This is a genomic window from Bergeyella zoohelcum ATCC 43767 (assembly GCF_000301075.1).
Lineage (GTDB): Bacteria > Bacteroidota > Bacteroidia > Flavobacteriales > Weeksellaceae > Bergeyella > Bergeyella zoohelcum.
This window is the reverse complement of record NZ_JH932293.1, coordinates 1,088,769-1,146,439: the sequence shown is the minus strand read 5'-3', so window position 1 is coordinate 1,146,439 and position 57,671 is coordinate 1,088,769. Positions and strand designations below refer to the sequence as shown.

The 57,671-nt window shown below is 35.2% G+C and carries 51 protein-coding genes and 2 pseudogenes (2 of these 53 cut by a window edge); 18 read left to right on the top strand and 35 right to left on the bottom strand.

The window, feature by feature from the left end:
* Nucleotides 1-516: the beginning of a 3,4-dihydroxy-2-butanone-4-phosphate synthase gene (gene ribB / locus HMPREF9699_RS05245; RefSeq protein ID WP_002663006.1), read on the bottom strand. The gene continues 609 nt to the left of window position 1, outside the view; the window shows 516 of its 1,125 coding nt (coding positions 1-516); the start codon lies at nt 514-516; the stop codon falls past the left edge of the window.
* A 57-nt stretch (nt 517-573) separates the two neighbouring features.
* Between ribB and HMPREF9699_RS05240 the strand changes: the two genes are divergently transcribed.
* Nucleotides 574-1,434 (top strand): glycoside hydrolase family 25 protein, encoded by an 861-nt coding sequence (locus HMPREF9699_RS05240; protein WP_034985653.1) that lies wholly within the window; start codon nt 574-576, stop codon nt 1,432-1,434.
* Nucleotides 1,435-1,448: 14 nt separating this feature from the next.
* Here HMPREF9699_RS05240 and HMPREF9699_RS05235 read toward each other — a convergent pair whose 3' ends face one another.
* Together HMPREF9699_RS05235 and gldJ are read right to left on the bottom strand one after the other, a co-directional pair.
* The gene (locus HMPREF9699_RS05235; RefSeq protein ID WP_002663004.1) at nt 1,449-2,738 is read right to left on the bottom strand and encodes a UDP-N-acetylmuramoyl-tripeptide--D-alanyl-D-alanine ligase; all 1,290 of its coding nucleotides are present in this window, start codon (nt 2,736-2,738) and stop codon (nt 1,449-1,451) included.
* Between the two features lie 59 nt (nt 2,739-2,797).
* Complete coding sequence (gene gldJ, locus HMPREF9699_RS05230) at nt 2,798-4,393, bottom strand: gliding motility lipoprotein GldJ (protein ID WP_002663003.1); 1,596 nt, start codon at nt 4,391-4,393, stop codon at nt 2,798-2,800.
* Nucleotides 4,394-4,554: 161 nt separating this feature from the next.
* Here gldJ and porU point away from each other — a divergent pair, with 161 nt between their 5' ends.
* The 5 genes and pseudogenes from porU (at nt 4,555) to HMPREF9699_RS05205 (ending at nt 14,319) form a co-directional block, all read left to right on the top strand.
* Nucleotides 4,555-8,436: a type IX secretion system sortase PorU gene (gene porU, locus HMPREF9699_RS05225; protein ID WP_002663002.1), complete on the top strand. Its 3,882-nt coding sequence runs from the start codon at nt 4,555-4,557 to the stop codon at nt 8,434-8,436.
* A 214-nt stretch (nt 8,437-8,650) separates the two neighbouring features.
* Complete coding sequence (porV, locus tag HMPREF9699_RS05220; RefSeq protein ID WP_002663001.1) at nt 8,651-9,820, top strand: type IX secretion system outer membrane channel protein PorV; 1,170 nt, start codon at nt 8,651-8,653, stop codon at nt 9,818-9,820.
* Between the two features lie 167 nt (nt 9,821-9,987).
* Nucleotides 9,988-10,860, top strand: coding sequence for a 4-hydroxy-tetrahydrodipicolinate synthase (dapA, locus tag HMPREF9699_RS05215; protein WP_002663000.1), 873 nt, complete (start codon nt 9,988-9,990; stop codon nt 10,858-10,860).
* 292 nt (nt 10,861-11,152) lie between these two features.
* A pseudogene (locus tag HMPREF9699_RS05210) lies at nt 11,153-11,872 on the top strand (ISAs1 family transposase).
* A gap of 335 nt (nt 11,873-12,207) precedes the next feature.
* Nucleotides 12,208-14,319, top strand: coding sequence for a type IA DNA topoisomerase (locus HMPREF9699_RS05205; RefSeq protein WP_002662996.1), 2,112 nt, complete (start codon nt 12,208-12,210; stop codon nt 14,317-14,319).
* Between the two features lie 75 nt (nt 14,320-14,394).
* Here the strand turns inward: HMPREF9699_RS05205 and HMPREF9699_RS05200 are convergent, their stop codons facing one another.
* Nucleotides 14,395-14,997, bottom strand: coding sequence for a DUF417 family protein (locus HMPREF9699_RS05200; protein WP_002662995.1), 603 nt, complete (start codon nt 14,995-14,997; stop codon nt 14,395-14,397).
* Between the two features lie 213 nt (nt 14,998-15,210).
* Entirely contained in the window at nt 15,211-16,032 is an 822-nt protein-coding gene (locus tag HMPREF9699_RS05195; protein ID WP_002662993.1) for a helix-turn-helix domain-containing protein, read from the bottom strand.
* Between the two features lie 210 nt (nt 16,033-16,242).
* Between HMPREF9699_RS05195 and HMPREF9699_RS05190 the strand changes: the two genes are divergently transcribed.
* Both HMPREF9699_RS05190 and HMPREF9699_RS05185 read left to right on the top strand, forming a co-directional pair.
* Nucleotides 16,243-16,845, top strand: coding sequence for a porin family protein (locus tag HMPREF9699_RS05190; protein WP_002662992.1), 603 nt, complete (start codon nt 16,243-16,245; stop codon nt 16,843-16,845).
* Between the two features lie 185 nt (nt 16,846-17,030).
* Nucleotides 17,031-17,684, top strand: coding sequence for a porin family protein (locus tag HMPREF9699_RS05185; protein ID WP_002662991.1), 654 nt, complete (start codon nt 17,031-17,033; stop codon nt 17,682-17,684).
* 61 nt (nt 17,685-17,745) lie between these two features.
* Here the strand turns inward: HMPREF9699_RS05185 and HMPREF9699_RS05180 are convergent, their stop codons facing one another.
* The 3 genes from HMPREF9699_RS05180 to HMPREF9699_RS05170 are packed head-to-tail and all read right to left on the bottom strand — an operon-like array spanning nt 17,746 to nt 19,933.
* The gene (locus HMPREF9699_RS05180; RefSeq protein ID WP_002662989.1) at nt 17,746-18,183 is read right to left on the bottom strand and encodes a DUF4268 domain-containing protein; all 438 of its coding nucleotides are present in this window, start codon (nt 18,181-18,183) and stop codon (nt 17,746-17,748) included.
* A 4-nt stretch (nt 18,184-18,187) separates the two neighbouring features.
* The gene (gene rpe, locus HMPREF9699_RS05175) at nt 18,188-18,841 is read right to left on the bottom strand and encodes a ribulose-phosphate 3-epimerase (protein WP_002662987.1); all 654 of its coding nucleotides are present in this window, start codon (nt 18,839-18,841) and stop codon (nt 18,188-18,190) included.
* Between the two features lie 12 nt (nt 18,842-18,853).
* Nucleotides 18,854-19,933 carry a M42 family metallopeptidase gene (locus HMPREF9699_RS05170; RefSeq protein ID WP_002662985.1) on the bottom strand — a complete coding sequence of 360 codons (1,080 nt, stop codon included), beginning with the start codon at nt 19,931-19,933 and terminating at the stop codon, nt 18,854-18,856.
* Between the two features lie 56 nt (nt 19,934-19,989).
* Between HMPREF9699_RS05170 and HMPREF9699_RS05165 the strand changes: the two genes are divergently transcribed.
* Nucleotides 19,990-20,691, top strand: a complete 702-nt coding sequence (locus tag HMPREF9699_RS05165; protein ID WP_002662983.1) for a DUF4294 domain-containing protein — start codon at nt 19,990-19,992, stop codon at nt 20,689-20,691.
* Here the strand turns inward: HMPREF9699_RS05165 and HMPREF9699_RS05160 are convergent.
* The 8 genes from HMPREF9699_RS05160 to HMPREF9699_RS05125 all read right to left on the bottom strand — a co-directional run bounded on the left by HMPREF9699_RS05160 (nt 20,675) and on the right by HMPREF9699_RS05125 (nt 28,895).
* A complete protein-coding gene (locus HMPREF9699_RS05160) occupies nt 20,675-21,100 on the bottom strand; it encodes an NUDIX domain-containing protein (RefSeq protein WP_002662982.1) in 426 nt (141 codons plus the stop codon). The genes HMPREF9699_RS05165 and HMPREF9699_RS05160 overlap by 17 nt on opposite strands.
* 448 nt (nt 21,101-21,548) lie before the next feature.
* Entirely contained in the window at nt 21,549-21,752 is a 204-nt protein-coding gene (locus tag HMPREF9699_RS05155) for a hypothetical protein (RefSeq protein ID WP_002662980.1), read from the bottom strand.
* 3 nt (nt 21,753-21,755) lie between these two features.
* The gene (locus HMPREF9699_RS05150; protein ID WP_034985649.1) at nt 21,756-22,937 is read right to left on the bottom strand and encodes a thioredoxin family protein; all 1,182 of its coding nucleotides are present in this window, start codon (nt 22,935-22,937) and stop codon (nt 21,756-21,758) included.
* A gap of 331 nt (nt 22,938-23,268) precedes the next feature.
* Nucleotides 23,269-23,817 (bottom strand): TlpA family protein disulfide reductase, encoded by a 549-nt coding sequence (locus HMPREF9699_RS05145; RefSeq protein WP_002662978.1) that lies wholly within the window; start codon nt 23,815-23,817, stop codon nt 23,269-23,271.
* 9 nt (nt 23,818-23,826) lie between these two features.
* The gene (locus HMPREF9699_RS05140) at nt 23,827-24,390 is read right to left on the bottom strand and encodes a thioredoxin family protein (RefSeq protein WP_002662977.1); all 564 of its coding nucleotides are present in this window, start codon (nt 24,388-24,390) and stop codon (nt 23,827-23,829) included.
* 7 nt (nt 24,391-24,397) lie between these two features.
* Nucleotides 24,398-25,459, bottom strand: coding sequence for a chorismate synthase (gene aroC, locus HMPREF9699_RS05135; RefSeq protein ID WP_002662976.1), 1,062 nt, complete (start codon nt 25,457-25,459; stop codon nt 24,398-24,400).
* A 333-nt stretch (nt 25,460-25,792) separates the two neighbouring features.
* Nucleotides 25,793-27,628 (bottom strand): lysophospholipid acyltransferase family protein, encoded by a 1,836-nt coding sequence (locus tag HMPREF9699_RS05130; protein ID WP_002662975.1) that lies wholly within the window; start codon nt 27,626-27,628, stop codon nt 25,793-25,795.
* A 13-nt stretch (nt 27,629-27,641) separates the two neighbouring features.
* Nucleotides 27,642-28,895 (bottom strand): aspartate kinase, encoded by a 1,254-nt coding sequence (locus tag HMPREF9699_RS05125; protein WP_002662973.1) that lies wholly within the window; start codon nt 28,893-28,895, stop codon nt 27,642-27,644.
* A gap of 247 nt (nt 28,896-29,142) precedes the next feature.
* Here HMPREF9699_RS05125 and HMPREF9699_RS05120 point away from each other — a divergent pair, with 247 nt between their 5' ends.
* Nucleotides 29,143-30,246 (top strand): Mrp/NBP35 family ATP-binding protein, encoded by a 1,104-nt coding sequence (locus HMPREF9699_RS05120; protein WP_002662971.1) that lies wholly within the window; start codon nt 29,143-29,145, stop codon nt 30,244-30,246.
* Between the two features lie 4 nt (nt 30,247-30,250).
* On the top strand, nt 30,251-30,496 hold the full coding sequence (locus HMPREF9699_RS05115; RefSeq protein ID WP_002662969.1) for a NifU family protein: 246 nt from the start codon (nt 30,251-30,253) through the stop codon (nt 30,494-30,496).
* Nucleotides 30,497-30,544: 48 nt separating this feature from the next.
* On the opposite strand, the gene HMPREF9699_RS05110 is transcribed toward HMPREF9699_RS05115, so the two are convergent.
* The 16 genes from HMPREF9699_RS05110 to HMPREF9699_RS05035 all read right to left on the bottom strand — a co-directional run bounded on the left by HMPREF9699_RS05110 (nt 30,545) and on the right by HMPREF9699_RS05035 (nt 46,473).
* Nucleotides 30,545-31,522 (bottom strand): polyprenyl synthetase family protein, encoded by a 978-nt coding sequence (locus HMPREF9699_RS05110; protein ID WP_002662967.1) that lies wholly within the window; start codon nt 31,520-31,522, stop codon nt 30,545-30,547.
* A 299-nt stretch (nt 31,523-31,821) separates the two neighbouring features.
* On the bottom strand, nt 31,822-34,446 hold the full coding sequence (locus HMPREF9699_RS05105) for a polynucleotide kinase-phosphatase (RefSeq protein WP_002662965.1): 2,625 nt from the start codon (nt 34,444-34,446) through the stop codon (nt 31,822-31,824).
* Entirely contained in the window at nt 34,388-35,791 is a 1,404-nt protein-coding gene (locus tag HMPREF9699_RS05100) for a 3' terminal RNA ribose 2'-O-methyltransferase Hen1 (RefSeq protein ID WP_002662963.1), read from the bottom strand. The genes HMPREF9699_RS05105 and HMPREF9699_RS05100 overlap by 59 nt, the downstream gene beginning before the upstream one ends.
* Nucleotides 35,792-35,997: 206 nt before the next feature.
* Nucleotides 35,998-36,846: a GLPGLI family protein gene (locus tag HMPREF9699_RS05095; protein ID WP_260182257.1), complete on the bottom strand. Its 849-nt coding sequence runs from the start codon at nt 36,844-36,846 to the stop codon at nt 35,998-36,000.
* A gap of 345 nt (nt 36,847-37,191) precedes the next feature.
* Nucleotides 37,192-37,455, bottom strand: coding sequence for a hypothetical protein (locus HMPREF9699_RS05090; protein ID WP_002662958.1), 264 nt, complete (start codon nt 37,453-37,455; stop codon nt 37,192-37,194).
* Between the two features lie 25 nt (nt 37,456-37,480).
* A complete protein-coding gene (locus tag HMPREF9699_RS05085; RefSeq protein ID WP_002662956.1) occupies nt 37,481-37,735 on the bottom strand; it encodes a hypothetical protein in 255 nt (84 codons plus the stop codon).
* Between the two features lie 180 nt (nt 37,736-37,915).
* Entirely contained in the window at nt 37,916-38,149 is a 234-nt protein-coding gene (locus HMPREF9699_RS05080) for a hypothetical protein (protein WP_002662955.1), read from the bottom strand.
* Entirely contained in the window at nt 38,149-38,745 is a 597-nt protein-coding gene (locus HMPREF9699_RS05075; protein ID WP_002662953.1) for a hypothetical protein, read from the bottom strand. The genes HMPREF9699_RS05080 and HMPREF9699_RS05075 overlap by 1 nt, the downstream gene beginning before the upstream one ends.
* Nucleotides 38,746-38,760: 15 nt before the next feature.
* The gene (locus HMPREF9699_RS05070) at nt 38,761-39,117 is read right to left on the bottom strand and encodes a hypothetical protein (protein WP_147292187.1); all 357 of its coding nucleotides are present in this window, start codon (nt 39,115-39,117) and stop codon (nt 38,761-38,763) included.
* 299 nt (nt 39,118-39,416) lie between these two features.
* Nucleotides 39,417-40,274, bottom strand: a complete 858-nt coding sequence (locus tag HMPREF9699_RS05065; RefSeq protein WP_002662949.1) for a BT4734/BF3469 family protein — start codon at nt 40,272-40,274, stop codon at nt 39,417-39,419.
* Nucleotides 40,271-40,504, bottom strand: coding sequence for a helix-turn-helix domain-containing protein (locus HMPREF9699_RS05060; RefSeq protein ID WP_002662947.1), 234 nt, complete (start codon nt 40,502-40,504; stop codon nt 40,271-40,273). The genes HMPREF9699_RS05065 and HMPREF9699_RS05060 overlap by 4 nt, the downstream gene beginning before the upstream one ends.
* Nucleotides 40,505-40,593: 89 nt before the next feature.
* Nucleotides 40,594-41,877, bottom strand: a complete 1,284-nt coding sequence (locus HMPREF9699_RS05055; RefSeq protein ID WP_034985638.1) for a hypothetical protein — start codon at nt 41,875-41,877, stop codon at nt 40,594-40,596.
* A gap of 13 nt (nt 41,878-41,890) precedes the next feature.
* Nucleotides 41,891-43,030 carry a tyrosine-type recombinase/integrase gene (locus HMPREF9699_RS05050; RefSeq protein WP_002662944.1) on the bottom strand — a complete coding sequence of 380 codons (1,140 nt, stop codon included), beginning with the start codon at nt 43,028-43,030 and terminating at the stop codon, nt 41,891-41,893.
* A 694-nt stretch (nt 43,031-43,724) separates the two neighbouring features.
* Nucleotides 43,725-44,105 (bottom strand): helix-turn-helix domain-containing protein, encoded by a 381-nt coding sequence (locus tag HMPREF9699_RS05045; RefSeq protein ID WP_002662943.1) that lies wholly within the window; start codon nt 44,103-44,105, stop codon nt 43,725-43,727.
* Nucleotides 44,106-44,387: 282 nt separating this feature from the next.
* The gene (gene mnmE / locus HMPREF9699_RS05040) at nt 44,388-45,854 is read right to left on the bottom strand and encodes a tRNA uridine-5-carboxymethylaminomethyl(34) synthesis GTPase MnmE (RefSeq protein ID WP_002662942.1); all 1,467 of its coding nucleotides are present in this window, start codon (nt 45,852-45,854) and stop codon (nt 44,388-44,390) included.
* A gap of 154 nt (nt 45,855-46,008) precedes the next feature.
* Nucleotides 46,009-46,473: a hypothetical protein gene (locus HMPREF9699_RS05035; protein WP_002662941.1), complete on the bottom strand. Its 465-nt coding sequence runs from the start codon at nt 46,471-46,473 to the stop codon at nt 46,009-46,011.
* Nucleotides 46,474-46,666: 193 nt separating this feature from the next.
* Between HMPREF9699_RS05035 and HMPREF9699_RS05030 the strand changes: the two genes are divergently transcribed.
* On the top strand, nt 46,667-47,569 hold the full coding sequence (locus HMPREF9699_RS05030; RefSeq protein ID WP_002662940.1) for an ABC transporter ATP-binding protein: 903 nt from the start codon (nt 46,667-46,669) through the stop codon (nt 47,567-47,569).
* Between the two features lie 21 nt (nt 47,570-47,590).
* Complete coding sequence (locus tag HMPREF9699_RS05025; protein ID WP_002662939.1) at nt 47,591-48,901, top strand: ABC transporter permease; 1,311 nt, start codon at nt 47,591-47,593, stop codon at nt 48,899-48,901.
* Nucleotides 48,902-48,986: 85 nt separating this feature from the next.
* Here the strand turns inward: HMPREF9699_RS05025 and HMPREF9699_RS05020 are convergent.
* The 3 genes and pseudogenes from HMPREF9699_RS05020 to HMPREF9699_RS05010 form a co-directional block, all read right to left on the bottom strand.
* Nucleotides 48,987-49,331, bottom strand: a pseudogene (locus HMPREF9699_RS05020) (hypothetical protein); the annotation flags it as partial.
* Nucleotides 49,332-49,752: 421 nt separating this feature from the next.
* Nucleotides 49,753-50,775: a 3-oxoacyl-ACP synthase III family protein gene (locus HMPREF9699_RS05015; protein ID WP_002662935.1), complete on the bottom strand. Its 1,023-nt coding sequence runs from the start codon at nt 50,773-50,775 to the stop codon at nt 49,753-49,755.
* Between the two features lie 30 nt (nt 50,776-50,805).
* Nucleotides 50,806-52,821, bottom strand: coding sequence for a M3 family metallopeptidase (locus HMPREF9699_RS05010; protein WP_002662934.1), 2,016 nt, complete (start codon nt 52,819-52,821; stop codon nt 50,806-50,808).
* Nucleotides 52,822-53,182: 361 nt separating this feature from the next.
* Here HMPREF9699_RS05010 and HMPREF9699_RS05005 point away from each other — a divergent pair, with 361 nt between their 5' ends.
* The 5 genes from HMPREF9699_RS05005 to HMPREF9699_RS04985 form a co-directional block, all read left to right on the top strand.
* Entirely contained in the window at nt 53,183-54,037 is an 855-nt protein-coding gene (locus HMPREF9699_RS05005; protein WP_002662933.1) for an energy transducer TonB, read from the top strand.
* 303 nt (nt 54,038-54,340) lie between these two features.
* On the top strand, nt 54,341-55,111 hold the full coding sequence (locus HMPREF9699_RS05000) for a ParA family protein (protein WP_002662932.1): 771 nt from the start codon (nt 54,341-54,343) through the stop codon (nt 55,109-55,111).
* An 18-nt stretch (nt 55,112-55,129) separates the two neighbouring features.
* On the top strand, nt 55,130-56,023 hold the full coding sequence (locus tag HMPREF9699_RS04995; RefSeq protein WP_034985628.1) for a ParB/RepB/Spo0J family partition protein: 894 nt from the start codon (nt 55,130-55,132) through the stop codon (nt 56,021-56,023).
* Nucleotides 56,016-56,642: a DUF5683 domain-containing protein gene (locus HMPREF9699_RS04990; protein ID WP_002662930.1), complete on the top strand. Its 627-nt coding sequence runs from the start codon at nt 56,016-56,018 to the stop codon at nt 56,640-56,642. The genes HMPREF9699_RS04995 and HMPREF9699_RS04990 overlap by 8 nt, the downstream gene beginning before the upstream one ends.
* A 254-nt stretch (nt 56,643-56,896) precedes the next feature.
* A protein-coding gene (locus HMPREF9699_RS04985) for a glycogen/starch synthase (RefSeq protein ID WP_002662929.1) crosses the window boundary here: on the top strand, nt 56,897-57,671 show its 5' portion. The gene runs 11 nt beyond the window's last position; only the first 775 of its 786 coding nucleotides appear in the window; its start codon is at nt 56,897-56,899; its stop codon lies off the right edge, out of view.

Genomic DNA, 57,671 nt, shown 5'->3' with positions numbered 1-57,671 from the left:
ATCATTCATAATCTCACAAATTACGCCTCCTTCTTTAAGCCCTGCTAAACGAGTAAGGTCTATGGCAGCTTCAGTATGTCCTGCTCTTTTCAGTACACCTCCTTTCTTGGCTCTGAGCGGGAAGATATGACCAGGACGCATAAAATCTGTAGGTTTGGTATTTTCATCCATCAGTGCAAGGATAGTTTTGGCTCTATCACTTGCAGAGATTCCTGTAGATACTCCATCTCCTAAAAGGTCAATAGACACGGTAAATGCGGTCTCTTTGGGGTCACTACTCCGAGTCACCATAGCGTCTAGCCCTAGTTCATCACATCTTTTTTCTGGAAGTGGTGTACATATCAGTCCTCTTCCGTGGATGGTCATAAAATTAATAATTTCAGGAGTGGTAAGTTCAGCAGCAGAAAGGAAATCTCCTTCATTTTCTCTATTTTCATCATCTACTACGATGATGATTTTTCCATTTTTTAAATCCTCAATGGCTTCAGGAATTGTATTGAGTTTTATTTCAGACATGATTTAATTTAGATATTGGACAAAGGTACGGATATTTTATCTTATTTTTGCTTTTGTATGAAGGCAAAAAAGAACAGCAGCACCCGAAAAAAAAGGCAAAAGGTAAGAAAGAAAAATTTCCTGCTAAAGCGTTATGTATTACTTTTAGTTTTCGGACTTGCTCTCTTGGTAACAGGGCTGTATATGAAGCAGAAAATCAGCTATTTTTACGCTTTATATTTCAATAAATTTCAGCATAAAGTACTCAAAAACTCCCCTGCCGAAGAAAAAAGAATAGAAAAAATAGTAACCCAATACGCAGATAACGCCTTTGGAATAGACATTTCTCATTATCAAGAAATCAAAGACATTCAATGGGATTCTCTATCCATCGGTCACCGAACCATACCACTTTCATTTGTAGTGATGAGGGCATCTATGGGGAATAAAAGTAAGGATAAAAATTTTAAGCATTTTTGGAAACAGGCGAGGAAACATCAGCTCATCCGTGGTGCCTATCATTTTTACAGACCCGACCAAGATCCTGTACTTCAGGCAAATAATTTCTTAGAAAGCGTACAACTAGAGAAAGGTGATTTGGTACCAGTATTAGACATAGAGAAAAGCCCAATAAAGATAACGCAGGAAAAACTCATAGAAAACCTCAAAATTTGGCTGAAAATAGTAGAAGAAAAATACGATAAAAAAACCATTATCTACACCTATTACCATTACCATAAAGATTATCTAGAAGGAAACTTTGATGAATATCCACTATGGCTGGCAAATTACAACGATGTCCCTGAACCCTCTCCCAATTCTGACTGGAAAATATGGCAATTTACAGAAAAAGGCATTGTCTATGGTATCAATACCAAAGTAGATTTGAATGTAGTAAATGGAGGAAAAAGCGTTCTAAAAAAACTAATGGTGGAATAATTTCCACCATTTTTTTACACTTTTCTCACTTCGTCTAATAACTGTTCTAGCTTCATGCCTCGGGAACCTTTCAGTAACACATGTCCTTGTAATAATGGATTCGTAGCCAGATATTGTGCTAATTCTTGTGTTTTTTCAAAGGATTTTTCATGATTAATTTCCATAAAAAACTTTCCAACGGTATAAATTTCATCAATACCTAAACCTTTTGCGAATTGATAAATTTTCTTATGCTCCTCATGACTTACCTCTCCCAGTTCTAGCATATCTCCGAGAATGGCAATTTTATACCCTTCAAAATCTTTAAAATTTTTCAGTGATAATTCCATAGAACTCGGATTGGCATTATAAGTATCTACTACGATATTATACGCTCCTCTTTTCTCTATCTGAGAACGCATATTACTAGGAAAATAATTGGTAATTCCTTGTTGGATTTTTTCTAATTCTACCTCAAAATGGAGCCCTAGAGCAACAGCGGCACAAAGGTTAGTATAATTATACACCCCTGTAAGCTGAGACCATATATCCCTATTTTTGTAACGAACACCTACTCTATGTGCCTGAACAATTTCCTCAAAGCCATAATTTACCGTATGTAGCCACTCATTACCAAAAGAAATTTTTGGGGAATATCCTTTTGCTTTTTCCACCTGAATTTCATCCTCAGCATTTACCAAAATGGTCTTCTGATGGGCCATGAGATACGAATACATTTCTGATTTGCCTTTAATTACTCCTTCAAAGCCACCAAACCCCTCCAAATGGGCTTTCCCGAAATTAGTAATATATCCATAATCAGGCTGAGCGATTTCACATAGTAATGCTATTTCTTGCTGATGATTGGCTCCCATTTCCACGATGGCCATTTCATGTTTCTCATTGATACTAAGAAGAGTAAGTGGCACCCCAATATGGTTATTGAGATTCCCTAGTGTATATTGAACATTAAATTTCTGAGATAACACCGCATGAATGAGTTCTTTGGTAGTCGTTTTTCCATTGCTCCCTGTAAGTGCTATGATGGGAATACTGAGCTGCTGACGGTGGTATTTCGCCAAGTTTTGTAAAGTCTGAAGTGTAGAGGGAACATAGTAAATATTCTGCTGTACATCGGCAAAATTTTCATCTTCTACAATAACTGCTAAGGCACCATTTTGCACGGCTTCATGTGCTAATGTTGCTGCATTAAAATTTTCTCCCGAAAAGGCAAAAAACAGCTCACCTCCCTGAATTTTTCTACTGTCAATAGTTACAGCAGAAGACTTTTTATAAAGTGCGTAAAGTTCATCCAAAGTTATCATTTTTCAAAAATAAAAAATCCTTCCCGAATAGGGAAGGATAAAAGCTATTTTTATCAAAATTATCTTCTCGTACGCTTACCAGTATCTCTTGCATCCTGAGCCACACGGAAACCAATCCATCTGTACCCATTATTTTGACCTTTATAGCGTCTTTGTCCTGGGTCTAGCCAATATGCGGTATCTTGCCAAGAGCCACCTTTCACCACTCGGATTTCGTTAGATATAGCAGAAGACCTCTTCGTTTCGTCTTTTTGCATCACCACTCTACCTCTTGCATCTACAAAGAATTCTTTTCTTGGACTATTATACATACTATATCCTTTATCTTCTGCTTCCTCTCCTCCTGATCTATAGTTCAGTGAAGAGCGTCTATCTCCATCTCTAAAGTTACTATAATTGGCTACCGTTTCTCTATCAAACTGACCTGGTAAATTTCTATAAAGAAGTCTTCCGTCTGCTAGAGTATCATATTTAATATCACCAGCTTCTACCTTTTTCATGGTACCATCTCCATTTCTCAAGATACGCTGAGGAGCATTTCCACGGAAATAGTTAAAGTCTGAGTAATCTGTATCAATGATAGGTCTGTAAACATCTGCCGTCCATTCAGATACATTTCCATACATTCCATAAATTCCAAGGTCATTGGCAGGGTATTTTTTCACATCAGAAGTGTATGCAGAACCGTCATTTTTCCATCCTGCTGTACCTGAATAGTCTCCAGCTCCTTGCTTAAAGTTTTGCAAGTACATTCCTTGGTTTCCACCTCTCTTCGCTCTTAGCTTGTTAGTGTATGGGTTTTTTCCTTTATAGTTATTATAATTTCTATCTTTAGACATTCCGAGAGCTGCAAATTCCCATTCTGCTTCTGTAGGAAGTCTGAATTTTTGTACCATTGGTGCACCTGGAGATTTATTTGCAGCGATGAGTCTTTGGTTTGCATTTCTCATTCCCATTTGCTGCTGCTCTCTTCTTTCATTAATATAAGCACGAATCTCTGGGTCATTCGCACGGAATTTATCCAAATTAAAAGATGCACCACCAAGATTTAATGATTCATCTTTATACAAATCTTTAGTAAGAACCCCTGCATCCATTAATGCTTTTTCATTTGCTCTATCCGTAAGCCATTCACAGTATTTATTGGCTTGGCTCCAGCTTACCCCTACTACTGGGTAATAGTCAAACTCTGGAGAGCGGAAATAAGTTTCAGAAAAATCATTTCTAGACAGTTTATTATCCCATAATAGAGTATCTGGCAATGCTCCGTTATATATTTCACGGAAATTAGGGTCAGAAGGTGGGAATACATACTTTAACCAAGTAAGATACTCTCTATACTCATAGTTGGTAATTTCAGTTTCTCCTATGAAGAAAGAACTTACCGTCATACGCCTTGGTGTATTATTCCAGTCTTTCATGACATCATCTTTCACTTGTCCCATTGTAAAGGTACCTCCCTCTACATAGACCATCCCTGGCCACCCTTTCATTTTTTGAGACTTCCCTGTAAAGAACCAACCTCTAGAGTCATTTGGTTTCCAACCAGTTTTACTCACAAAACTTTTGGTACCGCCACCATTATTTCCTCCACAGCTAGTAAGTGCCAAAGTAGAACCGAGGGCTAGTAATGAAAACAACTTGAGTTTTTTCATAGTGCTTATAATTGTTTCTTAGCTACAAAGAAATAATTTTTTATTCAAATAATCAAATAATGTGAACATTTTTTTTTACAAATTTCATTTTTTTTCATTAAGCACTCTATTTTTGAGATATTTTTGCCGTAATTTGTATTCGGAAAAGTAATGATTTTTTTATGAAAAAAACAATTGGCATCCTATCCGTTATAGCGGGTTCGCTATTCGTATCCGCTCAGGAAATTACTTTAAATTGGAATAATTTTACCACTATAGACTATGGTATAGAGAAAGTTACCGTTCCTTCTTTTGATAACAAAGGACTAGAACTAGCAGACCATGTGGTTTTCTATAACCATACCCTTCCTGCCAATGGACATGACATAAGAATAGAGCAACCAAAATGGGAAAAAATTTCATCTAAAGAACTTTTTCATCTTACCGAAACGCTACTCCCGAAGCATGAGATTTTTGATATTCATTACAGTATCAATAAAGAGGGACAAAGAATGGCCCAAATTAAAATTGCTACGCTCAAATACGATGGCAAACAAGCCTATCGGCTTCGTTCTTTTACTATAAGAAATACAGATATAGCAAATAAAAACTTCCAAAGAACAGGTACTACAGAAAACCCTTTGGCTTCTGGAAACTTCTACAAGATAAAGGTAGATAAATCAGGAATTTTTAAAATCACCAAAGATTTCCTGCAAGCCAATGGCATCTCCCCTTCCTCTATTAACCCACGAAATTTCCGAATCTATGGAAACGGAGGTATCATGCTTCCAGAATATAATTTAGACACCCGATATTCGGCACTCCAAGAAAATGCCATCCAAGTCATCGGTGAAGAAGATGGAGTATGGAATGATGGAGACTACGCACTCTTCTATGCTCAAGGTCCTGATGGCTATAATTTATACAACAATACCAACGGAAATGGCTACAAAAGAGTAGAAACCCGAACGGATAGAAGTAACCATCTGAAAAACATCTACGAAGATGCGGCTTACTACTTCATTAATTTTGATATAGGCCCTGGTAAAAGAGTAACCGATGAAGATGCCCAACTCCCCAACGAACTGATTACCCGATACGATGCTTACCAATTCATCAATAACGACGAGAAAAACCTCGTAGGATTAGGACGAATATGGGTAGAAAATCAATCTTTCTACAACGAAAAAAATATTACTCTCCATACTCATTCTGCCATTCAGCCTACAGATGTCATTCGGTACAAAGCTAAAGTCATCGGTTATGGCTCTAATGGTAACCAACTCAATATGAGTATCAACGCCCAAAATAACTCTACCTTTAATATCCCTTCTAACGCCACCGGTTTTTTCCCCATGGAATACGCAGGTACAGTGGTAAACCAACAAGGCAATCAAATTTCTTTCCAACTGACCCCCAATATCAGTGCCAATCCTAATGGTGTTTTCTATCTAGATTATGTAGAGGCCCAATACAAAGAAAACTTGTCTTTCAATGGCAGCCAAATGAATTTCAGAGATTTTAATATCGATAGCGGCACGGGGACGCTCTATGGTTTTTCGGTAGCCAATGCCTCTGGTTTAGAGCAAATATGGGATGTTACCGATATTACCAATGCGACAAGAAAGGTAAATAAGGCATCAGGAAATACTTTTAATTTCGGGTATATAGCCAATAATCAAAATTTTAATAATGAATTTGTAGCCTTTAGAAATGATGCCGCCTACACCCCTTCCTTTGTAGGAAAAATTGATAATCAAAACCTTTCTGCACTCTCCGGAGTAGAATACCTCATCATCACTCCTACTCAGTTTCTTGCCGAAGCCCAAAGATTAGCGGATTATCATAGAACGAAAAATAATTATCAGGTAGAAATAGTAGAGCTTCATAAAATCTATAATGAATTTAGCAGTGGAAGCCAAGACCTTACCGCACTCAGAGACTTCATTACTAAACTTAATACCCCCGCAGGTACTCTAAAAAATGTATTACTACTAGGGGATACTTCCTATGATTTTAAAAACAGAATCCCCAATAATACCAATCTCGTTCTCAGCTATCAAAGTGAGCAAAGTGCCAATGTATCCTCTTCTTTCGTTAGTGATGATTATATCGTAATGACAAAACCCCAAAACTCTTCCCTCATCGGAAATATGCTTCCTGACATCCCCATTGGGAGACTTCCCGCCGCTAATATATCTGAGGCTAAATTATTAGTAGATAAAACCTTAGCATATTATAATGCACTTCCTAATCAGTCTACTCCTTTCGGAATTTGGAGAACCCGAATGGATTTTACCGTAGATGATGATTGTGATTTAGGAAACGCCTTCCATAATTATGTAGAAAATACCCTCACGGGCGTATTTGAAGCTCCTAATACTGACAAACCTGAATACAATATCCGTAAATTGTATATGGATGCTTATCCGCAAATTAATACCGCAGGAGGACAGCGTTATCCCGAAATTACCCAAACGCTCAATACAGGATTTAATAATAGCTTGTACCAGTTTTATTTCGGTCATGGAGGAATCAATGGATGGGCACAAGAACGAATTTTTACCTCTAACGAAATTCAAAATATCAACAACTATAACAGCCTCTTTTCTAGATTTCCACTGGTTTCTACCATCACTTGCGAATTTTCCCTTTGGGATGAACCTAATACCAACTCTGCGGGTGAGCAGCTCATTAAACTCAAGTCAGGAGGAGCAGCCAGCATGATTACTTCTAGTAGAGCCATTGATGTCATCTATGGAATTAATTTCACCAGACCTTTCACCGAAGAAATCACCCGAATAGAAAATGATGATTTCAGAGAATTAGGTTTTGCTCACCTAGAAGCCAAAAAAAGACAAGGCCCTAATTACAATCACCTCAAAGTAAACTTCCTGGGAGACCCTGCCATGAAGCTGAATCGCCCTAAAAAACTTTTAGAAATAGACAATATAGAATCTCCTGTAGCGGGACAGCTAAGAGCATTAGATTTTGTCAAAATTACTGGAAGAGTAATGAATGCCAATGGCACTGTAAATCCCAATTTCAATGGTAAAGCACAAGTCTATATTTACGATAAAAAAATTACAAAATCTACCCGCAATAATGATAATAGCGGCTGTATGAACCCCACTATTCGTTATGAAGAAGAAGGTACCCCTATAGTAAAAGCTGTAGGAAAGGTAGTGAATGGCGTTTTTACAGCCGAATTTTATATGCCCAATGACATCAATTACACCTTAGGAATGGGGAGAATCCTTGCCTATGCAGACAATGGAGAATACGATGTAATGAAAAATATGCCATACATCATCGGTGGTATTAACCCTGACGGACTCAATGATAACGAACCTCCAAAAGTAAAACTCTATATGAACAATATTCATTTTGCCAATGGAGGAATTACCAATACCGACCCTACACTCATCGCTTGTGTTACAGATGATACAGGGATTAACTCCACAGGAGCAGGAGTAGGCCATGACATCGTTACCTATCTGGATGGAAAGATTATCAATACCACTGTGCTGAATGACTTCTACACCTCGGGAGACGGTGCAGGCTGTACCTTTCTGGACCTCAAAGATTACCAAAAGGGAACCGTAGTGTATCCTTTCAAAAATCTAAGCACTGGTGAGCATACACTTACCTTTAAAATTTGGGATATTAATAACAACTCAACCACCGAAACGCTTACTTTTACCGTAAGAGATGAAAAACAAGAAAACTTAGTCATCAACCGACTGCTGAATTGGCCTAATCCTTTTACTGATAAAACCTATATCCATTTTGAGCACAATTGTGACGATATCCTAGATGTAAATGCACAAATCTATACCATCACCGGAAAACTGGTAAAAACCATCTCTCAAACTGTAGTTTCAGAACCTTTCTTACAAGGATACAGAACGCCTAAACAAGCCATAGCATGGGATGGCAGAGATGACTATGGACAGCTGGTAGGTAAAGGGACTTATGTGTACAAGGTATTTGTTCGTAGCCAAAACCAAGAAAAATGCAAAGGCAGTGCTACCGCTGTAGAAAAAATGGTAATACTAAAATAGAATTTGTACAATGATTTTAGACATTAGAGGTTAGAGATTGGAAGTTAGAGATTAGATATTAGTTAGTCGAGAGAAGCCACTCGTTATACGCCACACCGTCAGCCACTTTTTAAAACATTGCAAGGTAAGCATCGGGCGTCGGGTTAAAATATTTTTGGAAAACACGAACAGTTTATAAGTTTTTTTATATATTTGAGACTTCAAATAATAATCTATGGCATTATTAAAAAAATCACTTATTGCATTAAGCATTGGCACTAGTTTTTATGCCACTGCTCAGGACCTTAGCAAAATAAGACCTGTGCTTACGGGTGCTCCTTTCCTAAGAATAGCACCAGATGCTCGTGCAGCAGGTATGGGAGACCAAGGGGTAGCTACTTCTGCTGATGTATATTCACAGTTTTGGAATGCTGCAAAATATCCTTTCGCTAGAAATACATCTGGACTAGGGGTAAACTATACTCCATACATGGGAAAACTTACTAATAATACTTTCTTACTCTACGCTTCCTATTATAAATTTCTAGGACAAGATGAGCGTTCTACTATTTCTGCTTCCTTATATTACTTTAATTTAGGTTCTGTAGAGCTTACGCGTTTAGTAGACAATAATGTAATTGCTAAAGAAGGAACTGCCAAACCTAATGAATTAGCAATAGATGTGGCCTACGCACTTCGTCTAGCAGATGCCTTTTCCATGGCAGTAACAGGTAGGTTTATCCGCTCTGACCTCGCTGGAGGATTTAATACAGACACCACACTGAAAGCCGCCAATTCATTCTCCGTAGATATTTCTTCGTACTACTCTTCTCCTAGATTTTCAGGAGTAGGAGGTATGGACAATAGAGTGAACGCTGGTTTGGCCATCCAAAATCTAGGTCCTAAATTAGACTACACTGGTGATGATGCCTCTAGAAGCTATCTTCCTACCATGGCAAGATTAGGAGCTAGCTATGATATGTTCTTAGATAATGACAGCCGACTCAGCATCTCTGGTGAGGCTTCTAAAATCCTCGTTCCAGGTTCCGAATTTGTAAAAATAGACCCACTTACCCAAAGACCTGTCTATGAAGTACCCAATGTAGGAGTAATGGAAGGAGTTACCAAATCATTTAAAAATCCTAAAAGTATCATGTTCTCTGGTGCAGTGGAATATGCTTATGATAACTCTTTCTTCGTGCGTGGCGGTTATTTCCACGAAAGCGAAATACAAGGAGCAAGACAGTTTGCTACTGCAGGGGTAGGTTTTAAATACAACGCCTTTAGTTTAGATGTCTCTTATTTGATCAATACTTCTAAACTGAATTCTGCACTAGACAATACACTTCGTTTTGGGCTTACTTGGAATATCGGTGAAGAATCTATTAATGCAAATGATTACTAGATTTTCCTCGTTCATCTTAAAAATAAAAGAAAACTACTTTCATATTTTGGAAGTAGTTTTTTTTGAAAAATAAATATGGTACATATCCTTTCATACACATAAAAAATTGAGGTTTATTTTAGATTTTTTCCAAAAACATTCTTTATCTTTGGGTAAATTTTTTCGTTATGCAACAGCTCAAAGGCGTAGGTGTAGCCCTCATCACACCATTTAAAGAAGATTTTTCTGTAGATTACGATGCTCTTACTGCTCTTATAGAGCACAATATTTCAGGTGGTACACAATTTTTCATCGTAATGGGGACTACCGCAGAGGCTGCTACCCTTACCACCGAGGAAAGAAATAAAGTGATACAACATATTCTCCAAGTAAATAACGGCAGACTGCCATTGGTACTAGGAATAGGAGGAAATGATACTCTGGCTGTGAAAAATCAAATAGAAAATACTGACCTTAGCCACTTTGAAGCGATACTTTCAGTTTCTCCTTACTACAATAAGCCTAACCAAGAAGGCATATATCAGCACTATAAAATGCTCGCCCAAACTGGAAAAAACATCATCCTCTACAATGTACCATCTAGAACAGGACAAAATGTATCGGCAGAAACTACGCTCAGAATTGCCAATGATTTCCCAAATATCTTCGCCATTAAGGAAGCATCACCTAATATCACGCAATATTTTGACATTCTAAGAAAGAAAAAAGATGGTTTCCAGCTTTTCTCTGGTGATGATGAGTACACACTTCCTGTAACCCTTGCGGGAGGAGATGGTGTAATCTCAGTAATTGCACAGGCTTATCCTAAAGCATTTTCTACCATGGTAAACCTTGCTTTTGAAGGGAAAGTAAAAGAGGCATACCAAATACATAATCAATTGGTAGAAATCACTCGACTTATCTTTGCGGAAGGAAATCCATGCGGCATCAAACAAGTACTCGCGGAAATGGGAATTACCAAAAACATCGTTCGTCTTCCATTAGTAAGTGCCAGTGAGGGGCTCAAAGAGAAAATCAAAGAAGAAATGAAAAAGATTTAGAATAATCATTTTACATTATCTGACAGTCAGATGTGGTTGAAAGTTCAATATCGATAAGCCAATAATAGAAACCCTTTCAGCAGCACTGAAAGGGTTTTTAATGCGTGATTAAATAGCCCCAATTCGGTTTAAGAACATTCAAAAAATAATTGACCGTCATTGACTTTATGAATATTAAGAGACAGTTTTCTGGAAAAAGCAATACACAGTCAATGCTCCCAATGGGAATAAAGTCAAAGATGCAAATCACATAAAAACCTAAAATACAATTCTTTACATTATAAATACTTAGGTGAGCAAAAACGAACTTTGCATCGGACAGAAAAAAGTAGCAGATAAATCCAATGAAATAACGGCTATTCCTGAAATCATTAATAGTTTAGATATTGAAAATTCGGTAGTTAGCATTGATGCGATGGGCTGTCAGAAAGAAATAGCATCTTTAATTATGGCGAAAAAAGGGCATTATCTACTGTCCTTAAAATCGAATCAATCAGAATTATTTGAGGATGTAGTCTGCGGATTTAAAGCTAGGTCAAGTAATTGTTTTTCAGAAGAATAGGAATATTCTTCGTCTCGATTTGAAACTCGTAAATGCCGTATTTTACAGGCGAAAGATGTGTTGCTTGACGAAAATTTATCGGTTTGGGCGGGGTTGAAAACCTTGATTCAAATTGAGTCTGAAAGGCATTTAGGTACTGATATTCAGAAAGAAACGAGATATTATATCAGCAGTGAAGAGAGCTTATCTGCGGATTATTTCAATGAATTAGTTCGTGAGCATTGGGGGATTGAGAATAAACTGCATTGGCATTTGGATGTAACATTTCGGGAGGATTCGTGCCGAGCCAGAGCGGGATTTTCGGCTGAAAACCTATCTGCTCTGCGGAAATCATCCTTACAAATGATTAAAAATCAAAAAGATACATTAAACTTAAAGAAACGAAGACTCAAAGCCGCCTACAATACAGATTACTTAAAAGATATTATCCAAAATTTTTCATGCGTTTAGCCTAGAAATTTTTTCATATTTATTCATAATAATTACATCACCTAATTAATGTATTCAATAGCACTTTTAAATATACCTAAATCAGCTTTTTCAAATTGCATTACAATTGTTGGAGTATTGCCATAAGTTCTGATGCTATGGTATTCGCTTTTGTTGTAGTGAAGTAATTGAAATCCGCAAAAGTTACCTTCGTAGGTTGAATATATCCCTTTATAAATTCGTGGCATAAAAAATTGCACTTAGGGAGTAAATATATGTTTAATATAAACAATTAATACTATCTCCATTTTCCTCTACTTTTTTGTACTTTTGCGTTTCTACTATTATGTCCGAATATGAAATTATGCATTGCCGAAAAACCCAGTGTTGCCAGAGATATTGCCAAAGTTTTAGGAGCTACTACTGCTAAACAAGGCTATATGGAAGGCAATGGGTACTGCGTAACATGGACTTTCGGGCATCTATGCACACTAAAAGAACCGCAAGACTATGAACCTTCTCTAAAACAATGGAACCTTTTCAGCCTTCCCATCATTCCCAATGCTTTTGGTATTAAACTTATCGAAAATCAAGGTGTTAAAAATCAGTTCGAAACCATCCGAAAATTAGTAGAAGAATGTGAAGAAATCATTAACTGTGGGGATGCTGGACAAGAAGGAGAACTTATCCAAAGGTGGGTACTCCAAAAAGCAAAAAATACAAAACCCGTAAAAAGACTTTGGATTTCTTCCCTTACTGAAGATGCCATATTGGAAGGATTTGAGCAACTAAAACCTCAAGAAAACTACCATAATCTCTACTTGGCAGGTAATGCAAGAGCCGTGGGCGACTGGCTTTTGGGCATTAATGCTACCCGACTTTTCACTAAAAAATACGGGGCTAATAAAGCCGTACTCTCTATAGGAAGAGTACAAACCCCTACACTGGCAATGCTGGTGAAAAGATGGAAGGAAATAGATAGTTTCGTAGTAGAAGCTTACTGGGAACTCAAAACCACTTATAGAGATACCGTCTTCACCGCAGATATTGATAGAATAAAAACGGAAGAAAGGGCACATAGTGGCTTGGAATATCTGAAAAAACATCCGTTAGAAATCACTTCTTTTGAAATTAAAGAAGGAAAAGAGAAAAACCCTAGACTTTTTGACCTTACGGCTCTTCAAGTAGAAGCCAATAAAAAATACGGCTACTCGGCAGAACAAACGCTGAATTTGGTCCAAAGCCTATATGAGAAAAAAAATGTTACCTATCCCAGAGTAGATACCACTTACCTTTCTGAAAATCTATATCCTAAAATAGAAGGAATTCTCAGTAAGATGACGCCTTACCAAACGCTCATTGCACCTCTTTTAGAAAAACCCATTCCTAAAACCAAACAAGTTTTTGATGATACGAAGGTAACGGATCACCATGCCATCATCCCTACGGAAATCATCCCTACTTCCCAAATCAGCACTGATGAAAAAAGAATCTATGATCTCATTGCCAGAAGATTCATCGCTGTGTTCTATCCAGAATGTAAGATTTCAAATACCTTGGTAGAAGCCATAGTAGGAACTGTTCCTTTTAAAACCAGTGGAAAACAAATTTTGGAAATGGGCTGGCGTGCCGTCTATGCTTCGGATAAAAAGAAAAATGATGCAGAGCCCCATGATGCTGAAGAAAAAGAAATTCCACTTTTTGAACTGGGAGAAAAAGGAGTACATGCGCCTCATATCCACCATGGAAAGACTACACCACCTAAACATTATACAGAGGCTACCCTACTCCGTGCAATGGAAACCGCTGGACGACAAATAGAAGACGAAGAACTCCGTGAAAGCCTGAAAAATAACGGAATAGGAAGACCATCTACCCGTGCTAATATCATAGAAACACTGTACAAAAGAAAATATATAGAGAAAAAAAGGAAAAATATCATTGCTACGCCTACAGGTATCAGCCTTATTAATACCATTGATGATGAACTCCTAAAAAGCCCTGAACTTACAGGAGAGTGGGAGTATAAGCTAAGAAAAATAGAACGAGGAGAATACGATGCCCAAGTATTTAAAAACGAGCTGATAGAAATGGTGAAAGATTTGACTCAAAAAGTCATTAATAGCAAGGGCAAATCAGTGGAAATTTTACCAGAAAAAACACAGAAAACACCATCTTCATCTGCTAAAAAAGAAAAAAAAGCAATCCATTTTTCTGAAATAGAATGTCCGAAATGTAAAAAACAAGGCATCATAAAAGGAAAAAAAGCCTATGGATGTAGCCATTATAATGAATGTAATTTCACCATTCCTTTTGAAATTTTTGGTAAAAAACTCACCGAAAAACAAGTCATAGACTTACTCATCAAAGGAAAAACCACCATCATCAAAGGCTTAGTAGGGCTTCCTGAAGATAAAAATACCGCCCGTCTCCTCATGAATAATGATTACAGCATAGGTACAGAATAACACCGAAAAACGACCCCCTCTCAGCTTTTGAAACACTGAAAGGGGGTCTGCCATAAAATCAAAACATTAGTGATACTACTTATTTAAAAGCCTTCTGGCACAGTCTCCCGCAGCCACTAAACCACCGCCCATCATAATAATATCTTTCAGCACCAGCCTACCCGCTCCTGAAAGATACGGAAACCCAAAACGAGGCGTAGGTAAATCTCCTCCTAAATTTGGGACATACACCTCTGGTGTAGTAATTAAAAAAGAAAGCGTTACGATGGACATCCCAAAAGTGAGCAACCCGCCCCAAAGTCCAATTTTAGGATACCAAATCCCTAACAGTGTGAGCAATCCGATGATACAAATCACCGTACCTAAACCGTAAGAAAAAGGATAAGTACCGTTCTCTTGGTGCCAATCTATGTTTTTCTGCACCATTTTCCCCTCAGGGTTTTTGTGTAAAGTATATTCCGGTACTTCTTTACCTTCGTCATTCACTGCCATTTTCCCAGAATTATGATAGAAAAAGCTCATAAAAGGAGAATTGGTAACAAAGGGCACTATACCATCTGCCTCATACTGAAATGCTTTCAGACCGCCTATCCAAGCCATCACTATAAAAATCCCTATTCTCACAAAGTGGATAAAACTCCTCTGTGAATTTGCTAAAAACTCTAATAATGCTCTCATAAAAATAAATTTGGACAAATTTAGTTCAATCATTTGAATCACAGAATGGAAAAATAAGGCTTACCAATGGAAAAAAATGGAAGCACCTTCTCTGATTGTACTATGTAATAAGTATAAAGTACAAAGATTTTTTTCAAAATACTTTGGCAAAGCACCCAAAACATGGCTATTCTTAGCTCATCCGTTCAGATAATTTCATAAAAAATAATGAAATTACTGATCTGCTACTATAGAAATCCCTACTGCATCTCGGAATTGGCTTGGAGATACCTGAGTATGTTTTTTAAAATATTTACTGAAATACAATTCATCATCAAAATGAAGCTCTGCAGCTATTTCTTTAATGCTCTTTCGGGTAAGATGAATTTGTTTTTTCGCTTCTAAAATTACACGCTCCTGAATAATTTGCGATGGCGTTTTGGCAAACTCTCTTTTTATCTTTTTGCTCAGTGCGTTAGGAGAAATATGAAGTTTTTCAGCATAAAAAGAGGGACTTCTCTCCTGAATAAAGTACTGCTCTACCAGATTTTGGAATCTTTTTACCTCATGAAAATCCTCGTTCAGGTTTTGTGCATCCAGTAGCTGGTTTTTCTTCTTGCTAGACAGAGCTAAAACCACCTGAAGATAAGATTTCATCACCGCATCTGCATACGGTTCTGAGATTTCTAATGCAGAAATTTTATCTAAAATCCCCTCTATCTCCTCCAATACTTCTTTTTCTAAATTAAAATGCGGGAAGAGATAAATATTATTAAACAGTAAGCCATTACACGCCACTTCCTTTTTATGGTACTCAATGCAATAAAAATCTCCATGAAAACTAGCCCATACCACCTCAAAAGAAGACGGAGTGATGATTTTAAAATTCTGATACGGCGCGGTAAAAAGTATGGTGTACTCAGAAAAATCATACTCTACGAGGTCTATGAAAATCTTACCACGCCCTTTGAGTAAAATAATGTGATAGCATTCATCACTAAAATCAGTGGCAAAAAAATCACTGCTTACCCGCTTTACTGAACACAATTTTTCCATCGGATAAATTTACGAAATTATTCATAATAGCTCTTTTCCTGCATCATTATCATTTTCTTTCAGAATATTCTTGTTTATTTATAATATTCCAATATTTATATTATTACACTAACTATTTTAATGATTACGAACGGAAAAATTATTTTTTTGGCATGGCATTTGAAAAATGATTGATGGTCAAAATAAAATTTGATTTTTAAAATTAACATTATGAAGAAAATATTTTTAGGAATGGCCATTGCAGCAGGCTCAATGGCATTCGGACAACAGTTTGGTGTAAAAGCAGGTGGTAACTTCTCTAATCTTTCAGCAGATGGAAGCATCTCTGAATCTAAAGGAAAAATGGGCTACTATGCAGGGGTTTTTATGAATCTTCCAGTAGCAGAAAACTTCAGCATCCAACCAGAAGTATTGTATAACAATGTAGGGTCTAAAACCACTTATCAATTTACCCAAAGTATAAAAGGAGAAAGTAATCTTAGCCTTAATTATATCACTGTTCCTGTAATGATTCAGTACAATTTCGTTCCTGAATTTTATATGGAGGCAGGACCAGAGGTAAACTTTTTGGTAAATGCTAAATCTACTACTAAATTAGATACTTCATCTTCTGGGGCTTCTTTGGTAAAAGAACTAAACAAAGATAATTTCAATGCCGTGAACTTCGGTATGGGTATCGGGGCTGGATTTAATATCACACCCAATTTCGGTATTAATGCTAAATATGTAGCTGGTTTTAATGATATTACCAAAACTGGAGAAGGTAAAAATAAAGTAAACAATATACAGTTCGGTGCTTCATTCAAATTTTAATCACCTAACAGAATCCTTTTCATAGTTTGTGTAAAGACTGTCTTCGGGCAGTCTTTTTTGTATGATAAATAATTTCCTTATATTTGTTTTACAAGAAAATTATTTTTCTGGTAGTCCAATGTACTAAACTACTCTTTTAAAACAAAATAAATAACAAATAAGAAACAAATTAATTATTCACAACTATGAAGAAAATCATTTTAGGAATGACCGTTGTAGCAAGTTCAGTGGCATTCGGACAAAAATTCGGAATTAAAGCAGGGGCTAACCTTTCTAACCTCTCCTCTGATGGTGCATTGAAAGAAACCAAAGCAAAAATAGGCTTTAATGCAGGAGCATTCGTGAATATCCCTGTGGGTGCAGCACTCAGCATCCAGCCCGAAATCATGTACAACAAATTAGGTGCAAAAACTACTCTTAACTTATCTGGTTTTAATAATATTATCCCAGGAATAGAATTACCTAAAGTGGAAAATACCATGAACTTAGACTACATTTCTGTTCCTGTAATGGTACAGTACCACATCGTTCCTTCTTTACTCTATGTAGAAGCGGGACCAGAGTTCAGCTACCTAATTACTTCTAATGTAAAAACTTCTATTTCTAATGGAAATGTGGCTACTGAAGTGGATGATGCTATTAACCATTTTAAAGAAACATTTAAAAAGGAAAACCTTAATTCTATGAATTTCGGAGTGGCAATAGGTGCAGGAGTAAATATCACCAATACATTCGGGGTAAATGCAAGATATGTAGCAGGAATTACAGATTCTACTAAAAAATCAGGTGGTTCTAATAAGAATAGTGTAATCCAGCTTGGACTTTCATACAGCTTTTAATTTCATAATTAAAGATAACAAAAGAGGCTATCCATAGTGAGATAGCCTCTTTTTTATGGTACTAATACGCTTCTATTGCCTTGATATAATCTTCATATTCCCAAAAGAAGGTTTCAAAAGCCGTCATTTTTTCTACAAAGAATTCAAAAATAGACTGCCAGCTTGCTTTGTTAAAAACGGAAACATCATATTTCATTACAGAAAACCGATGAATCATTTTTCCGTTTTCTAAAACATGATCTTTTAGCACCGTATATGCTCCTAAATGCTCCTCTAGTAATGCACTCAGCGTATCGATTTTTTCAAAATACAATGCTCTGAGCTGTGCATCACTCATTTCTATATCTAAGAAAACACCTGCAGAACGATTATCTACATAAAACTTAAAAGAAAAGTCTTTAATTTTAGTATTATACAATAGCCACTTCCTTGGAAAACTTTTTCCAAAGGCAGTCCAAAATTCCTTTTTGAGCTGTGCTGCTTCTGCTTTTGAAAACATCCGATTATAATTTCATCTGTTCAATGGTTCGCTGAGGATTTTCACTTGCAAAAACGGCATTCCCCGCCACTAAGACATCTGCTCCTGCTTCAAAAAGCTGTGCTGCATTTTCTGTATTCACCCCTCCATCCACTTGAATAAGTGCTGTAGCATTGGCACTTAAAATCATTTCTTTAGTCTCTGCTACTTTTTTATAGGTATTTTCTATAAATTTTTGTCCGCCAAACCCAGGGTTAACACTCATTAAAAGGACTAAATCCACATCATTTATGATATCCTCTAAGCACCAAACGGGAGTGGAAGGATTGAGCACTACTCCTGCTTTTGCTCCTTTATCTTGAATTTGCTTCACCGTTCTGTGAAGATGCGTACATGCCTCATAATGTACCGATACCAAATCTGCTCCCTGATGGATGAACTCTTCTACATATTTTTCAGGCTCTACAATCATGAGGTGTACATCTATAAACTTTTTTGAATGCTGTTTAATGGTTTTCATCACAGGAAACCCGAAAGAGATATTAGGCACGAATCTCCCGTCCATTACATCTACATGAAGCCAGTCTGCCTCGCTATGGTTGAGCATTTCTATGTCTCTCTGTAAATTCCCAAAGTCCGCCGAAAGTAGAGACGGTGCAATCATTTTTATTTTACTCATCGTTATTTGTTTTTAATCAAAATAATTCAATTTCATTTCTGGTGAAAGTTTTAGAAGCGTGGCATAAATCAGTTCAATGACATTTTTCACATCTTCCTTCGCCACCATTTCCACAGTAGTGTGCATGTATCTTAATGGTAAAGAAATTAATGCACTAGGAACGCCACCATTACTATGGGCAAAAACATCCGTGTCTGTTCCCGTAGCTCTGCTAGCTGCCGCTCTCTGATAAGGAATGTTCTTCTCTTTGGCAGCAGATATGATGGTTTCACGGATATTATGATGAACACTTGGTGCGAAAAATACCACAGGACCATCTCCACATTTTTGGTCGCCTTCTTTCTTTTTATCAATCATAGGTGTGGTAGTATCATGGGTAACATCCGTAATAATAGCGATATTCGGTTTTATAGTATCTGCTATCATATCTGCACCGTAAAGTCCCACTTCTTCCTGAACGGAATTAGTAATATAAAGCCCGAAAGGTAATTTCACATTATTTTCATGGAGTTTTCTTGCCACTTCAGCAATCATGAAACCACCTATTCTATTATCTAAAGCTCTACAAACAAAATATTTATCATTCAGTTCAAAAAACTCATCAGGATAAGTAATCATACAGCCTACATCTATCCCTAAATTGAGCACCTCTTCTTTGGAAGTTGCTCCACAATCAATAAAAATATTGTCCAATTTAGGAGTGGTTTCTTTCTCTGCTCCTATTCTAGTATGAATTGCTGGCCAACCAAAGACGCCTTTCACTATTCCCTTTTCGCCATGAATATGCACCACTTTAGAAGGGGCAATAAGATGATCAGAACCTCCATTTCTTATCACATAAATCAGCCCATCATCGGTAATATAATTTACATACCAAGAAATTTCATCTGCATGTGCTTCAATGACTACTTTAAACTCTGCTTCTGGATTTATCACCCCATAGCAAGTACCATAGGCATCATACCTCACTTCATCTACGAAAGGGCGGATATAGTCCATCCATATTTTTTGCCCTGCTTTTTCATTACCTGTAGGAGAAGCTACATTAAGGTAATTTTCTAAAAATGCTAAATTGTTTTTTGTATATTTCATAAAAAAGGAATGGTTTTTGATGGTCAAAATTCCATAAAAAAATTGAATTAGTCATAATGAAACCCTATAAATTTTTATTATTCTTGGGATTTTTTTTTTCCTCTTGGCTCTTTTCCCAAGACACCATTCACATCACGCCCCTTTCAAAGGTAAATCCTACACGGATTAAAACGGATGAATTCGGGCAAAAATACTATTATGACGAAAAGAAAAAAGCCAAAATTTATGAAATCAATGGAGAAACGGTATTGGTTTTAGACGAAATTGTTCTCAGAAAAAATCCTATTTTTAACAACCCTTTAGACCGAAATTATTATTTTTTCATTAACAAACGATTGGTGCGTGTATATCCGTTATTCTTAACGGCTTTAGAACAATATCAAGACATTCAGGAAGAATTAGAAAATCTTGATAGAAAAGCACAGAGAGCCTATGCCCGAAAAAAACAAAGTGAGCTGGCTACAGAGTACGAAACTAAATTAAGAAATCTTACTACCACGGAAGGGCGTGTCTTTGCTAAACTCATGAGCAGAGCTACTGGAAAAACGGTGTATCAAATCATTAAAGAACTCAGAGGAGGCTGGAGTGCTTTTTGGTGGAATGTGAAGGGAAACATTGCCGAAGTAGACATTAAAACCCCTTACAATCCAAAGGAAGACAGAACGGATGAATTCATAGAATCTCTACTACAAACGCACTGGAACAATGGGAACTTAGTTCCTTACGAAGGAGCATCTGAATTTAAAGTAAAAAAGTAGATTTTAGCTTCTCAAGAACCAGTTGATCCACAGGGAAAGTCATAGGGTTTTCTGATGAAATAGGTAACCATCTAACTTCTTGAAGCCTATGGTCTAATATTTCCAACTGTTTTTCATTAAGAATATCTACTAAATAATACACAGTAACAATTTGAACGGTCGCGTCAAAAGCAGAAGATTGAAAAAAATCTTGCGTATAAAAGTGGGCTTGGATAGAAATATCTAAGCCCATTTCTTCTTTCCACTCTCTGATGAGTGCATCATGAAGCCCCTCCCCGAATTCTACTCCACCTCCAGGAAATTTGGTAAAATAACTCCCTTGATAATGTTCATGAGAAACCAAAACATGACTATCTTTCACGGCACAGCCATACACTCTAATGGAAAACTGATGGGGTATATTTTTCATAAAAGTGATTTTTGGGGTATTGTTGATTTAGTATATTTATCAGAAATATTTGAATTTTCAAATCAATGATAATCAGCAAAATAAAACAATCCAATTTTATCAACAACTATATATATTTAACAATACCATTTTTTGAAGCCATCTTCATTGGTTTGAAGATAAATAAGTAATTACTATTTCTCGTGGTACAAAACCTAAAGCCTCTTTATAGTTTAAAAATAAAACAGTAAAACTCACTGCTAAATAATTGCTCAGCATTGCTAATAAGAAACTATCCAATATTTACCTAAAAAGAAAAAAGAGGAATTAAACATTCTGTTTTAGTAAAGATTCCATTTGCCACAAGTTAATACTAATAAACCTATTTTTCCCTATAAATAGTACTACGAAAATTAATGCGTGAGATTAAATAACCATTGGAATACGGGAAATCATGTAGAAAATACCATTAATCAAATTTATCAGGAAATTGGTCTTTAGTATTTCCTAGAAAAAGTAAACCAAAGAACATTCCTATGGCACCACCAGCAGCAACCATTAATGCTCTCTCTAAACGATCCTCCTGACTATTCCCCAGATAGCTCATCAGAAAAACAATGATAAAAGCTATCAGGCTTCCTATCCATAATTTTGGACTTTTTAACTGCTTCACGGTTTATTTTTTTAATGATTCAAGAAATTGTTTCATCGCACTGCTATCTTGCCCTTCCTGTTCTGCCAATCGTACTGCCGATTCTGCAAACATTATTGCCTCTGCCTTTTTACCTAACTTATGGTATAATTTACTCAAAACAAATGTATTATAAGAAGTCTCATATCCCATCACTTGTTTTTCTACCCATACCGAAGCTGCTTTAATAATTTTCTTATCTGTAGATTGTTCGGCAATATTCCATGCTGCTTTTAGTCCTTCGTTAGCATTGATTTTCTCCTCGTTAGCAAAAAGTTCGTTCGCTATTTTTTCATACTTGGTAAATTGCCTCGAAGTTTCATAATAACCTAATTTATATTGATTAAGCAGGTTTTTTGCCATCATCTCCCCAAAAAGAGGAGTAGCCAGAGCCATAAACTTTGCATCGTTTACCGTTTTCTTTTCTACATTTAAACTTTGTTTCCAAATATCTACCAGCTGAAGTTGATTATCAAAATTTTTCACCATTTCAGGATTCACATATTTCTCTATTTCAGTACGGTATTTTTTAAAATAAGCATAGTGTTTATCTTCCGTAGAACGAAGAAAAGACAATAAAAACCCTACTTCCTCCTGTGAAAGTGTGGCATCTTTCTTCTTATCAAAATAAATTTCAGAAGCTTTTTTTGCCAGCTCCATGTCTGATTGGGTATAAGTTCTAATCACCGTAGCGAGTACTTCTGGACTATGATCTCCTTTGAGAAATTTATCTTTCACTTCTGCTAAAATGGTAGTGGCATTTGCGGCCTCTTTTCCTAGCTGAAGGAAAGATTTTTCGTCCATATACCCTTTATTCTCTACCACCAACTGCCCTTCACCATTAATAAACAAAAAGGTAGGAAAAGAATAGACATTAAATTTTTGTGCAATTTCTCTACCTACAGCATCCTTTTGCATATCAAATTTAGCATTGATAAAATTGGCGTTATAGAAATTTCCCACTTCGGTCTTGGAAAAAATATTTTTATCCATGAGTTTACATGGTCCACACCAATCTGCCATTGCATCAATGAAAAGAAGTTTTTTTTCTGTTTTTGCTTTATCAATAAGAGATTGAAGACTTCCTTTTTCAAATTTAATTCCTTGTGCAAAAGCACTAGATACTAAAAAAGTGGAAAACAACCCAATTGCTATTTTTCTGTACATGATTTTTACGATTATGATGACAAAAGTAAGAAAATAATGTGCAAGGTACAATGACACTACATGACAGTGACACAATGACACTGTGACATAATGTCTAAAAATCAAATACCACATTCGTTAAAAACACACTTAAAAATTATCAAACAGTTAAAAACAACTGCTACAAAGAAAAAAACGCAACTTTTTATCAAAAAACAAGTTAATTCATCTTTTTTGGCACGATATTAGCATATACTTCGTTGTACTAGTGAACTGTACAAATGATGAGAAAAATTGAAAAAGATTACCTTTTTTAGGTAATCTTTTTCGCTTTATGATGCTTTTACTTTTACTAATTTCCCATCTGGTTCAGGATATTCAGGGCGGATTCACTATGCCAATCTCTGGTAGCGGTTTCTTTCAATACAATTCTTCCCTCTTTGCTTAAAACGAAAGTGGTCGGAAAAGATTTTGGAAGTATAGACTCATCTAATGGAGATTCAGCTAGATATACAGGAACCGTAAATTGATTCTCCTCCAAATATTTTCTCACTGCTTCTTCTTTATCCATCATAGCGATGAGTACAAAATCCATTTCTCCTTTCTTTTCATCATATAGCTTTTGGATACTCGGCCACTCTTCGCGACAAGGGGCACACCATGTTCCCCAAAAATTAAGAAAAAGCGGTTTCTTACCTTTAAAGTCCGCAAGATTTGCATTCGAGGTATTGATTCCTTTGAGCTCTACTTGATATGCTTTATCACTAAGAGTAGTGGCATTTTCTATCTTCTTTATGGGAAATATCATTTCTTGTATAAAACTTTTTACCCCTGGAATAAAAAGCATCCCCACTATGACCACCGTGAGAACGATGAAAATAATATTTTGACCTTTTTTCATTTTGCTATATTAAGAAATGAGATGAATAATTTCCTCAATGGCATCTTTACCTTTATTTTTGGCATAATACACCTGTAAATCATTATAAAATTCTTCTCTGGGGTACGCTTCAGGGTCTTGTTTAAATTTTTTCAAAAGGTCAAGCCCGTACGCTGGTCTTGGCCCCCAAACGGACTGTACTTCATTGGCTGCATTGAGTACCAATACTTTCGGAATAGAACGCGTACCATCCGTAAGGAATTGGTCTATCAAATCGGTATCGGTATCACGGAGGAAAATTTTTACAGGAATATTCATTTCTCCGAAGAAAGTAGCCACAGCAGGAACAGTGGTACTGGCATCTCCACACCAAGGTTCAGAGATGATGAGAAGCTTAAAATCTTTATTCTTCACTTTTTCTTGTAGCTCTGGAAGAGACTTTATGGTTTTCATGGTACGCTGAATACGCTGCCAGCCGAGAACATAGTACTTCGCATAATCATCACTCTCAGGGGTATTTTCAGCTTTACCTTTTGCTAAATCTACATATTCTTGGAAGGTAAGCCCTTCGTTCCAAAATTTCTCTAAGTTCATATCTATATTATATTTTTCTTAATGTATGGATTAAAAATAAATCGGCAATGATAAACTGAGCAAGTGCCTCTACAATGGGAACTGCCCGAGGAAGCACACAAGGATCATGCCTACCTTTGCCTTCTAAAAGGATAGGCCGTCCATGGATATCATAACTTTCTTGTTTTTGTAATAAGGTAGCTACAGGCTTAAATGCCACACGAAAATAAACATCCATGCCATTAGAAATACCTCCTTGGATACCGCCAGAATAATTGGTTTTCGTACTAAAATCTGAATTCCAGGCGTCATTATGTTCGGAACCGAGCATGGCCGTACCTGCAAAGCCACTGCCATATTCAAAGCCTTTAGCCGCATTAATACTCATCATGGCATGTGCTAACTGTGCCTGAAGTTTCCCAAAAATAGGCTCACCTATACCCACAGGAAGATTTTGAATAACCCCTGTAATCACTCCTCCTATGGTATCTCCTTTTTTCTTTACTTCTTTGATGTGCTGAATCATCTTTTCTGCCGTTTCCAAATGAGGACATCGGACTGCTGTAGCTTCTATATTCGCTAAATCCATTGCCGTATATTCCTCTGGACAATGAATATCTCCTACCGAAGATACAAAGGCATGAATTTTCACTTCCTGTGGTAAAATATGCTTCGCCAAAGCTCCTGCCACTACCCAATTAGCGGTTTCTCTCGCCGAAGACCGTCCGCCTCCTCTGTGATCACGAATACCAAATTTTTGCTGGTAAGTAAAATCTGCATGACTGGGACGAAATGCTTTTTCTATATGATCATAATCTTTGGATTTAGTATTTTCATTAGGAATTAAAAAACCAATGGGTTGCCCCGTAGACACCCCGTCATACACGCCAGAAAGCAACTGTACAATATCTGATTCTTTTCTTTGGGTAACAATGGAAGATTGCCCTGGTCTCCTCCTATCAAGGGCGTTTTGAATTTCATTTAAATCAATGGAAATACCTGCTGGAAAATTAGATACTACCCCACCTATAGCATTGCCATGACTTTCGCCAAATGAATGTAAAGATAAAAAAGCCCCCAATTGAAACATAATGCAAATTTAGTAAAGATAAACGAAATATTTAGGAATTAGAAGTTAGAGATTAGAAAGTTTAAAGCCATTCCCAACCGCTAAAAGCTTATTGCCTACTGCTTACTGCCTATAGCAAAGTATTATGATGTTAGAAATTAGAAGTTAGAGATTAGAAATTAGTACAAAGTACAATGACTATTGGCGTATAGCTTCCTACTTATAATATTTTCATAGCAAATATGTTTTTAGTGCTTTGATATTTTATTAAGACTCAAGAAATCTAAGCAAGGTAAAAAGTCAATACCAATTTTGCCCAATATAATTCCCCTCGCTTTAAAAGGAGGGGAATCACTATACACTGTAAATACTATCATTTTCCCTGAGCTGATTACTCATTTCTTCTAAAACGGGCTTAATGGTAGATTCTGGCAAATCACTAATTCTAATGTACATGAGCCCATCTATAGCATCATTAAAATTAGGATCTACATTAAATGCAATCATCTTGGCATTTTGCTTAATGTATTTTTTCAGAAGCACGGGTAGTCGCAACTCAGGTTCTAAATCATCAATGAATTTATCTAGCTTATTAAGATCTGCATTCATCTCTTCCATAATCATATTTCTATCCTGCTCCCGAAGTTTTACTTTAAACTCTTTCTTCGGATGAACATATTGGGCTACCGCAGAATCATAATAATGAGAACGCATAAATTCTATAATCATAGATTTAGAAAAATCTGAGAATTTATCTGATATACTTACTCCCCCCATCAGGAATTTATGGTCTGGGTTTCTAAGACATACATGGACTATGCCCCTCCAAAGCAGGAAAAGAGGTAATGGCTTTTGCTGATATTCTTCAGTGATATATGCCCTCCCCATTTCTATCACTTTTCTAAAGAAAGGATGTAGCTCTTGGTCAAACTCAAAAAGCGACTGCGTATAGAAGCCCTCTAGTCCTCTTTGCTTCATAATCTCTTTCCCCAGCCCCATACGGTAAGCCCCTGCCAGCTTCTCTGCTTCGGCATCCCAAAGGAAAAGATGATGATAGTACTGGTCATACTCATCTAAATCAAAAGGTAAATTGGTCCCCTCCCCTATGGCTCTAAATGTAAGCTCTCTTTGCCTACCGATCTCTCTCATTACAGAAGGAATATCATGATAGGCAGCAAAATACACTTCATAATTACCATTAGAAAAGAAATGCTTATCTGTATTTCTGAGTTTATTAATATCTTGCAATAAATCAGCCTTTGGAGTTTCATCTATGATATTCTGAGCCACCGTTTCTCCTTTGAGTGAAATAGGAAATTTTAATACAAGATTAGAAAGATTCAGCATCTGAGGAATAGATTTTCTTTTTTCATAGTAGGACTTCATCATATAGACTCTATTCCTGAGGTAATCTGTAAGTTCTGATATTGTCTCTTGCTCTGCAATGGTCTTTACAGAAACAGGTTTCCCTATTCTCACTCGGATGGGGCTATCCCTTTTGGCCATCATTTCAGAAGGGAGAAGCAGCGTTTGTAGAGAAGGGCTGAGCTTCGCTGCCTGATAAAACAACTTGCTATTTTTTGCATGAAAATACATAGGCACTACAGGAACTTTTGCTTTTTTAATGAGCTTCATCACAGGCTCTTCCCATACCTTATCTTCCACTGCACCAAGCGGATTATTCCTATTACTCACCTCACCTGCTGGAAAAATCCCCACACATCCCCCCTCCTGAAGATGTCTAAGCGTTTCCCGCATGCCCTGCATACTATTAAATACCTCCTTTCTATTTTCAAAAGGATTTACGGAAATCACAAAAGGCGACATGGGTTTTATTTTGGACAAAAGAAAATTTCCCATTACCTTAAAATCTGGACGAATCTCTGTGAGAATTTTAGTCATCAGGATTCCGTCTATCGCTCCCAGAGGATGATTCGCAATTAATATAAAAGGGCCTTGTTTAGGGATTTTAGCTAAATCTTCTTCAAAAACAATATATTGTAAATCTCTTTCCTCTACGAATCCATCAAAAAATGCCTTTCCAGATTTATCTTTGAGTTTATCATAGAGGTGATTTACTTTATCTAATTTTGTGATTTTCATCAATGCCGAAGCCACTGGCTGCTTTAGGAAACCTATCTTGGAGAGTCCTGCAGCGGAGATGAAATCTTTCTTTGAAATTAAACTCATGGTATTCAGTTATTCATATATTAGATTGTGGTGCATAGACCAATTGTAGCGTATTATGAGTCATTTGTTCCAAATAGATATTTTTACCTTCCTTGTACCTCGCAATATCTTCAATAGCGATATTTCTAATGGTCAATAAGTAAAGATTTTCTTGGCAATGCACTCTAAAATCAGGGGCTAATTCTTCCAAAAGTTCTGGCAAATGATGAAATTTATCTTCCACACAAAGCATGAGTGAAATGGCTGAGTTCTGTAAAAGTGAAAATTTTATTCTCTTAGCAGACAATAAATTAAAAATAACACTGAGATGATTCTCTGCAATAAATGAAAAATCTTTAGACGAAATAGAGAGCAACTGCTGGTTTTGTTTTAAAATCAAACTTTCAGGCATCTTAGTCTCTACTGTACTCTTTACCGATGTACCTTCTAACTCTGGATAGAGGAAAGATTTCACAAAAAAAGGAATATTTTTCTGCTTGAGCGGTTGTAATGTTTTAGGGTGAATTACCGATGCTCCAAAATAAGCCATCTCTATTGCTTCTTCATAAGTCATTTCTGTAATCAATTTTGCTTCTGGAAAATACCTCGGGTCTGCAGTCATCACCCCTGGTACATCTTTCCATATCGTCATACTTTCAGCAGAAAGACCATAAGCAAAAATAGCGGCGGAATAATCAGACCCTTCTCTTCCCAAAGTAGTGGTAAATCCATTTTCATCACTTCCTATAAACCCTTGAGTAACAAAAAGTGTATTGTTATCAATCTGCTCTATTCTTCTTTGAGTTTCTTGCCAATCCACGATGCCTTCTTGGTATTGAGCATTGGTCTTTATGCACTCTCTCACATCCAGCCATTCATTAGTAATACCTTCGGCATTAAGAAAATAGCTAATAATGGTGGTAGAGACCAATTCTCCTAAGCTCACTACTTGATCATACACAAAAGGACGATATGGAGATTTATTTCTTTCTAAAAAAAACTGTACTTCTAAAAACAATTGCTCTATAGCTAAAAGCAAACTTTCATCACTGGGCAATAACTCCTGAATAATATTTTTATGGTTTTCAAAAACATCTGCTAGCCACACCTGCCAGTCTACATTCTCGAAATAAGCATCCACCACTTTTTCTAAAGCATTAGTGGTTTTACCCATGGCAGAAATAACCAAGACGCCTGACACCATACCTTGGGTAGTCAGTACTTTTTTAAGGTTTCTTACTGCATGAGCATCTTTTACCGAAGCTCCTCCAAACTTAAATACTCTCATCAAAAACGATTTCGTTGGTAAAAAAAACATCAAAGCACAAAAATAAGAATAAAAAAATCCTTACCCATGCTTACTATTTTCAAACTGCAAGAGTAAAGATAAAGAAATATTTGGAATAAAAAAGAAATAAGATTTTTTAAGAGAGAAAAATACACTTAATCAAGGAATTTAAACCTTAAAAAAAGTTTAAAAAGACATCCGCCTAAAGTCCATAAAATTCAGTAAATTTGCATGACAATTTCTAATAATGATAAACAAAAATACTGTACAGGAATTCCTGAAAGAAATAGAAGTAGATGACCTTGTTCATAATCTACAAATCATGGGAAATGATGTTTATATAGACATGGTAGCCCATTCCCCTGCGATGCACGAAAAGAAAAAATTAGAAGCCGCCATGAAACAGGCTTTCGTTTCTCAGTTTGGAGAAGAGGTTCAGCTTAAGCTAAAGATAGACTCTCCTTCTCCCGATGCCATTGCGGAACAAACCATCCGTGGAAAAATGATTCCTGGTATCCAAAATATCATTGCCATCGCTTCTGGAAAAGGAGGCGTAGGTAAATCTACTGTGGCAGCAAATCTTGCGGTAACCCTCGCTAAAATGGGATTCAAAGTGGGAATTTTAGATGCAGATATCTATGGTCCCTCTGTTCCTACCATGTTTGATACCGAAGGAGAAAAACCAATTTCTGTAGAGGTAAACGGTAAAAACCTCATGAAACCTATAGAAAATTATGGTGTAAAGATGCTCTCCATCGGTTATTTTACTGGTGGTAATCAAGCAGTGGTATGGCGAGGCCCTATGGCTTCCAAGGCACTGAGCCAAATGCTGAGAGATGCCCATTGGGGAGAATTGGATTTTTTACTTATAGACCTTCCTCCAGGAACGGGAGACATTCATCTTTCTATCATTCAAGAAGTACCTGTAACGGGAGCAGTGATTGTTTCTACTCCTCAGCATGTAGCACTAGCAGATGTAAAGAAAGGCATCGCTATGTTCCAAATGGAAAGCATTAATATTCCTGTCCTTGGGCTGATAGAAAATATGGCCTACTTCACCCCAGAAGAGTTACCCGAAAATAAATATTATATCTTCGGAAAAAATGGTGCTAAAAATCTTGCCGAATCACTCAATATCCCTGTATTAGGCGAAATACCTTTGGTTCAAAGCATCAGAGAAGCGGGAGATGTGGGCAGACCTGCTGCATTGCAAGAGGCATCACCTATCGCACACCAATACACCGAAACCGCAAAAAGTATGATAGAAAGCTTGGTAGAAAGAAACCAATTTCTACCTCCTACAGAAGCAGTAAAAATTACTACAATGGCAGGATGTTCACCAAAAAAATAAAAATATGAGTTCAGAATCACTTACACAAAAAGTGCAAGAAGCACTAGAAAGCATCAGACCTTTCCTGAATAGAGATGGAGGCGATATAGAACTGGTAAAAATAGAAGAGCATAAGGTTTGGGTAAAGTTCCAAGGCAATTGTGTGGGCTGCCCCATGAATTTTTCTACCATGAAACTGGGCGTAGAAAACACCATTAAACAATTTGCACCAGAAATTACAGATGTTATCAGTATAGAAGAAGAGGAATAATGATTCCTCTTTTTTTATCTCAAAAAATATCTACAGAAAAAGAAAGGACTACAGTTTCCTTTCTATCACATAGTCTAACATAAGATGGAGAGATTTTTTCGCTTCAGAATCTGGAAATTCATTAAGAATAGCTTTGGCTTTCTCTTGGTACTCTTTCATCACTCCAATAGCATAATCTAGTCCACCAAACTTTTTTACATACTCAATGAGTTCTTTTACTCTCTTAGGGTGATTATTGTATCTTTTTATCGTTTCAAAATACCTTTTTCTATCCGTTTCATTGGTATTTTTCAAAGTATAAATCAGTGGAAGAGTCATCTTTTGTTCTTTAATATCAATGCCCACAGGCTTCCCGATGATATTAGAACTCAAATAGTCAAATAAATCGTCCTTAATTTGGAATGCCATTCCCGTATAAGTCCCAAAACGCTTCATTTTCTCCGCAAGTTGCTCATCTGCAGAATTAGAAAGCACTCCCGCTTCACAACAAGCCGCTATAAGGGTAGCCGTCTTCTGACGAATAATTTCATAGTACACCTCTTCGGTAATGTCTAGTTTTCTTGCTTTTTCCAATTGCAAAAGCTCACCTTCAGACATTTCTCGGATGGTTCTAGAGATTACGGCCAATAAATCATAATCCTTATGATCTGTAGAGAGTAAAACGGATTTAGAAAGCAAATAATCTCCTACCAATACTGCAATTTTATTTTTCCATAACGCATTAATAGAAAAGAAATTTCTCCTCTTAAAACTTTCATCCACTACATCATCATGTACCAATGTAGCCGTATGGATAAGCTCTATCATAGAAGCTGCACGATAGGTTTTATCATTTACCTCTCCTACTAACTTCGCCGTAAGAAAAACAAACATAGGTCTCATCTGTTTTCCCTTTGTAGTAACAATAAAACGCGTTACCTTATCTAGCAGAGGAACTTTACTTTGCATAGACTCATAAAACTTTTTTTCAAAAAGTTTCATTTCTCCTTGTATAGGTTGCTTTATTTGCTCTACAATAGACGCCACTATAATTGATTTTTGCAAATATACTGTTTTGGAATGAATATTTTAAATAATTAGCCCCATTCTTAAAATGTTCATTTTTCAAAATTTTCTTTAGAAAAAAATAAAAATAAACCTGTAATATACAAAATACCACATCATGGTAAGTGAAATTTAATCCCCAGATTTTCAGCTTTTTTTTAATAACATCAGGAGCTAGATTACTTCAAATAAATAAAATATTAATTGGTATACAACAATTCAAACATTTAAAAAAGCACTATAATACTTACTTTCTTCATTTTTTTCAATATACAGTCGCATCACAATCTTGGATCTACATCTTCACTTTCGAGGGCCAGTACCCCAAAGACACTTTCATGAATGCGTCTTAGAGGTTCTTTTTTCACGAATCGTTCGAGGGATTCTAGCCCAAGGGCAAACTCTCTAATTGCTAAGGAGCGTTTTCTGGAAAGGCTTCTATTTTTTAGGCGTTCTAGATTTTCTGGTGCATCGTACTCGGGACCATAGATGATTCTGAGATATTCCTTCCCTCGGCATTTCACTGCAGGTTGCAATACTCCTTCGGTACCGTAAGTAATAAATTCATACGGTTTTACCACCATTCCTTCACCGCCATTTTGGGTAAGATCTAGCCACCATTGTACTGCCTCTTCAAAGCTCTTGGAATCTGTTAAATCCACTATTTTATGAGGTGTTGCCATAAAAAGCTGATCATCACCTTTACTTATTTCTTGGATGGTTTTCATGTGCCATTGATGATTTTTATCAAAATGCACTTGCCCCTCTGTAGCTAAAATATGAAAAGGTGCGAGCTTATAATCATCAATACTTGTTACTGGCCAGCAATAATTTTGGTAAGCGTGTACATATTTTTCAATGGCTTTATTTTTCTGTGAAAATTTTTCCAACGAAGGCAAGGCATCCTTAATCCCTCTATCAACAGCCATCTGTAAAGCCTGCTCTACCATTGGAAGAGCACCACTTGCTGCCGCTCCTACAGACGCATATTGTTCTTTTATCAAAGCTTGTGCTTTTGCTGACCAAGGCATCAGCTCAGCATCAAGGCAAACCCAATCGGTATGAAATTTATCCCAAAAATGGGTATTAGTAAGACACTGATTTACACGAGATAAAAATACTTTTTCTATTTCTGCATCATTAAAAAAGTTTCTTCCCGTCCGTGTATAGCAAACGCCAATGCCTTCATTTTCCACACCAAAGCGTTTAAATGCTGCCGCTTCATCTTTACAAATAACCAAAACAACCCGCGACCCCATGTGTTTTTCTTCGCAAATCACAGTTTTCACTCCTCTTTTTTTGTAATAATTAAGAGCTTGGACGGGATATTCCAAAAATTCGGGCAAAGTACTCGTTTCGCATGGAGACATGGTAGGAGGTAAATAAATTAACCATTTAGGATTAATCGCAAAACGGCTCATCACCTCCAAAGCGGCAATGGAATTTTCCTCACGAATGGTAATATTGTTTTTCAGTCGGGTTTGTACAATTCTTTTACCTATAACATCTTTTATATCCAAAACATCGTCGTACGCTTGTTGAGCATCGAGATGCTGAACTGATTCATTAAAATGTAGTGGCCTTATAGGTTCGCAGTAAATTTGTTTTGCCTTTACGGATACTATTTCCTCTTCAGGATAACGAAGAGCGGTTAGTTTTCCTCCAAATACACACCCGGTATCAATATCAATGGTTCTATTAAGCCACTGAGCTTCTGGGACGGGCGTATGTCCATACACCACTTTCGCCTTTCCACGGTACTCATCTGCCCAATTATGGCGTACAGGAAGACCAAACTCATCCATCTCCCCCGTTGTTTCACCGTACAAACAAAATGCACGAACCGCCTCTGAGCCACGCCCTTGCATCTCTTCTTTTAATCCTGCATGAGCCACTACTAAATTCCCATCATCAAAAACATAATGACTGATGAGACCATATAAAAACTGCTCAACGGTTTTCTTAAATTCCGAAGTTTCATTTTCTAATTGCTGTACGGTAAGATCTAACCCATGTTTGAGCTGTACCTGTTTCCCACTGAGGTATTTCTGCAATTTCAAATCATGATTCCCTGGTACACAATATGCTATACCAGAGTTTACCATACTCATGACCAATTTCAAAACCGAAGGCGAATCTGGACCTCTATCAATTAGGTCACCAAGAAAAATGGCTTTTCTATTTTCGGGAGCAATGACTTCAAAACCAAAATTGTTAGTATTTTCTTCAACTCTATTGATTTGATACCCCAGTTTCAATAGCAATTCTTCCAACTCCTGAAAACACCCGTGAACATCACCAATAATATCAAATGGACCTTTTTCTTCTTTTTTGTCATTGTAGAGTTTTTCTCTTTTGATGACTTCTACGGCATTCACTTCCTCAGCCGATTTCAAAACATAGATATGCCTAAACCCTTCGTGTTTTAGCCCTTTAATGGATTTTTTCAAGTCTTGAGCTTGTCTACGAATAACATGATTTCCGAAATTTCTATCCACTCTGTTTTGATTTCTTTCTTCGCAAACTTTTTCGGGCAAGTCTAGCACTATTGCTACAGGTAAACAATGATGATTTTTTGCCAATTCTATCAATCCTTTTCGTGCTGATTTTTGCACATTCGTTGCATCAATTACGGTCAGTAAACCATTTTTAAGGCGTTTATCTGCAATGTAATGCAATACATCAAAGGCGTCATTGGTAGCTGCCTGATTATTTTCATCATCTGAAACCCATGCTCTACATTGGTCAGAGGATAATATTTCTGTAGGTTTAAACAGTTTTTTCGCGAAACTACTTTTTCCCGAACCAGAAACACCTATTAACACTACTAATGAAAGCTCTGGTACTTTAATTTCCATATCTAAATATTGCCATTTGTGAGGGAGCACCGATATTTTCTTCTTCATATCCGATGGGTAAAATCTCCACACTATAGTTATACATTTTTCCTATTTTATCTGCCCACTGCTGGAATTCTTCTCTTGTCCATTCAAAACGATGGTCATCATGCCTCATATTCTCGGCTTCCAATTGTTCCCACATTACATTATATTCTTTATTAGGTGTGGTAAGCACGATGGTTTTTGGCTGAGCAAATCCAAACAATACGCGTTCAAAAGCTTGCAACCTGTTTAAATCTAAATGCTCTATAACTTCCACTACGGCAGCAGCATCAAAACCATGGAGACGCTGGTCTCTATAGGTCAGAGCACCTTGAAAAAGCTGGAGTTTTTCCTTCTGCTTAGGAGGCATTTCATCGAAATGCAATTTTTCTTTGGCTTTGAGCAATTCACTGTAAGATACATCCATACCTACTATTTCTGTAAATTGCCTTTCTTTGAGCAGCAGCTTAATGAGCTTCCCCTCACCACAACCCAAGTCTAAAACGCGTTCGCTTCCTGATTCTATAAGTTTTTCTACCACCAAATTTAAGCGCTTATCATGCAGGCTTTCTTTCTTTTTTTGAATTTGGCTATTTTCTGTAGACTCATCTATTATATTGTCTACAGTTTCTCCATCACTGATTCTTTCTAAAGCTCGTTTTGATAGGGAAGCTAAATTAATAAGATAACGCCGAATAATTTGTTCTCTTTCTGGATGCTCCCTGAGCCAGCCTTCCCCTTTTTGGAGCAATTTTTCAATCTCGCTTTCACTAACGAAATAGTGTTTATCATTGTCCAAAGTAGGTATTAATACATACAAATGAGAGAGCAGTTCTTTCACGGTTATGGTATGCTCTAATTGGAGCGAAAAATATTTACTTTGTCCCCATTCGGGAAATTTTTGGTCTAAAGTATGGCGTGTCAGTACTACTTTGTACCCCAAAGGTTCAAACAATTTTCGGATTAAAAGTTCACCTCCTTTAGGAGCAGGAATGGAGCTGATATTGACCTCAATAGGTATTTTCTTATCTACCAATTCAGGTTTATCTTTACATTTTCCGTTCATCGCTGAAGAGAAAGCCTTTGCAATTGCCACACTCATAAAAGACGAGGCCACATAAGGACGATCATTTACATAATGTCCCAAGGCAAAATTATCTCCGCCCATTTTCCGCACTCCTCTCACCATATCAATAGGGTCAATGTCCAGCAACAAGCTCACGGTTGTTTTTTCATTTGTTGCTTCAGGGTAAAACACCAAAGCCCTTCCTATAGACAAATCAAAAGTCTGAAACTTATCTGGATGTTTATGAAGCAAATACCCCAAATCCGTAGCGGGTGAGTGGGTAGTGGTAATATTTAAAATCATGATTTCGTTCTTTTTATCAAGATTTATTCACTATACATTATTATAGAACTTGTTTAAGCTTTTTAGAAATCTATAGAAGAATATTGAGTTGAATGAGTTTCACCCTTTTGGGTATTTTGTCAAAGTTTTTAGTACTTCTACAAAGAGATTTAAAGTGGTATAAAACTCAAGGGATTTAAGCAAAATAAAAAGTCAAGACGAGTTCTTTATAAACAAGAGCTACTTAATTCTATTTCATTATTATTATCTTTTAGATATTTCTTTTCTCTTTCATCATATTCCTTTTTTATATCTCTGTCTATTTCTTTTCCATTGATAACAAAGGTGGTAGAAGATGTATTTAGATTTTCCAAAACTATAGAGGGGTGTTTTTGATATTTCTTGTAAAAATCAAACCATTTTTTCTCTGTTAATAAAACGGGATTCGGAAGACCAAAATGTCTGTAATGCAATTTAACCATTTCATTTGTAATTCCCTTTGCTTCAAAGATATAATCTTCTTTTTCATCAGATATTTTTAATATAAGTCCAGGTAAACCATAAAACTTATAGGGACCATCAGATATTGGAATTTCAGTTGCATACCAAGCCGACCATTTTCTTCCTCTAAACTCTGTACTTGCTTTTTTAGCCTTATATCCCAAAATTAAAGTTTCTTCATTGTGAAGTTTCCATTTGGGTTTACAAGAAGACTGTATATGGAATGTAGTGGTATAAAATTTTTCTTCTTGAATAATGCTATCGGAAGCGATATTTTTTAAAATAATCTTTCTAAATAAACTTTTTTTTGAATCAGGAATTCTCAAGCTCCCATCTTTAGAGTTAGAGATATAACTATCAACAATATTTGTCTTCAGAGAATCAGAATAATAGGTATTATATCCTGCAAAATATGATTTGTTTTCATCAATTACCAAAACGGATAAATCTGTATATACAGAATCCTTTTCCTTAGAAGGTTTCCAAGAAACTTGATATACCACTTTATAGTTTTGAGCAAATACAAAACTAACAACAAAAACCAATAGAAATAGACTAATTTTTTTCATTATCATAATAATTAAAAATCTAGATTCAGCTTATAAAACTAACTTTCCGTTATTATTAATCGTTTTCAAATATACTTCTTTTGGACTCAAAAAACCAAATTTTTATAGTTTAACACCAACCTCAACTTAATTTAGTGGAAACTAATCATTTAATAAAATCAGCTACCCATTACTCAAAAAAATAGCAGTTATTTTCCGATACAGAAAATGTAATACTTCCCATTTAAGTATGTTTTAAAATCAATCGTAGCCCATTTTGTAATCTGACTACTAAAAGCATTATATGATTTGTATGGTTTGCAAAAATAAAAAACTGCTTTGAAAATCATTTCAAAACAGCTTTTATTTACTCTAAATTTTCTTAAATTTTCTTCTACTAAAACTATCCTCTCCTCTACTCATTCTCTCTTCTCTCAATCTTTTGATTTTCTCTGCTTGTTCCATTGCTTCTTTGTGAGCTTCTTCTTCTGATAAAGAATTCTGTCGCTTTTTCATATCTTGAACCTGCTCTTTTGCTTCCAATCTGTTTTGCACCCAATCTTTCCCCATCACCTTTATTTTGTGCTCTAATATCTCTTTCTGTGTAAATGTACCTACTAAAATCATTGTCCTCATAAAGTTGGTTTTCTTTGTAAATTTATTAAAGTAAATTCTCTTCTATATATTGCAAAACCTTATAAGATAATTTACTAATCTCTAAAAACTCTTCACTTCCTTTTTTTGCAAAAGGAATATCTTCTGTCTCTTTATAAAAATCTTTTAGAATTTTCTCATGTTCAGTATCTTTTACTAATGATATTATATCTCTCAATACAGTAGATAACTTATTATGTAAATGATTACTCATTAAATTATCAGCTGTTTTCAATTCTCTATATCTATCTTCAATTTTCATAATATTTTTTATTTACAGTAAATTTAATAAAAAAGTCCTATTAATTAATACTTTACAAAAAAAACATCATCATATTCTCCATTAATATTTTCTTCCCCTACTAAAAGCATTATATGATTTGTATGGTTTGCAAAAATAAAAAACTGCTTTGAAAATCATTTCAAAACAGCTTTATTTTCTCTATATTTTCTTAAATTTTCGTCTTCTACTTAATTGACCACCTTTCAATATCCTTTGAGTCTGCTCTACCATTAGTTTGTGAGCTTCTTCTTCTGATAAAGACTCCAAGTGTTTTTGCATCTCTTTTATCGATTCATAGGCTCTTTTTCTATCTTCTGCCCACTCTTTACTTATCAACCTTTCGTGCAATTTATAAATTTTCTCTCTTATCTTATCTTCTTCCTCTGAATCCATTATCTATGAGTTTTTGATGTTATAGGAGCTTCTTTTTTGGTCTTTCCTACTTGGAAAAATATCAGCTCCAAAGTTCTCATTTTACTTACTTCCACTCCAAATTTATTAATAAAATCCTTTTGTATTTTTGTTATTTCTTCCTCATTATTAGCAATCAAATCATTACAAAAATCAAAATAATTTAAATAATGTCTTACTTTGTTTACCTTATATTCAAATGCCAAACCATCATAAAAATACTTAAAAACATTACTATCCCAAATAGGATATTTGTTTGGATAAATAAAATGTAATAGTTTAGATGTTCCAATCACTGAATTATTAAAACATTTTGATAATTCCTCTAAATCATCTGCTGTAAGTTCCTCCTTTTTGATGATTTCTACAACTTCATCTATATTTTCTAAATTTATTTTTGGTATGGTTGGCATCCAACTATACACTAACGATATACCTAAAATAATAGCTTCTTTATCTAATTCTCTACCTTTAAAAAAATCTATAAATATAGGATAAATATCCATATATCTATCTTTTTCTACTTTTTGGCTATCATTCTTAATAATCTCAAAATTAATGTTTCTTGTATTCCACATAATGCTATAATTTATTTAATTGTTTTTATCTTTTTTAAAGGTACAACCTGCTACAATAATAGTGTTATTATCTACTATTTTAATGACATCTTCTGTTCCATCATCATTTTTCACATAGATTTCATTGCCATCTATTTCATAATCAAGCCTTTTTTCTATTCCTCCAATATTCACATAGCATTTTCCTTTTTTAAATTCTACTTCCCCTATTAATGCACATCTCAATCTAATACCCATTCTGAAAATATTGTTATCATCTTTATTTTCACTTTCCACATAATGATAAACACCTTGTATTCTATCATTCTTACAGCTTATAAGTGTAAAACTTAATAGTAATACTGATAATCCAAAAGCGATTTTTCTTTTCATATGATTTTCTTTTTTATATTCCATAAAACAACAAAATAGGCTTAAAGCATTTGCTTCACTCGTATTTGAGGAGGTCGAATTCCCTATCCACATAGTAAAGCAATGTTTAAGCCTATTAGCCTAAACACTTTGCTAAACTTTATTGTGTGGATATTTTGAATTTTCGACCTTTCAAATACACAAATCAGTTTACAAAATGTATGTCGTCAAATTTTATTTAAAATCTATGTTTTCTCTCTTATAATTTTACCTATTTTGTAGAGCAAATTTAATCAAATTTTCTTCTGACACAAATCATTTCATAAATTTTTCTTATACTTATATTTCCATTGTCCAAAACAAACTTTGTCATCATTATATACACTCTTTACAATATTTTGAATTTCCTCTTCTGTAAAATCTTCCTCTATACAGTTATTTAAACAAAACTCTAATATTCTTTCCTTTGTAATTCCAGCTCCTTTACTATTCTTTACCAATAAATATACAAAACGATTTCTATTTCCATTTTTAAATTCTTGTCGTTTCTTTGTAAATTCTATTATTTTCTCAATTATTCTATCAAACTCATCATCTACTTTTTCTTTGCCAATATTCGTATTTTTACTTATAAAAATCTCTGAATCCAAATTTAAATATGCCTCTTCATCATAAGAGATAAAACACAATCTTGCAACATCAATCGTTTTCTCATCAAATTCTATATCCAGTTCTTGTTTGTAATAATTTAAAAGTTCTTTATAAACTTCTTTATGCTTTTCCACATTTGTATTATTGGTTTCCACAATGATTTTAATTCCCAAACCTGATGGAGAGATAAAAGCCATTTTAGTATATTTTATTTTACATATTTTTTCTTTTATTCTTTTTACTTCTTCCTCATCTTTTAAGTTATCAATATCCAAAGTCATCAAGCCATAATATTTTATAAGATATTCCTCTCTTCTGTTTGTATTAAAAATCCCTGATACAGTAAAAGCAGGTAATTTTCTTTTTAATTCATCAGCTTCTTGTTTCATTTCTTTTTTTAACAGCAATCTAATTTTTTCTATTTCATTCTTATATTCTCCCTCTTTTATACTATCGTATATCTCATATAAATACATAACTCCACTATGTTTATAGTTTTCCCAAGTGTCTAAATTAAATACATTCATATTGCAATTTTTTTAAATGTTAAACTTTTACTTAAAATCTCTTCTTCACTCATACTTCTATTTCTTCTCAAAAAACTTTCTAAATCTTCAAGAGCAAAATAGATTTTTCCTCCATTTGGTTTATATCCTACCAATTTACCTCTGTTGTACAATCTTCTGATATACTGCTCACTTAATTTTAAATAAGGAGCAGCCTCTTTTACATTTAACATATTCATTTTATCTTCCATAATTATAATAATTACTTTATTAAATTATGGTGCAAATCTAAATGGCTTTAAGCCCCTTTAAAAAAAAGTTAAGCCCCTTTTTTGGGGGCTTAAACTATGTTATCAAAAATTTTCTCTACTTTGGATTTATTTCTCCTATTACTATTTTCTCTGTCTATATAGGCTTTTATCCTATCTGGTATATCTTCTATCTTATTTTCTAATGATTTATCTGGAAAATCAAAACAACAAATAATAATTTCCTTTATCTCTCTTGTGTATCTATTAAAATCAATATCTGTAATATAATCTATCAAAGTTAGTAATTCAGACCAATTATAGGCTTTTTTGTCATCTCTTGAATTATTGGCTTCTTTTTTCCAAATAATTTTATTCTTTAACTCTTTTCTTCCTATCTCAATTTCTTGATAATCAAAAACTTTTTTAAAATCATCAAAAACCATTTTTTCTATAAAAACCAAATTAATTAGTTCATCAAACACTTTTCTCAATTTGACATCATCACTAAATTTTTCATTTCTTCTAAATGTTCTATACCCACTTACAACATATTCTATTTCTTCCTCAATTTCTACAACCTTATCTACCTCCTCTTTTATTTCTATTTCTACTGCTTTTTCTATTTCCATTTCTTTTACTTCTTCAATTTCATTTATATTTTCCAGTTCTCCTTTTAAAAACTCTTTATATTTTACAAATCCAATAACCTTTGATGTTTTATATGCAATGATTTTAAATCCTAATGGCATTAAACAATGATTTGATAAACCATACCAATTTGGATTCTTTTTTTGTTGATACATACTCAAAAAATTGTTTATCAAATTTGCTTCTAATCCAAACTCCCTCATTATATTTTCAACAGAATTATCTGCAATTTCTATCTGTTCTTTAATAAACTTCCTATTTATATCTGCTTTATGATATTTCTCAATCAAAGTTTGATAACTTTTATCTTTTTCCTCCTCATTTACAATATTTATCCATTCTGTAAGTTTGATTAAATATATGCTTTTTTCTTTATCATTCGTAGGGTCAATCAACATAACATTTTTAAAACCCTCCAAATCATCAAAATATCTTGTATCAAATAAACTCAACCCTTTCTCTATCCAAAAATTGAGTTTATCTTCATATGTTTTCAATTCCCCAAACTCCTTAACTAACTCCCACTTCTTATCTTTTGCATACTCCTTACTTTCCCTTAATTTCTCTATTTTTTTTCTAAACTCTTCATCTTCTATTTGATTTATGGCTCTTTCTATATTTCTCCATCTTTTTCCTTCCTTACCTTCCCACCACTCTTCATATTCTAAATCTCTCTCATATTCGTCCTTATCAAACTCTTCATTTTCTAAATCATTATGTATCATAGCCCTAATATTTTCATACAAAAATATTAGGAATTTTTGATACTGCATTAATTTTTTTCTTGTCTATTACTTTTGCATATATTTCTGTGGTCTTTAAGTTTTTATGTCCTAATAATTTACTAACTGTATAAATATCAGTATCCATTGTCAGTTGCAATGTTGCAAAACTATGTCTTGCAGAGTGAAATGTAATATGCTTATCTATTCCTGCTTCCTTTACCCATTTGTGTAGTTTTTTATTGCCATATGCACTATACACAAGATTTTCAAATACTTGCTCTTCATCTTTTCCTCTCTTTCCCATTAGTTGTATAGCTTGTTCATTTATAGGTAAGTTCTCTACTCCTTTGGTTTTCTTCATTGTGAATTTCAATACCCAACCATTATTTTCATCATAATTTAAGTTCTTCCACTTCAAATTTGCAATATCTGAAAATCTTAATCCTGTCATACAACTAAATAAAAATGCTCTTTTTATCAATGGGTTATCACATTCAGTCTGTACTAAACTTTGGATTTCCTCCAAGGTTAAATATTGTCTATTGGTTTCCTCCTCTTTTATTCCTCTTACTCTCAATACTGGATTTTCTGATATTAATCTGCCTCTATGAGCTTCTTTTAAGGCTGTTCTAATTTTATTAAAGTAAGATAATACTGTATTTTGCCCTAACTTTCCTCCTTTGTCTGATATTTTTTCATTCAAAAGATAGTCCTTAAACCCCTCTAAAAATACTTCATCTACTTTTGATATTTGGATTTCTTTTCCTTTGCAGTAGTTGACTAAATGTTTAAATGCACTTTTCCAATTTCCATAAGTTCCATTCACATCATATTTCTTTTCTACCATTTTTTCAAAGTATGCTAAAAATCCTATCTTTCCACTACTACTGCTTACAAATCCAAAACGACCACTTTGTATTTCCAATATTTTTTCACTTCTCACTGCTTCTGCTAATAAAATGGTCTCTTTATTATGTTGCTTTTCTACAAAGTTTTTAGGCTTATCATATATTTGTAGTTTCAAGGATTCATAAGTGCATTCTTTGGTTTCTTCATCGTAATATTTCAAGTAAAATGTATTCATTCTTGCTTTTCCTTTTTGCTTATTTAGTTCGCTCAATTGTCCTTTTCTTATTCTTAAATAAACTTTCATTGCTTTTTATTTTGATGTTGCAACATTCCCCCTATTGAGGAACACGAGACAACAGCAAACACCTATATTCAAGCTCATTCTTACTTTTCCTTTCCAAAAATCCTCTATTTATCCAGTATTAAAAAACAAAAAAATCCAAACCTTTTTTGGCTTGGATTTCCATTACTTAAAAAGCAATGTTAAGGATTTCGACCTCCTCAATTATTGGGGTGTAAAGTTCATATTTTTTGTGTTATTGGCAACATTTTTTTACATATTTATGCACTCCTAAATTAAAAACCTACCAAAAGCCAACATTCTGTTCTCTTTCGGCAGGTTTTCAATTTACTCCTCTGCTAAAATTTTTTCGCTCCTCTATTTATTTTTTATTAACTTATTTATAGTTAATTATCTTATTTTTATTACTTTTTTTAATTTATTATTTGCTTATATTATATATAATTATATTTTATATAAATACTATAATATAACTATATACATATAAATTGGTATATAATATAAGGGCTATTGCTTTTTTAAAATTCAAATCATTATTAATTAACAACTTAAACAACAAAACTATTTTAATAAAAACATTATAAAGGCTGCCAAATGATTTTTAAGCGATTTTAACGATGATTTTTTTATTTTTGAGTTAATACTCATTTTTGATATTTAAGATGTGATACTTTAAAATAAACAATGTTAAACTCAATCAATTCATTAAATCATCTAATTGAGATTTCAAAATTAAATGCTTTTTGCCAAGTCTAATGGTTTTTAGTTGTTGCTCCTTGATAAGTTTTCTAATTGTGGAATCACTCATTCCAACCAAAGCACAAGTCTCTGCAATACTTAAATAACTTTTAGCTTTTAGTTCCTCCAAATCAAAATGCCTTTTGGTAGATTTTAATTTACTTATTTTCAAATCAGTGGAATATTCCTCTTTTGCTTTTTGTAGTTTTTCCTCTCTCTTTTTTTGCTTATAAAATCTTGAATTACAGGTATGAGAACAAAATTGAGTTTTAAATGTTTTGGCTACGAATGTCTCTCCACATTGTTTACAAATGCGATTAATTCTAATATTACTACTCATTTTACACTTTTTGTCTTTCAGTATGTTAATAATTTCTCCCAGTATTTGCGTGTATTTACCATTATTTAGCAGTATTTGCCATTGGTAATTTCGCCATCGTAGCCCTAAAAGTCCTCAAAACTACTCCTCAATCCAACATCGTATCCCAAATTGCACCCTAATTTGGTATCAAAAAACAACAAAATGTATCAAAAAGTAATAAAAATTTCCACCTTAATTAGTTGGAAACCACTTATTTACAAACACAAAACACTAACTACCAATTACTTACAAAAATAGCAGTTATTTTCCGATACAGAAATTTGCAAAGATATTTCCGAGTACTTCGTCATTGGTAAATTCTCCAGAAATTTCGCCGAGATGTTCTAATGCTGAACGAAGTTCATAGGCCAAAAGTTCCGTCTGGATATGGTGAGCAATGGCTTCTTCTACACGATGTATAGCATCCAATGATTTTTGTAGGGCTTCGTAATGTCTTTGGTTGGTAATTACCACATTATTTTCATCGGTTTTCAGGCTTTGTACATAATCCGAAAGTTCTTGTTTTAATATCTCAATATTGGTGTTATCTTTCGCCGAAATTCCTAAGATAATGTGGCTAAAATCTGGAACGAGTTCTGATTTTATTTTCTGTAAAAATTCCGATTCTAAATCACCGGCATTAAGGTCTATCTTATTATTGAGCAAGATAATATGCAAATCTTTCCTCCAAAATTCTTTCACGAAGCTGATTACCTCTTCCGCTGTAGAGTCTATTTCATCGAAAAGGTAGAGTAAGATTTTTGCTGATGCTATTTTTTCCTTGGCTTTTTGCACACCTATAGCTTCTATTTCATCTGCCGTATCGCGAATCCCCGCGGTATCTATAAAACGAAAAGCTGTACCCTCTATATGCAAAACCTCTTCTATGGTGTCCCTTGTGGTTCCTGCAATATCACTTACTATGGCTCTTTCCTCTTTTAATAAAGCGTTAAGTAAAGTAGATTTACCGGCATTCGGCTTCCCGATAATGGCTACTTCTACACCGTTTTTTATAGCATTTCCGTATTGGAAACTTTCCTTTAAATCTGATAATTTGTGATGGATAGCCGATAATAAAGTTTTCATCGCTGTGCGGTCGGCAAATTCCACATCTTCCTCCGAAAAGTCAAGCTCTAACTCAATGAGGGAAGTGAAATTGAGCAGTTGTTCTCGCAGCTGGGCAATTTCTTGGGAAATTCCGCCTTTCAGTTGTTGCATCGCTACTTTTCTGGAGGCTTCATTTTCGGAAGCGATAAGATCTGCGATGGATTCAGCTTGGGAAAGATCAATCCTGCCATTCATAAAGGCACGCATCGTAAACTCTCCTGCTTTTGCCATTCTAGCACCATTTTTTATTAGAATTTCCAAAATCTTTTTTCCAATATAAGGCGACCCATGAAAAGCGATTTCTACAGAATCTTCGGTGGTAAAACTTTTAGGAGCTTTGAAAATGGAAACCATCACTTCATCAATGATTTCCGGCTGTAAGCAATAGGCAATAGGCGATAGGCTTTTTTCGTTAAACATCATTTCTGATTCATTGCTTCCTGCCTCCTGCCTATCCACAATATACCCATAATGAATGGTATGCGAAGGTTGCTGTGCCAATGTCTTTCCTTTAAAACATTTCTGAACAATGCTAAAGGCTTCATTTCCTGATACCCTGATAATTCCTATCGCTCCCATACCATTAGCGGTAGCCAAAGCACAAATTGTATCTTGATTCATAGCACAAAGATACGGATTTGTACATGAGAATAGATGTTAAGCCAAATATTTAAAACAGCGGTTAGCTTTTGGCCGTTAGCGAATAACCTTTAGCTTTTAATGAATTGCTTTCTAATCTCTAAATCTATGTTTTGAAGACTTTGTCAAAATAGTTTTAGTTCATTTCTGCATAGTGATAATCCATTTCTGCACCATGATGATTCATTTCTGCACCGTGATAATCCATTTCTACACCATGATGATTCATTTCTGCACCGTGATGATTCATTTCTGCACCGTGATAATTCATTTCTGCATAGTAATAATCCATTTCTGCACTGTGATGATTCATTTCTGCATAGTGATAATCCATTTCTGCACCGTGATAATTCATTTCTGCACCGTGATAATTCATTTCTGTACCGTGATAATTCATTTCTGCACCGTGATAATTCATTTCTGCACTGTGATGATTCATTTCTGCACCATGATGACTCATTTCTGCACCATGATGATTCATTTCTGCACCGTGATAATTCATTTCTGCACCGTGATAATCCATTTCTGCACCATGCTGGTCTATTTCTGAACTAAGGGATTGTACAATGTATAAGGTATAAAGTACAAAGACTTTTGGCATACAACCTACTGCTTATGGCTTTTTGAGTGCTTTTATTCCATAGGCAGTAAGCAGTAGGTTTTTAGTAGCGGGTGGGCGGCGAATGACAATTAGCTTTCTAATTTCTAAAACACTTATACTCACACATTATACAAACCCTAATTTCCCATTTCTAAAGCACAAACTTTCAAATAAAAACAGTATTTTTGCCATTATGTTAAGAGCGGAAAACATTTTAAAAACCTACAACGCAGGGAAGAAAATTGCCCTAAAAGATTTTAATATTCATGTTCCTAAGGGAAGTATCTATGGACTTCTAGGCCCGAATGGTGCAGGAAAAACTTCTTTCATCAGAATCATTAACCAAATTACTCAGCCCGATAGCGGCCAAGTATTCATTGACGGAGTCCCCCTCGCTCCACATCATATCCAAAAGATAGGCTATATGCCAGAAGAGAGAGGACTCTACAAAAACATGACTGTGGGAGACCAAATCATCTACTTTGGAGAGCTGAAAGGGATGACCAAGAAAGAAGCCATGGAACAGGCAAAATATTGGTTTGAAAAGCTTCACATTGATCAATGGTGGAAGAAAAAACTTTCGGAACTTTCCAAGGGAATGGCACAAAAAATACAGTTTGTGGTAACAGTACTTCATCGTCCTGAACTATTAATCCTTGACGAACCTTTCTCTGGATTTGACCCCGTAAATGCTAATCTTATCAAAGACCAAATCTTAGAACTAAAAGCACAAGGGACTACCATCATTCTCTCTACACACAGAATGGAAAGCGTAGAACAGATGTGCGATTTTGTAGCACTTATCAATAATTCCCAAAAAATTATTGACGGAAAAGTATTCGATGTAAGAGAACAGTACAAACAATCCATGTATCGAGTTACCATTCAAAACCCTAACATCGAAAAACTCCAACAGTTTACCCTCCAATACCCTATTTACAATGAGGAAAAATCAGAAAGTCTATTGCACTTTGAAATAGAAAGCACCGAAGAGCAACTGATACTTTTAAACGCTTTAACATCAATAGGACCTATCCGGCTTTTCGAGGAGAAAATTCCGAGTATGAACGAAGTATTCATCCAAGCAGTTCAGTAAATCATTAATTGTAAAATATTTATGCGAAATATATTCCTTGTAGCTCGTAGAGAATTTCTTACCCAAGTAAAAAAGAAATCTTTTATCATTCTCACTATTTTATCTCCTATCCTTGTTTTAGCATTGGGAGGTTTTGTTAGCGGACTTATTATCGCCAATAGCTCAGAAACAGTGATTCAGGTAGTGGACAAAAGTGGACTATACAAAGATAAACTGAAATCTAATAACACTATCAAATACATAGACATTCCTCTTAATGATGAAAAAGTACATAGAAATGCACTGAAAGAATCAGAAAGCATAGACGGACTTCTCATCATTGAAAATATTGAAAATCAAGATTTCAGTTCACACCAAAAAAAATCTGAATTACTCATCAATGACAATCTTAATTTTACCACTAAATATAAAATCATTGATGATTTAACTTCGGTATTAAGAGAAGAAAAAGCAAAGTCTATGCACCTTACTACCGAGCAAGTAAAGGAATTAGATAAAGATTTTGACCTTAAAACCACCAATATTAATGCCAGCAGCGATACCAATACTGATTTGGATTTCGGTGTAAAATATGGTCTAGGCATGTTCCTGATGTATGTTACATTTATGTTCATCCTGATGTATGGTGTGCGGGTGATGCGTAGCGTTCTGGAGGAAAAAAATAACCGCGTAGTAGAAATCATCATCTCTTCTGTAAAGCCTTTTCACTTGATGTTAGGGAAAATCATAGGAGTTACTCTGGTGGCACTTACTCAGTTTTGTGTATGGATTACCATGGCAATCATTGGTGCTTTAGTACTCAATACAGGGTTTTCTTCACTTCAAAATACCATTCCAGAAGGAAATGCCAATATGGACAATATGAATATCCAGGAAATGGCCACCAATATTTCTCATATTCTGCTAGAAATGAATGTACCTTTGGTCATTTTTGTATTCCTTTTCTTTTTTCTTTTCGGATATATTTTTTACAGCTCTATGTATGCAGCAATTGGCTCTGCCGTAGATAACGAAACAGAAACACAGCAGTTTAGCCTATTTGCTGTTATTCCTTTAATGCTAGGCATGTATGGAAGCTTTAGCTTCATCAATAATCCCGATGGACCTATTGGATTTTGGCTCTCCATCATTCCTTTCACATCTCCTGTGGCTATGGTAGCGAGAATCCCCTTCGGAGTTCCAGTGTGGGAGCTAATACTATCCATGGTTTTGCTCATTGCCAGCTCACTTTTCATGGTATTCATCGCCTCTAAAATTTATCGCATCGGAATTCTGATGTACGGAAACAAAACTACCATGAAAGAACTTTGGAAATGGATAAAAGAGAGCTAATCTAATATACATTCAAAAATAACAAAAAAGCTGTCCTTTTTCGGACAGCTTTTTATTTTTCACTCATTTCTAATGCACCTTTACACAAGCGTTGTTGTAATTTTTCTGCCAAGTCTATACGGTCAAGTGATTGAATACAAGTAACATCGTATCTTAAAATCTCTTTTATTTTATTGGTTTGTAAATGTCCGATGAAATGATTGGTATGGGAAATCTCTTTTAACGCCGAATATTTTTCTTTGAGTTCCTGTACTTTATTTTCGGCAATCAATGTATGCCCTGCCTGTAAGGCTATTTTTATCCGCTGGGGAGAAACGGTTTTCGTAGCCAGTAATAATTTCACCTCATCGGGGTTTCTATTGCTCTTTAGACACGCATGATTGATTCTTTCTTGTATCGAAGCAATGTTTTGTGAAATTTCCTCATTCATATTTTTATTCTTTTGTGTATTATTACACTCATCTTAACTTTGCAGCTGAATGAATTTCACCCAATCCATAAAATCGTACTACACTATACGAACGCACCGTACTACACTATACGAATGCACCGTACTGCACTATACGATAAACTCATCTCTACTTTTTTCTACCATTGAGGCATTTAGAGATTTCAGTTTCTCTCCCTACGCTCCATTTTATTAAGCATTTGACGAGCTAAATCAGGTGAAGGATATTAAACTTAATGAACTTCGCTCCATCTATAAAATGAATTCTTAATAAAAAACAACAATACGCTCCATTATCTTCATTCCTTAATGGTTATTTCTATTCATTAAGCGAGATAATTTCTGAGTTAACACATTTTAAAACCCATAAACAATCTCAAACTTTTCAAACCAATTCAAACCCTTAGTATTCCATTAATACGCTTCCCCAAGTAAATCCACTACCGAAAGCTGACATCAGTAGGAGATCTCCTCTCTTTAGTTTTCCTTGTTGTATCGCTTCGCATAGGGCAATAGGAATAGAAGCTGCGGTGGTATTTCCGTACTTTTGGATATTGTTAAAGACTTTCTCATCAGGTAGCCCGAATTTTTCTTGAATAAATTTAGAGATTCTTAGGTTAGCCTGATGGGGAATGAAAAGGTCTAAGTCTTCCACTGTTTTACCCGCTGCTTCCAGTGCTTCGTTCATTGATTCAGGGAATCGGGTAACGGCATGTTTAAACACGAAATTACCATTCATATACGGATAAACTTCGGCATAAGTAAGGGCGTTAGGCTCTTTTATCAGTCGGTCACTCCATCCGTATTTTGTTCCAGGAAATTTGGTACAAAGTTCATCTGCATATTTTCCTTCGGAGTGCATATTCACCGCCAAAATATCACCTGCATTTTCATCTTCCGTAGCAGAAAGTACCACGGCACCTGCACCATCACCGAAAATGACAGAAACGCCTCTACCTTCATCAGAAAAATCTAACCCGAAAGAATGAATTTCTGCACCTACCACCAAAATATTTTTGTATAACCCTGATTTAATAAACGCATTGGCAACTCCCAAGCTGTAAATAAATCCTGAACATTGGTTTCTCACATCCAAAGCACCAATGGTATCACACCCTAACATCTCTTGGAGAAGTACTCCACAGCCAGGAAAGAAATAATCTGGAGAAAGGGTAGCGAAGATGATATGGTCTATTTCTTGTGCTGTGATTCCTGCGTTTTTTAATGCCATTTCCGCCGCTTTGTATCCTAAGTATGCGGTAGTTTCTTGGTCATCATTCTTATTTTTTCTATGTCTTCTTTCTATGATACCAGTTCGTTCTCTTATCCATTCATCATTGGTATTCATTACTTTAGACAAATCATCATTGGTAACTCTATTTTCAGGAACATAAAAACCTGCTCCTTTAATGATACTTTTTTTCATCTAATAAAATAGTTTAAATAATTTAACTTGTTATCCAAACGCTCTTTTTAATAAACTCTCTACTTTTGGAGCTCTGCCTCGGAAGGCGATATAGAGTTCCATAGGATCTTGTGTCCCTCCGCTGGAGAGTAGTTTTTTATATTTCTGAGCTGTTTCTGGGTGAAAGATTCCATTTTCTTTAAAATATTGGAAAGCATCCGCATCCAAAACTTCTGCCCATTTGTACGAATAATATCCCGCGGAATACCCTCCTTGGAAGATATGTGAAAAACTTGTACTTATAGCCGTTTCAGGGTTTTTAGGATAAAGATTAGTGCGTTCAGTGATGCTATCTTCAAAGGTTTTTATATCAAAATTACTATCCATAATTTGGGTATGATATGCCATATCTAAAAGCCCAAATCCGAGCTGTCTAAGCGTTTGATAGCCTTCCATAAAGTTCTTAGAAAGAGATAGTTTTTCTATTTTTTCATCGGATAGCACTTCTCCTGTTTGATAATGCTTAGCGAAAGATTTTAGAAATTCAGGCTCATAGCAGTAGTTTTCTAAAAACTGCGATGGCAGTTCCACAAAGTCCCATTTTACAGATGTTCCCGAAAGATTAGGATACTGCGTATCGGCCAAAAGTCCATGTAAGGCATGCCCGAACTCATGAAATAGCGTAGTTACCTCTTGGAAAGTGAGCAAACTCGGCGTATCGGCAGTAGGTTTACTAAAATTGCATACTACGGAAATATGAGGGCGATAGTTTTCACCATTTTTCTTATACTGATTACGATAACTGGTCATCCATGCCCCTGCTCTTTTGCCTTTTCTTGGGTGATAATCTACATAGAGTATGGATTCTTGTCCTGACGAAATGACTTTATACACTCGGACTTCTTCATGGTATTTTTGTACATGGTAAATTTCTTCAAATTGCACATCAAAGAGTCTTCCAGCCAGCTGAAACACCGCGTCTTGTACTTTTTCGAGTTGGAAATACGGTTTCAGTTCTTCATCATTGAGGTCGAACTTCGCTTTTCGGAGTTTTTCAGCATAAAAAGCGTGGTCATATCCTTGCATTTGTGAGATACCATCTGCTTGTGCCAGTGATTTTAATTCCTCAATTTCCTTTTGGGCGTAGGGCGTAGCTTTTTCTAACAGTTCGTTTAAAAAATTCAAAACCATAGCTGAGGACTTTGCCATTCTCTCTTCCAGAACATAATCCGCAAAATGAGCATACCCTAATAATTGTGCTTTTTGCTGACGAAGATGAGTGATTTCTTTAATCAAATTCTGATTGTCATATTCACCATGATCAAAAGACTTTTTACCATTTGCTAGTGCCAACTCTGCTCTCAAAGCTCTATTTTCGGCATAGGTCATCAGCGGAATATAGCTCGGGTATTGTAGCGTAATCACATATCCCTCTAGCCCTCTTTCTTTCGCTTCTTCAGCATACTGGGAGAGGATAGATTCAGGGATTCCTTTAAGTTCATTTTTATCTTGGATATGCTTGTAATACGCATTAGTAGCAGCAAGTACATTCTGCCCGAATTGTAGAGATTTAATAGATAAATCTCTGTTGATTTGTTCTAATTTCTTCTTATCATCATCGCTCAATAAAGCCCCATTTCTTACAAACCCTTTATAAGTTTCATCCAGTAATGTTTGTTGTTCTGTATTGAGTGAGAGTGTATCTTTTTGGTCGAACACTTGTTTAATCCTACCGAAAAGCATCTCGTTTTGAGAGATTTTAGATGAAAATTCAGTAAGTAGAGGGGAAATCTCTTGAGCGATTTGCTGAATTTGGTCATTGGTTTCCGCAGAATTAAGATTGAAAAAAATATGAGATACCACATCCAATTGACTTCCAGAATATGCAAGTGCTTCAATGGTATTTTCAAACGATGGAGCTTCAGTATTATCCGTAATTTGGTGAATTTCTGCTTCCGCTTTTTGAATAAGTTCTCGGAAAGCAGGCAAATAATGCTCTTCTTTAATTTCCTGAAAAGGAGCGGTTTGGTAAGGAGTATTAAAAGGATGTAAAAGTGGATTATTCATGAATATATTTTTTGGAAGACAAAGGTAGAGAAATTAGCCGTAATCTCAAATGAGAACAGACAATGGATTTTAGAGTGAGATAATGAAGCCATCTAGACTTATTTAGATAAAAATATCCATTAAAAAGTAAAAAAACGGAGTACAATGATTTTTTTATTAAAAATAGTCAATGTATTGATAAAAGATATTTAACTATATGATTTTCATTGTTTTTGATACTTTACCAGAGTACTAAAAGCTTTGACAAAGCACCTCAGAATAAAAAAGGTTAATTTTAAATAGATGATGTTTTGGCAAAATATTTGTTTAATCGATAAAAAGAAGTTTAATTAATTAGTAACTCAATTAAAAAATACACAAAATGAAGAAAATGAATAAAAAATCCCTTGATGAAGTCATCTTTCAAGGAAGAAACAAAGACTATGGTGCTTTCGTACTTAGGAGAGATGAGGGTGTTTATCTAGCTAAAGCAGTTTTTTTAGGAGTAGCATCTTTTGTGGCCATTGCCGTTACGCCATTGGTATGGTCGAGACTTCAGGAAAAGCCTGTTCCTACTCAGAATACAGGAGATAAACATGATTTGAAGCCTGTTGATTTCCAAGAAATCATGCTTCCACCTAAAAAAGTAGCACCTGCCGTTCAGGAGGAAAAACCTCAAATAATAGAAGTAGAGAAAAAGAAAACTTTTGATGCTACAGTACCTACACCTACCCGAGGGGCAAAACAAGAGAAACCTGCTGCAAAGGTAAAAGATTATGATGAAGCCATAGCTTCTACCCAAACACAAGTGGGAGTATCTACTACACATTACACTCCTACGATAATTCAAAATACTTCGGGTACGGGAAGTGGAAATACTTTAGTAGGAACTCAAAATATTGTGCAGCCCAAAGTGGATCATAATACCATTATGACTGCCGTAGATAAAGAAGCCGAATTCCCTGGCGGAATCAATCTTTTTAGACAAAATATAGCCAGCTATCTTCAAGAGGAAGATTTGTATGCTGAAGATGGAAAACTGAGCACTGTGATCTCTTTCGTAGTAGAAAGAGATGGTACGATTACCCAGCTCAAAGCGAATGGTAATGACAAAGATTTTAACAAAATAGCATTGGAATCCATTAAAAAAATCAAGAAAAAATGGACACCTGCTGTTTATCAAGGAGAAAAAGTACGCTCTTATTATTCTGTACCTATCGTTTTTATGGTGGAATAGAAAGAGAAAACTCTATAAGGAATAATATGCTGTAGTTTTAGTGGTGATTAACTATCTTAAAGGTTACATATTTTAGCAAAGTGCTTGGGAATAGTTCTAATCCACAGAAAGTTGAGGCAAAATAAAAGTTAAGATGAACTCAATGAATCTATATTAGAGATATAGTTATCCACAAAAGATTTTTTTTGTGGATAATTATTTTTCATCTAATACATTGGTATTCAATAATGAAAATGAAAATGTTTCACGGAGGGTGTTTTTCAGGTTAATTTTTGTGTATTTTTGTCAAGATAATTAAGAACTATGGCGAAAATTATTGGAATAGCAAACCAAAAAGGAGGAGTAGGAAAAACCACTACTGCGGTAAATTTAGCTGCAGCACTGGGCGTGTTAGAGAAAAGAGTTCTCCTGATAGATGCTGACCCTCAAGCGAATGCAACTTCTGGTTTGGGAGTAGAAGAGGTAAAGTATTCTACTTATCATTTGTTAGAGCATAGTGTAGATGCGAATGCTTGTATTCAGCGTTCTTCGTCTCCTCATTTGGATATTATTCCATCGCATATTGATTTGGTGGCGGCAGAAATAGAACTCGTGGATAGAGAAAACCGTGAATATATGCTCAAAAATGCCTTAGCATCTGTGAAGGATAATTATGATTTTATTATCATTGATTGTGCTCCGAGCTTGGGTTTGATTACTGTCAATGCACTTACGGCGTCAGATTCTGTGATTATCCCTATACAATGTGAATATTTCGCTTTAGAGGGATTGGGTAAACTTTTGAATACGATAAAGAATGTTCAGAAAATTCATAATCCTGATTTAGATATTGAAGGATTACTTCTTACTATGTTTGATAGTCGATTGAGGCTTTCTAATCAAGTGGTGGAAGAGGTACATGCACATTTTCCAGAAATGGTTTTTGAAACCATTATTAGCAGAAATGTAAGGCTAAGCGAGGCACCGAGCTTTGGAGAAAGTATTCTTAATTATGATGCCGAAAGTAAAGGGGCTATTCAATATTTACAATTGGCAGACGAAGTGCTTTCTAATAATAAAAAGAAAGCAATATAAATCTTATTTTCTACTACAATGAAAGATAAAAAAAGAGCAATGGGAAGAGGCTTAGGTGCTATATTAAGTGCCGAGTCTAAAGCTTCTGTACATACCGCTAATGATGAAGGAGCGGATAAATTCGTAGGGAATATTGTAGAAGTTCCTATTGAAGATATTTATCCTAATGCCACCCAGCCTAGAACGCATTTTGATGAAAAGGCATTACAAGAATTGGCTCAGTCAATTAAGGAATTAGGCATTATCCAGCCGATTACCTTAAGAAAAGATGGTGAGAAATTTGAAATTATCAGTGGAGAAAGAAGGTTTAGAGCATCTAAAATAGCAGGGCTAAAAACCATACCAGCATATATCCGTTTGGTAGATGATCAGGTGATGCTAGAAATGGCACTGGTGGAAAATATTCAAAGAGAAAATTTAGATGCCATAGAAATAGCACTCACTTATCAGAGATTATTAGAAGAAATAGGACTTACACAGGAAAAACTTAGCCAAAGAGTAGGTAAGGAGCGAAGCACAATTACTAACTCCATCCGATTGCTAAAACTTAATCCCGAAATTCAAGATGCCATCCGAACGGGAAAAATTTCCGCAGGCCATGGCAGGGCTATCTTGAGTATAGAAGATGAAGCAGCTCAGCAAACACTTTTCAAAACGATTATTGACAGAGGGCTTAGTGTAAGACAGGCGGAACAAGAGGCTAATTTACTGAAAAATGGTAAGAAAAAAACGATAGTGGAAAAAGCACCACTTCCTAATCATTTGAAAAAGATTCAAAAAACCCTTGAAGATTCTATTGGTAAAGAGGTAGAAATTAAAGCAACCAAAAAGGGCGACAAGGGGAAAATAATTCTTAATTTCTCTTCATCTGAGGAGCTTGAAAAAATCCTTTCTTTCTTTCAAGATGCGTAGCGTTGGTCTTTTTATTTTCACTATTGTAGGTATTTTTTCTCAAGCACAAAACATTGAGAATGACACGATTATTATAGAAAACAAAACTGAAATTCTGACTACCGAAAAACCAAAAAGAATAGAAGAGGTGGTAGCAGATGTAGAACGGGTGAATGCAATAAAAATTCCTCGGGTGAATACTCCTATTAAAGCGGGGCTTTATTCAGCGGTACTCCCAGGGATGGGGCAGTATTATAATCGTAAATATTGGAAAATCCCTGTAGTATGGGGACTTATTGGTACCTCCGTAGGAATTACTTTGTATCAAGATAAACAGTATCAGCGTTATAGAAACGCTTTTGTTCTTGAGTTAAATGGACAGCCCAACGAGTTTTCATCATTGGGTATCAGCAACTTGAAAGAAGCTTTGGGACGCCAACAAGATACTATGAAAAGATACAGAGATTATTGGATAGCGATTACAGGAATTGTTTATATACTTAATATCATTGATGCAGTGGTAGATGCTCATCTTTCGGAAGGCCGAAAAGACCCTGATTTAGCACTTTCACCTACCATGATTTACCAGCCAGAACAAGCTTTTGTAGCTTCGGGGTTACAATTAAAATTTAGATTCTAAAAAAACATCTCACTTTTGGGTGAGATTTTTTTTGCATAAATTGTAATGATAAAAGCAAGAGATTCGAAGTTAGAGATTAGGAGCTATTCGATAAAAGTTTCCTGTCTACTGCTAATTACCTTTTATTATTAATGTTTTATGATTTATGATTTTTTTATGATTTATTGGGAGATTGATTTTGTTTAAATTTTTGTAAATTTGCATATTAACGTGATTGTATCCTTAATGGAGGAATCAAGAAAGTAAAAGATTGTATGTCAAATCAAAAAATTCTTTACATTACTACTGAAATGTTTCCTTATCAGGAAGATTGTGCTATGGCAAACTTGGTCAATAAGATGGCATTAAAAGCACATTCTGAAGGAAATGATGTTCGTGTATTCATGCCTAAATTCGGAACCATAAGCGAAAGAAAATTTCAGCTGCATGAGGTAATTAGGCTTTCTGGAATGAATGTGATTATCAATGATTTAGATCAGCCGCTGATTATTAAAGTTGCATCGCTTCCTGGCGAGAGGTTACAGGTGTACTTCATTGATAATGAAGAATATTTTAAAAGAAAATCTATTTATACAGATGAAGAAGGAAAACCTTTTGAAGATTTAGGGGAAAGAGCTATTTTCTTCGCAAGAGGGGTGATAGAAACCATTAAAAAGCTAAACTGGGTGCCTGATGTGATTCATCTTAACGGATGGATGTCTGCTTTCGTTCCTTTGTATTTAAGAGATTATTATAAAAATGATAGCTATTTTAAAGACTCTAAAGTGGTTTTATCATTGTTTAATGAAACGGTATTGCCTTTAGAGAAAGATGTAATGGAAAAATTGAATTTTGACAAGATTCAAAACCTTCATTTTTCTGAAAATTCTACTACACAGGATGTGGTTTTTTCCATTGTCAATGATGTAGATGCTCTAGTGAAAGGAGATGAATTCTTAGATGATGAAATAGAGGTAGTGTATAAAAATGCTAACTCTGAAACCTACGATTATTTAGATGAAAATAATATTTTCCAAGCCTATGAGCCTG

Coding starts and splice junctions, on each gene's coding strand:
- rpe (WP_002662987.1), bottom strand. CDS start 18,841: ATGAGTAAAATAAAAATGATTGCACCGTCTCTACTTTCGGCGGACTTT.
- HMPREF9699_RS05165 (WP_002662983.1), top strand. CDS start 19,990: ATGAAACCCTATAAATTTTTATTATTCTTGGGATTTTTTTTTTCCTCT.
- HMPREF9699_RS05145 (WP_002662978.1), bottom strand. CDS start 23,817: ATGAAAAAAGGTCAAAATATTATTTTCATCGTTCTCACGGTGGTCATA.
- HMPREF9699_RS05160 (WP_002662982.1), bottom strand. CDS start 21,100: ATGAAAAATATACCCCATCAGTTTTCCATTAGAGTGTATGGCTGTGCC.
- HMPREF9699_RS05200 (WP_002662995.1), bottom strand. CDS start 14,997: ATGAGAGCATTATTAGAGTTTTTAGCAAATTCACAGAGGAGTTTTATC.
- HMPREF9699_RS05025 (WP_002662939.1), top strand. CDS start 47,591: ATGCGAAATATATTCCTTGTAGCTCGTAGAGAATTTCTTACCCAAGTA.
- HMPREF9699_RS05075 (WP_002662953.1), bottom strand. CDS start 38,745: ATGTGGAATACAAGAAACATTAATTTTGAGATTATTAAGAATGATAGC.
- HMPREF9699_RS05170 (WP_002662985.1), bottom strand. CDS start 19,933: ATGAAATATACAAAAAACAATTTAGCATTTTTAGAAAATTACCTTAAT.
- HMPREF9699_RS05080 (WP_002662955.1), bottom strand. CDS start 38,149: ATGGATTCAGAGGAAGAAGATAAGATAAGAGAGAAAATTTATAAATTG.
- HMPREF9699_RS05090 (WP_002662958.1), bottom strand. CDS start 37,455: ATGAGGACAATGATTTTAGTAGGTACATTTACACAGAAAGAGATATTA.
- HMPREF9699_RS05050 (WP_002662944.1), bottom strand. CDS start 43,030: ATGAAAGTTTATTTAAGAATAAGAAAAGGACAATTGAGCGAACTAAAT.
- mnmE (WP_002662942.1), bottom strand. CDS start 45,854: ATGAATCAAGATACAATTTGTGCTTTGGCTACCGCTAATGGTATGGGA.
- HMPREF9699_RS05000 (WP_002662932.1), top strand. CDS start 54,341: ATGGCGAAAATTATTGGAATAGCAAACCAAAAAGGAGGAGTAGGAAAA.
- HMPREF9699_RS05205 (WP_002662996.1), top strand. CDS start 12,208: ATGAAATTATGCATTGCCGAAAAACCCAGTGTTGCCAGAGATATTGCC.
- HMPREF9699_RS05005 (WP_002662933.1), top strand. CDS start 53,183: ATGAAGAAAATGAATAAAAAATCCCTTGATGAAGTCATCTTTCAAGGA.
- porV (WP_002663001.1), top strand. CDS start 8,651: ATGGCATTATTAAAAAAATCACTTATTGCATTAAGCATTGGCACTAGT.
- HMPREF9699_RS05035 (WP_002662941.1), bottom strand. CDS start 46,473: ATGCCAAAAGTCTTTGTACTTTATACCTTATACATTGTACAATCCCTT.
- HMPREF9699_RS05045 (WP_002662943.1), bottom strand. CDS start 44,105: ATGAGTAGTAATATTAGAATTAATCGCATTTGTAAACAATGTGGAGAG.
- HMPREF9699_RS04995 (WP_034985628.1), top strand. CDS start 55,130: ATGAAAGATAAAAAAAGAGCAATGGGAAGAGGCTTAGGTGCTATATTA.
- HMPREF9699_RS05130 (WP_002662975.1), bottom strand. CDS start 27,628: ATGAGTTTAATTTCAAAGAAAGATTTCATCTCCGCTGCAGGACTCTCC.
- HMPREF9699_RS05010 (WP_002662934.1), bottom strand. CDS start 52,821: ATGAATAATCCACTTTTACATCCTTTTAATACTCCTTACCAAACCGCT.
- HMPREF9699_RS05150 (WP_034985649.1), bottom strand. CDS start 22,937: ATGTACAGAAAAATAGCAATTGGGTTGTTTTCCACTTTTTTAGTATCT.
- HMPREF9699_RS05140 (WP_002662977.1), bottom strand. CDS start 24,390: ATGAACTTAGAGAAATTTTGGAACGAAGGGCTTACCTTCCAAGAATAT.
- HMPREF9699_RS05195 (WP_002662993.1), bottom strand. CDS start 16,032: ATGGAAAAATTGTGTTCAGTAAAGCGGGTAAGCAGTGATTTTTTTGCC.
- HMPREF9699_RS05190 (WP_002662992.1), top strand. CDS start 16,243: ATGAAGAAAATATTTTTAGGAATGGCCATTGCAGCAGGCTCAATGGCA.
- HMPREF9699_RS05115 (WP_002662969.1), top strand. CDS start 30,251: ATGAGTTCAGAATCACTTACACAAAAAGTGCAAGAAGCACTAGAAAGC.
- HMPREF9699_RS05095 (WP_260182257.1), bottom strand. CDS start 36,846: ATGATAATGAAAAAAATTAGTCTATTTCTATTGGTTTTTGTTGTTAGT.
- aroC (WP_002662976.1), bottom strand. CDS start 25,459: ATGTTTCAATTGGGGGCTTTTTTATCTTTACATTCATTTGGCGAAAGT.
- HMPREF9699_RS04990 (WP_002662930.1), top strand. CDS start 56,016: ATGCGTAGCGTTGGTCTTTTTATTTTCACTATTGTAGGTATTTTTTCT.
- HMPREF9699_RS05180 (WP_002662989.1), bottom strand. CDS start 18,183: ATGTTTTCAAAAGCAGAAGCAGCACAGCTCAAAAAGGAATTTTGGACT.
- HMPREF9699_RS05085 (WP_002662956.1), bottom strand. CDS start 37,735: ATGAAAATTGAAGATAGATATAGAGAATTGAAAACAGCTGATAATTTA.
- HMPREF9699_RS05055 (WP_034985638.1), bottom strand. CDS start 41,877: ATGATACATAATGATTTAGAAAATGAAGAGTTTGATAAGGACGAATAT.
- HMPREF9699_RS05070 (WP_147292187.1), bottom strand. CDS start 39,117: ATGAAAAGAAAAATCGCTTTTGGATTATCAGTATTACTATTAAGTTTT.
- gldJ (WP_002663003.1), bottom strand. CDS start 4,393: ATGAAAAAACTCAAGTTGTTTTCATTACTAGCCCTCGGTTCTACTTTG.
- HMPREF9699_RS05065 (WP_002662949.1), bottom strand. CDS start 40,274: ATGAATGTATTTAATTTAGACACTTGGGAAAACTATAAACATAGTGGA.
- HMPREF9699_RS05185 (WP_002662991.1), top strand. CDS start 17,031: ATGAAGAAAATCATTTTAGGAATGACCGTTGTAGCAAGTTCAGTGGCA.
- HMPREF9699_RS05120 (WP_002662971.1), top strand. CDS start 29,143: ATGATAAACAAAAATACTGTACAGGAATTCCTGAAAGAAATAGAAGTA.
- HMPREF9699_RS05060 (WP_002662947.1), bottom strand. CDS start 40,504: ATGGAAGATAAAATGAATATGTTAAATGTAAAAGAGGCTGCTCCTTAT.
- HMPREF9699_RS05015 (WP_002662935.1), bottom strand. CDS start 50,775: ATGAAAAAAAGTATCATTAAAGGAGCAGGTTTTTATGTTCCTGAAAAT.
- porU (WP_002663002.1), top strand. CDS start 4,555: ATGAAAAAAACAATTGGCATCCTATCCGTTATAGCGGGTTCGCTATTC.
- HMPREF9699_RS05105 (WP_002662965.1), bottom strand. CDS start 34,446: ATGAAGAAGAAAATATCGGTGCTCCCTCACAAATGGCAATATTTAGAT.
- HMPREF9699_RS05100 (WP_002662963.1), bottom strand. CDS start 35,791: ATGATTTTAAATATTACCACTACCCACTCACCCGCTACGGATTTGGGG.
- HMPREF9699_RS05030 (WP_002662940.1), top strand. CDS start 46,667: ATGTTAAGAGCGGAAAACATTTTAAAAACCTACAACGCAGGGAAGAAA.
- HMPREF9699_RS05240 (WP_034985653.1), top strand. CDS start 574: ATGAAGGCAAAAAAGAACAGCAGCACCCGAAAAAAAAGGCAAAAGGTA.
- dapA (WP_002663000.1), top strand. CDS start 9,988: ATGCAACAGCTCAAAGGCGTAGGTGTAGCCCTCATCACACCATTTAAA.
- HMPREF9699_RS05125 (WP_002662973.1), bottom strand. CDS start 28,895: ATGAGAGTATTTAAGTTTGGAGGAGCTTCGGTAAAAGATGCTCATGCA.
- HMPREF9699_RS05235 (WP_002663004.1), bottom strand. CDS start 2,738: ATGATAACTTTGGATGAACTTTACGCACTTTATAAAAAGTCTTCTGCT.